Below are 57,671 nucleotides of genomic sequence, written 5' to 3'. Positions count from 1 at the left end.
CACAGCCGCCGCACCGTGGCGGCGTCGTGCAGGTCACCGCTGTACTCGACGTCCACGCCGAGCGAGCCGTCGGGCCGCTCCTCGTAGCCGAGGACCAGGTCGAAGCCGGTGCTGGCCTGGGGCAGCCGGTACTGCTCGACGGTCAGCCCGCTGAGCTCCAGCCGCGCCTCCGGGGCGTTCTGCAGGACGACCAGGACCTGGGCCAGCGGCATCCGGGCCGGGTCCCGCTCCGGCTGCACCGCGTCCACCACCTGCTCGAAGGGCACGTCCTCGTGCTGGAAGGCCTCCAGCACGGTTTCCCGGGTGCCCGCCAGCACGTCGGTGAAGGACAGCCCGGGTTCGAGCCGGGCGCGCAGCACCAGGGTGTTCAGGAAGAACCCGACGACGTCCTCCAGGCCCGGGTGCTTGCGTCCGGCCACCGGGGTGCCGACGGCGAGGTCGGACTGCCCGGTCCAGCGCGCCAGCAGCACCTGGGTGGCGGCGGTCAGCGTCATGAACAGCGTGGCTCCGCACCGCCGGGACAGCGCGCGCAGCCCGTCGGCGACCTCGGCCGGCACCTCGACGGACTCCACGTCCCCGGCCGAGGTGCGCACGGCCGGCCGGGGCCGGTCGGCCGGCAGCTCCAGCGGCGCCAGGCCGGCCAGTTCCTCCTTCCAGTGGTCGAGCGAGCGCGCCAGCGCCTCCGGCGAGAGCTGGGCGCGCTGCCAGACCGCGAAGTCGGCGTACTGCAGCGGTACGGGCGGCAGGTCGGCCGCCCGCCCCTCGCGGCCGGCCCGGTAGAGCTCGCCGAGCTCCCGGGTGACGACGCTCATGGACCAGCCGTCGTGGTTGATGTGGTGCAGCGTCAGGACGAGGACGTGCTCCCGCTCCGCCAGGCGGATCAGCAGCGCCCGCAGCAGGGGGCCGGTGCGCAGGTCGAAGGGCCGGGAGAGGTCCCGGGTGACGGCGCGGTCCAGCTCCGCCTGCCGGCCGGCACCGTCGAGGGCGCCCAGGTCGATCCGCTCGAAGGGCAGCTCGACCTCCTCGTGCGGGACCTGCACCGGCATGCCGTCCACCGCGTCGAAGGTGGTGCGCAGCGCCTCGTGGCGCCGCACCACCCCGGCGAGCGCCTCCCGCAGCGCCTCGGCGTCGAGCTCGCCGGTCAGCCGCAGCCCGAAGCAGGAGTTGTAGCCGACCGCTTCCGGGTCCAACTCGCTGAGGAACCAGAGGCGTTGCTGGGAGAAGGACATCGGCAGCGGCCCGCCGCGGGGGGCCGCCGGGATGGCCGGTTCCTCGGCCGGCCCGGCGTCGGCCCCCTCGTCCGGCCCGGATGCCCCGGACATCCGGCGCAGCAGTTGCTCGCGCAGGTGCGCTGGGAGTGCGGCGATCCGGTCTTCGCGTGATGTGGTCACGGCTCAGGCCTTCCGTTCCGTGTCGGCGGCGTCGCCCGCCCCGGCGTCCGCGGCCGCGGCCTTCTCCAGCTCCCGCAGCAGCGTCTCCTCGATCAGCTCGGCGAAGCCGGCCAGCGTCGGGGTGTCCAGCAGCTCCCGGAACGTCGGGCGGACGCCGAAGGCCCGCTTGATCTGGGAGAGCGTCTTCAGGCTGAGGATGGAGTGCCCGCCGAGGGTGAAGAAGTTGTCGTGGGCGCCGACCCGGTCCACCCCCAGGACGTCGGCCCAGATCTTCGCCAGCGCCTTCTCGGTGTCCGTCCGCGGTTCCACGTAGCCGGAGCCCCCGGCCTGCGGCGCGCCCGTCTCCAGCAGGGCCTTGCGGTCCACCTTGCCGTTGGGGCTGAGCGGGAACTGCGCCAGCGGCACCAGCACGGGCGGCACCATGTACTCCGGAAGCCGCTCGGCGAGGTGGCCCGTCACCGCCTCGGCGTCGAAGGCCGCCGGGTCGGCGACCCGGACGTAGCCCGCCAGGCGCCTGGACTCGCCCTCGCCGAGGACGGTGACGACCGCCTCCTCGACGCCGGGGTGGCCGGCCAGCGCGTACTCGATCTCGCCCGGCTCGATGCGGTAGCCGCGCAGCTTGATCTGGTGGTCCAGGCGGCCCAGGTACTCCAGCGTGCCGTCGGGCAGCCGGCGCACCCGGTCGCCGGTGCGGTACAGCCGCTCGCCGGAGCCGAACGGGGCGCGGACGAAGGCGCGTCCGGTCAGCTCGGGCCGGCCCAGGTACTCCCGAGCCAGTCCGGCGCCGGCCAGGCACAGCTCACCGGGGGCGCCCACCGGGAGCAGCTTGAGCTCCTCGTCCAGGACGTAGGCCCGGGTGTTCTGCACGGGGCGGCCCAGCACCGGGCGGGTGCTGTCGGCGAGCCGGGTGATGAGGGCGTCCACCGTGCACTCGGTCGGGCCGTAGAAGTTGAAGCTCACCAGCTCGGGGCGGGCCCGCAGCAGGTTCCACAGGGCCTGGCCGACCTGCTCGCCGCCCAGCGCCAGTCCGCGCAGATGCAGCCCGGACCGCTCCAGCAGGCCGGTGTCGAACAACTGCTGGGCGTAGGACGGGGTGGTCTGCAGGAACTCGACGCGGTGCTCGACGACGTAGTCGGCGAGGGCCTGGGCGTCCCGGCGGGTGGTGTCGTCCACGATGTGCAGCTCGTTGCCGTCGACCAGCCACAGCACGGGGTTCCAGGAGGCGTCGAAGGACGCCGGGGCCAGGTGCGCCACGCGTACCGGCCGGCCCTGCGCGGTCTCCCGGACCGGGCCGAAGACGGTGCGCCGGTGGCTGTCCAACAGGTTGGCCAGACTCCGGTGCTCGACCACCACGCCCTTGGGGCGCCCGGTCGAACCGGAGGTGTGGATGACGTACGCCGCGTCGTCCGGGGAGACGGCGCTCGGCGGCGCCGTGTCGGGCCGGGCCGCGATCGCCGCCCGCTCCTCGTCCAGGTCCACCACCGCGGCGCCGTCCTGCGGCAGCCGCTCGCGCAGGCTGCCGTGGGTGACGACGACGGGGGCCGCGGTGTCCTCCAGCAGCAGCGCCAGCCGCTCGGCGGGAGCGGCCGGGTCGACCGGGCAGTAGGTGCCGCCGGCCTTGAGCACCGCCAGCAGCGCGGTGACCAGGTCGGTGCCGCGGTCCAGCAGCACCGCCACCGGGCTCTGGGCGCCGACGCCCCGCTCGGCCAGGTGGTGCGCCAACCGGTTGGCGGCGGCATCGAGTTCGGCGAAGGTGAGCCGGCCCCCGCGGTCGGCGACGGCGACGGCCTGCGGGGTGCGCTGCGCCTGCTCGGCGAACTGCAGGTGCACCGGGCGGTCGTCGAAGGCGATCCGCGGACCCTGGTGCGCGGTGATGGCCTCCTGCCGGTGCTCGGCGCTGAGCTCGCCGAGCCGGCCGAGCGTGCGCTCCGGATCGTGGGCGATCTCCTCCAGCACGGCCCGCAGGTCGTTCAGGACGCGCTCGGCGGTCTCCGGCTCGAACAGCACCGGGTCGTAGGCGAGCCGGAAGGCCAGCCGCCCGGCCGGGAACACCGCCAGCACCATCGGGAAGTTGGTGAACTCCATGGCCTGCGGGTCCCGCAGGCTCACCCCGTACTCCGCGCCCATCTCGCCCTCGTACGGGTAGTTCTCGACGACGATGTAGCTGTCGTACAAGCTGGTGCCGGCCGGCACCTGGGCCCAGCCGCGGATCTGCGACAGCGACACGAACTCGTGGCTGCGCGCCTCGGTCTGCTCCCGCTGCAGCCCGGCCAGCCAGTCCAGCAGCCGGCTCTCGGGGGCGACCCGGGTGCGCACCGGGATGTTGTTGATGAAGATGCCGGCGATCGTCTCGACGCCGGGCAGGTCGGCGGGCCGTCCGGACACCGCCGAGCCGAAGCACACGTCGGTGCGCCCCGAGTAGCGGGACAGCAGCAGCGCCCAGGCGCCCTGCGCGAGCGTGTTGACGGTGAGCCGGTGGCGCTTGACCAGCTCGGCGAGCAGGTCGGAGGTCTCCTGCTCGAACTGGAAGGAGACCCGCGCCCGCGACCCGGTCCACTCGGTGCCCGGCAGGTCGTGGTCGACCGGCAGCGGGGTTGGGTCGGTGTGGCCCTCCAGGACGCCGCGCCAGTGCCGCTCGGCTGCCCTCGGGTCCTGCCGGTCCAGCCAGGCCACGTAGTCCCGGAAGGGCCGGCGGGCCGGCAGCGGGCCGTCCTTGAGGCCGCGCACCCGCAGGTAGTGCTCCAGCAGCTCGGCCAGCAGGTCCGCGCTGCTCCAGCCGTCCAGCAGCACGTGGTGCGAGGTCCAGAGGGTGCGCACGCTGCGCTCGGTCTCGGCGATCAGGACGACCCGGGACAGCGGCGCGACCGTGAGGTCCATGGGGCGCGCCCGCTCCTCGTCGAGGAGCAGCTCGAAGCTCTCGGCCCGCTCGGCCTCGGTGAGGCCGGTCCAGTCCAGGACCTGCACCGGCATCCGGACGTCGTGGTACACCACCTGCAGCGGGTCGTCCACGTTCTCCCAGACGGCGGCGGTGCGAAGGATCGCGTTGCGGTCGGTGAGCAGCTGCCAGGCCTCGGCCAGCGCGTTCAGGTCGTCGACGCCGTCCAGGACGAACGACAGGTGGCCCAGGTAGATGCCCTCGCCGGGCTCGCTGAGGCTGTGGAACAGCAGCCCGCCCTGCATGGGCGTCAGCGGGTAGAGGTCGTCGATGCGGCCGCCGTGCTCGGTGAGCTGGTCCAGCGTCGTCTGGTCCACCTTGGCCAGCGGGAAGTCCGAGGGCGTGGCGCCGCCCGTCCCGGCCTCGGCGCAGTGCGCGACGATGCCGCGCAGGGCGGCGACCAGCCGCTCGCCGAACCGCTCGACGGTCGCGGTGTCGTGCACGGCCGAGGAGTGGTACAGGCTGATCTCCAGCCGGCCGGCCCTGACCTGGGCGACGACGTCCAGGAGGTACTCCAGGGTCTCCTCGGGCGCCTGCTCCGTGCCGAAGCCCAGCCGGGCGCCGCGGACGAGTCCGCCGTCGGCGGTCGGCTCGTCCTCCTGGCCCAGGTAGTTGAAGCACACCTGCGCCGACGGGGCCTCGGCGAGGATCTCGGCCGGCGAGCCGGCCGGGCTCAGGTGGCGCAGCGCGCCGTAGCCGATGCCGCGCCCCGGTACGGCGCGCAGCTGCTCCTTGACCTGCTTCAGCCGCTCGCCCCAGTCCGCGCCGGACGGGGTGAGGGCCACCGGGAAGGCGCTGGTGAACCAGCCGGCCGTGCGGCTGGTGTCGACGTCGTCGAAGAGGTCCTCGCGGCCGTGGCCCTCCAGGTCGAACAGCACGCTCGCGCGGCCGGTCCAGTCGGCCAGCGCGGTGCCGAGCGCGGTGAGCAGGACGTCGTTGACCTGGGTGCGGTAGGTCGCCGGGACGTCGTGCAGCAGCGCCCGGGTGTCCTCCTCGCCGACGGTCACCCGTACCTCGGCCGCCGAGGCGATCGTCGCCTCGCCCGGGCGGTCGACCGGCAGGGCCGCCTCGGCCCGGCGGCCGGTGGCCACCCAGTGGTCGAGCTCGCCGTCGAAGCCGCCCGCCGCGGTGTGCTCGGACAGCCGCAGCGCCCAGTCGCGGAAGGACGTGGTGCGCTCGCCCAGGTCGACCGTCCGACCCGCCGCGGCCTGCGCGTAGGCGGTCTCCAGGTCGGTGAGCAGCACCTGCCAGGACACCGCGTCCACGACGAGGTGGTGGGCGGTCAGGAAGAGCTGGTGGTCGCGCCCCTCGCCGGGGTGGAAGAGCACCGCGGCGACCGGGCGGCCGGCGGCGAGGTCGAAACCGGCCTGGGCGCGGGTCGCGGCCCGGTGCATCTCCTCCTCGGGCGCGTCGTGCCCGGCCAGGTCGACCTCCTCCAGCGGCCAGCCGGCGCCCGGAGCGGTCACCTCCTGCTGCCACCGCCCGTACGCGCTGGTGTAGCGGGCGCGCAGCTGGTCGTGGTGGTCGAGCAGGGCGTCCAGGGCGCGGCGCAGCGCGGCGGTGTCCGGCGCCCCGGAGAGGGTGACGAGCACCGACATGGTGGAGTGGTGGGGCGCGGCCCGGTGGCGGTCGAAGAAGGTGCGCTGGATCGGGGTCAGCGGCACCCGGCCCACCACCGGCTCGGTGCGCCGGGTCTCGACGGTCTTCCCGGCCGGGTCGGCGGCGGTCGTCGCGAACGCCAGCTCGGCGACCGTCTGGTGGGCGAACAGGTCCTTGGAAGACAATGTGATCCCCTTCTGCCGTGCTCGGGTCACGACTTGGATGCTCAGGATGGAGTCGCCGCCGAGGTCGAAGAAGTTGTCCTCGACCCCGACCCGGTCGACCCGGAGGACTTGGGCCCAGACCTCGGCGAGGGCCTCCTCCACGGGGTTGCGCGGTGCCACGTGCCCGCTGCCGCGCGCCGCCTCCGGAGCCGGGGCGGGCAGGGCGCGGCGGTCGACCTTGCCGTTGCTGTTCAGCGGCAGTGCGGCCAATTCGACGAGCACCGCGGGCACCATGTAGCGCGGCAGCACGCCCTCCAGGTGGGCGCGCAGCTCCGCGGCGGGGAACGGGTGTCCCGCCGCGGTCACGACGTAGCCGACCAGCCGGGCCGGGGTGCCGTCGTCGGTGCGCGCGGCGACCACCGCGTCGGCCACCGCGGGGTGGCGCCGCAGGGCGGCCTCGACCTCGGCCAGTTCGATCCGGAAGCCCCTGATCTTGACCTGGTCGTCGGCCCGGCCGGCGAACTCGATGTCGCCGTCGGCCCGGCGCCGGACCATGTCCCCGGTGCGGTACAGCCGGGCTCCGGGCTCGGTCGAGAAGGGGTCGGGCAGGAACCGTTCCTCGGTCAGCTCGGGCCGGTTCAGGTAGCCCCGGGCCACGCCGGGGCCGCCCAGGTACAGCTCGCCCACCACTCCGGCCGGCACCGGCCGGCCCGCCTCGTCGAGGACGTAGGTGCGCACGCCGGGGATCGCCCGACCGACCGGTACGCCGGGGCCGTCCGGCAGCCGGTCCGCGTGCACGACGTACGCGCAGGACTCGACGGTGGCCTCGGTGACGCCGTAGGAGTTGAGGACGACGGTGCCCTCGGCCGTCTGCGCCAGCAGCCGGCGGCAGTCCTGGGTGCGCCAGTTGTCGGAGCCGACGGCCAGGAAGCGCAGCGGCGGCAGTCCGGTGCCGCGCCGCTCGGCCTCCTCGACCAGCGCGTTGGCCAGTGAGGGGACGGTCTCCAGGTGGGTGACGCGGGCGCTGTGCATCAGGTCCAGCAGCTGCCCGGGCTCGGTGGTGGCCTCGGCGGGCGCGATGACCAGCGCGCCGCCGTGGCAGAGCACGTGCGCCAGGTCGGAGACGAACACGTCGAAGGACATGCTGGCGACGTTGAGCTGGCGGGCAGGCGGCTCCTCCCCGGTCCGGTAGACCCGCTTCCAGGACTCGGCGGCGAACGCCACACTGCGGTGCTCGACCAGGACGCCCTTGGGCCGCCCGGTGGAGCCGGAGGTGTAGATGAGGTAGGCGGGGTGGCCGGGGGTGACGCCGGAGTCCGGGGTCAGGGCGGGGAGCCGGGCGATCCGCGACCACTCCTCGTCCAGTCGCAGCAGCGGCACCTCGCCGGGGATCCGGCCGGCCACCGCGGACTGGGTGATCACCAGCGCGGCGGCGCTGTCGGCCAGGACGTACTCCAGCCGGTCGGCGGGGTGGGCCGGGTCCAGCGGCAGGTAGGCGCCGCCGGCCTTGAGCACGCCCAGCAGGGCGACGACCATGTGCAGCCCGCGCTCCACGCAGATCGCGACCACCGAGCCGGCGCCCACGCCGCGCGCGGCCAGCTCCTGGGCCAGCCGGTCGGCCATCTCGTCCAGTTCGGCGTAGCTCAGCGAGGCCCCGCCGAAGACCACCGCGTCGTTGTCCGGGACGCGCCGGGCCTGCCGGGCGATCAGCTCGTGCAGGCAGCTGTCGCGGTCGAAGGGCAACGTCGATCCGCTCAACTCGCCGAGCAGCAGCTCCCGTTCCCGATCGGGGAGCATGGGCAGCTCCGCCACGGTCCGGTCAGCCCCGTGGGCCATGCCACGCAGCAGCTCGGCCAGGTGCTCGGCCATCCGCGCCACCCGATCGCCGTCGAACAGGGCTGCGTCGTAGGCGAGTTGGAGGGCGAGCCGGTCTCCGTCGAGGTAGGCGGTCAGGTCCAGCGGGTAGCTGGTGGTGTCCACCGCGGTGACGCCGGTGACGGCCAGTCCGTGCTCGGCCGCGGCGCGCCCGTTGCCCGGGTAGTTCTCGAAGACCACGATGCTGTCGAAGAGCCGGGTGCCGCGCGGGAGTTCCGAGGCTGACTGCACCCGGGTCAGCGGCAGGTACTCGTAGCCGCGGGCCTCGACCTGCTCGTCCTGGAGCTGCCGCAGCCAGGCCAGCACGTCCTGGCCCTTGGCCACCCGGGTGCGCACCGGGATGGTGTTCAGGAAGTTGCCGACCATGTCCGCCACGCCGGGCAGGTCGGCAGGGCGCCCCGCGACGGTCGAGCCGAAGCAGACGTCCTCCTCGCCGCTGTAGCGGGACAGCAGCAGCGCCCAGGCGCCCTGCACCATGGTGTTGAGGGTGAGCCGGTGGCCGCGGGCGCGCTGGGACAGCGCGGCGCAGTCCTCCGGCGCGAGCTCCACCCGGATCCGGTCGGCCGCCTCGGACTGGTGGCCCGGGGCGGGGCGGCGGTCGTAGGGGAGCGGGGTGGGCGAGGTCAGCCCGGCCAGCACCCGGCGCCAGTGCGCCTCGGCCGCGGCGGCGTCCTGGCCGGCGAGCCACTGGACGTAGTCGCGGAACGGAGGCCGGGCCCGGACGGCCCCCTCCGGCACCGCCGTGCCGTCGACGAGCGCCCGGTAGTGGGCGAAGAGGTCGCCGAGGATCCGGGAGATGCTCCAGCCGTCGAGGACGACGTGGTGGAAGGTCCACACCACCCGGGTGGCGTCGTCGGCCTCCCGGGCCAGCACCACACGGCTCAGCGGGCCGGCCGCCAGGTCCAGCCCGTCCCTCCGCTCCTGCGCCGTCAACTCCGCGAGCAGGCGGGCCCGTTCCGCCGCGTCGTGGCCGCGCCAGTCCAGCGTCCGGATGTCCGCACGGAGGTCGGAGCGGACGACCTGCAGGGGGCGGTCGACGCCCTCCCACACCAGCTGGGTGCGCAGGGCCGGTGTCGCCTCGACCACCCGCTGCCAGGCCGTGCCGAGCGCACCGGTGTCGCCGGCGCCCTCCAGCAGGAAGGAGACGTGGTCGAGGTAGGCGCCGTCGGGTTCGGTGAGGGCGTGGAAGAGCATGCCGCTCTGCATGGGCGTGAGCGGGTAGACGTCCTCGACCCCGTCGCCGGATCCGACCAGGCGGTCCACGGTGGCCTGGTCGAGGCCGGCCAGCGGGAAGTCGGACGGGGTGGCGCCGCCGACACCGGGCCGCAGGCAGTGGCCGATCAGTGCGCGCACCGCGTCGACCAGCCCGTCGGCCAGGGCCCGGACGGTCGCCTCGTCGTGCACGTCGCTCGCGTAGTGGAGGGTGAACTCCAGGCGGCCGCCGCGCACTTCACCGACGATGTCGAGCAGGTGCGGGCGCACCTCCAGCGGGCTGTGGTCCCGGCCGAAGTCGAACTCGACGGCCGTGTACAGGCCGTGGTCGGCGACGTCCTGCCACTGCCCCAGGTAGTTGAAGCTGACGGCGGGGGCGCACTCGGGCAGCGCGGACGGGCCGTCGGCGAGGTGGCGCAGCCCGCCGTAGCCGATGCCGCGCTGCGGGACGGCCCGCAGGCCCTCCTTGACCGACTTGATCAGGTCGCCCGCGCCCGCCCCGTGCGGGGCGGTCAGCAGGACGGGGAAGATCGAGGTGAACCAGCCCGTGGTCCGCGAGACGTCGACCCCGTCGAGGATCTCCTCGCGGCCGTGCCCCTCCAGGTCGACCACCACCTGCTCCTCGCCGGTCCACCGGCACAGGGTCCGGCCGAGCGCGGCGAGCAGGATGTCGTTGACCTGGGTTCGGTAGACCGCCGGGACCCGCCGCAGCAGGGCGTCGGTGGCCTCGGCGTCCAGTGCGGCGCGCACTTCGCGCACCGCCGCCATGGTGTTCTCGCCGTCGTGGTCGACCGGCAGTGCGGCGGCCGGCAGTGCGGCCACCTTCCGCCAGTGGTCCGCCTCGGCGTCGAACCCGCCGGCCGCGACGTGCTCGGCCAGTCGGCGGGCCCAGTCGAGGAAGGAGGTGGTCTTGGCACCCAGGTCCACCGGCCGGCCTGCCGCCGCCTGGGAGACCGCCCGCTCCAGGTCCTCCAGCAGGATCCGCCAGGACACCCCGTCGACGACCAGGTGGTGGACGGTCAGGAACAGCCGGGACGGCTCGTCCGGCGCGCCGGTGAACAGCACGGCACGCAGCAGCGGTCCGTCCTCGATGTCCAGGCCGGCCTGGGCCTGCTCGGCCAGCGCGACCTCGGCGTCGCGCCGCTCCCCGGCCGCCAGGTGGCCGAGGTCGACCCGCTCCAGGGCGATCCCCTCCCCCACCGGCAGGTTGACCTGGCGCAGTGCGGCACCCCGGTCCGGGAAGCGCATCCGCAGCGCGTCATGGTGCGCGACCACAGCGCGCAGCGCCTCCGCCAGCGCCTGCTCGTCGGTGCCCGGGGCGAGGGTGAGCAGCACCGACTGGTTGAAGTGGTGCAGGGCGCGGGTGTGATGGGCGAAAAACCAGCGCTGCACGGGGGTGAGCGGTGCCTCCCCGGTGACCGGCTCGGTGTCGACCGCGGCGGTGACCGGCACGGCCGCCCGCGCCAGCTCCGCCACCGTCTGCCGGGCGAAGACGTCCTTGGAGGTCAGTTCCCATCCGACCTGCCGGGCCTTGGCGACGACCTGGATGCTGAGGATGGAGTCGCCGCCGAGGTCGAAGAAGTTGTCGCGGGTGCCCACCCGCTCGATGCCGAGCACCTCGGCCCACACCCGGGCCAGGGCCTGCTCGGCCTCGCCGACCGGGGCGGTGAAGTCGGCGCCGGGGGTGTGCTGTTCGGTGGGCGCGGGCAGGGCGCGTCGGTCCAGCTTGCCGCTGGCGGTGAGCGGGAACTCGGCGAGGACGACGAGGGCGGAGGGCACCAGGTAGCCGGGAAGCCGGGACTCGGCGAAGGCGCGCAGCCCCGCCGGGTCGACCTGACCGTCGGCGGACTGCCGCACGTAGCCGACGAGTTGTTTGCGGCCGCCGTCCTGGCGGACCGTCACCACGGCGGCGGAGACCGCCGGATGCTGTTCGAGGACGGACTCGATCTCGCCCGGTTCGATGCGGTAGCCGCGCACCTTGACCTGGTGGTCGGTGCGGCCCAGGAACTCCAGGGTGCCGTCGGAGCGCCAGCGCACCAGGTCACCGGTGCGGTAGAGGCGGGCCTCCGGGCTCTCGGAGTACGGGTCGGCGCAGAACCGCTCCTCGGTCAGCTCGGGCAGGTTGAGGTAGCCCCGGGCCACGCCCGGCCCGCCGATGTACAGCTCTCCGGGGACGCCGACCGGGACCCGCGAGCGGCGCTCGTCCAGGACGTGCACCGAGGTGTTGGCGATGGGCCGGCCGATCGGGACGGGGGTGGTCCCGTCGCCCTCGACGACGTGGTGCCAGGTCGCGAAGGTGGTGGTCTCGGTGGGGCCGTAGCCGTTGACCAGGCGCTGCGGCGGCGCGGCCGCGAGGACCTGGGCCACCCGGCGCGGGTTGACGGCGTCCCCGCCGAACAGCAGGTTGCGCAGCCTGCCGAAGGCAGCCGGGTCGACGGCCGCCACCTGGTCGAACAGCCCGGCGGTCAGCCACATGGTGGTGATGCCCAGCCGCTCGATCGCCGCGGTCAGCGCCCGGGCGTCCAGCAGGGTCTCGCGGTCCACCGGGACGATCCGCGCGCCGGCGGTCAGGGCGCCCCAGATCTCGAAGGTCGCGGCGTCGAAGGCGACGTCCGCGGCCTGGGCCACCACGTCGTCCGGGTGCAGCGGAGCGTAGTCGTTGCCGCTGACCAGGCGGACGATCGAGCGGTGCTCGACGACGACGCCCTTCGGCGTGCCGGTGGAGCCGGAGGTGTACAGCACGTACGCCGCGTCGCCGGGGCCGACCGCCACCGCGGGGTCGTCCTGCGGGAGGGCGGCGATCGCCTCGGCCTCCTCGTCCAGCAGGACGGCGCGGGTACGGCCGGCGGGCAGCCGGCCGGCGAGGTCGCGGTCGGTGAGGCACAGCGGCGCCCGGGTGTCGTCCAGGATGTGCGCCAGCCGCTCGGCCGGGTGGTCCGGGTCCAGCGGCACGTAGGCGCAGCCCGCCTTGAGCACGGCCAGCAGCGCCACGTAGAAGTCGGCGCCGCGCGGCAGGCAGACCGCGACGTACCCGCCGGGCTCGGCGCCGCGGGCGACGAGGTGGCGGGCGAGCCGGTTGGCGCGCTCCTCCAACTCGCGGTAGGAGAGCCGGCCGGCCGGGCCGTCGACGGCGACGGCGTCGGGGCCGCGCCGGGCCCGGTCGGCGACCAGGCCGTGCACGGTGGCGTCGGCCGGGTACGGGCTCCGGTTGTCTCCCCACTCGCGGCCGAGGAGGTGCTCCTCCTCGGCGGTCAGCAGCGGGAGGTCCCCGACCGGGCGGGTCGGGTCGGCCGCGATGCCCGCGAGGAGTTCGCCGAGGTGCCCGGTGAAGCGGGCCATCGTCCCGGCGTCGAACAGGTCGGTGTTGTACTCGACGGTGCCGGTCAGCTCCCCGGAGGCGGTCTCGGCGAACTCCAGCGTCAGGTCGAAGATCGAGGACACCGACGGCGGCCGGAACTCCGTCACCTCCAGGCCGGGCAGCGCCACCTCCCCCGCGGGGGTGTTCTGCAGCACGACCGCGGCCTGCACCAGCGGGGTGCGGCTCGGGTCCCGCTCGATGCGCAGCGCGTCGACCAGCCGGTCGAAGGGCAGGTCCTGGTGGGCCAGGGCGTCCCACACGGTGTCGGTGACCCGGCCCAGGAACTCGGTGAAGGGCAGGTCGGCGTCCACCTCCGAACGCAGCACCAGGGTGTTGACGAAGAAGCCGACCAGCGGCTCCAGTTCGCTGCGCTCCCGGCCCATGGACACGGTTCCGACCGCGATGTCCCGCTGTCGGGAGTAGCGCGCCAGCAGCACCTGGGTGGCGGCCACCAGCACCGAGAACAGCGTGCCGTCGTGCCGCTGCCCGAGGTCGGACAGGGCCCGGCCGACCTCGGCCGGGACGCGGAACCGCGCCAGCGCCCCGTTGGTGGTGCGAACGGCGGGCCGGGGCCGGTCGGTGGGCAGCTCCAGCGGCTCGACGTCCGCCAGGACCCCCTTCCAGTAGGTCAGTTCGGACTCCAGCCGGTCGTCGGTCAGCTGCTCGCGCTGCCAGGCGGCGTAGTCGCGGTAGCGCGTCGGCAGCGGCGGCAGCCCCCCGTCCCGGCCTTCCGCCGCGTTCGCGTAGAACACGCCCAGCTCGCGGGCGAACACGCCCTTCGACCAGCCGTCGGCGGCGATGTGGTGCATGTTGACCAGCAGGGTGTGCTCGGCGGCGCCCAGGCGCAGCAGCACGGCCCGCAGCAGCGGCCCCTCGACGAGGTCGAACGGGCGGCCCAGTTCGGCCCGCAGCAGTTCGTCCGCCCGCGCCGACCGGTCCGGCTCGGGCAGGTCCGTCAGGTCCCGCACGTCGAGGTCGACCGGGGCGGCGGGGCGCACCACCTGCCGCGGCCGGCCGTCGACGACGGCGAAGGTGGTGCGCAGCGGCTCGTGGCGCTCGACGAGCCGGCCGAGCGCGGTGGTCAGGGCCGCCGTGTCCAGCTCGCCGCGCAGGTGCAGCCCGACGGCCGAGTTGTACTCGATGCCGCCGGACTCGTAGCGGTCGAGGAACCACAGCCGCTCCTGGCCGAAGGAGAGCGGGGCGGGCAGGTCGTCGTCGACGGGCCGGAGGGTGTCGGCCCGCTCCTGCGCCGCCCCTGCCCGGTCGTTCAGCCGCTGCTCCAGCAGCGCGTCGAGGGCGGCGTCGTCCATGAGGTCGAAGTCGTCCGGCTCGGGTGCACCGGCGGTCTGGTCGTACATGTCATTCCCCTCGTGCGCTGGTGCGGGTGGCGGCGTCCGGCTCCGGCCGGCGCAGCTGGGCGCGGGCCTTGGCGCGGACCACGCCGGCCAGGTCGGCGACGTTCCGTGCGGTGAAGACCTCGCGCACCGAGACGGTGACGCCGAAGACCTCGCGGATGCGGGAGACGGTCAGCAGGGTGAGGACGGAGCTGGCGCCCAGGGCGGCCAGGTCGTCCAGGACGCCGATCCGCTCGGCGCCGAGGACCTCCTCCCATACGGCGGTCAGCGCCCGTTCCACCGCGTTGCGGGGCGGGGTGTACGCGCGCCGGTACCCGGACCTGGCGGAGGGCCTGGGCAGGGCATTGCGGTCGATCTTGCCGCTGGTGGTCTCCGGGAAGGCCGCCAGGACGAGCAGGTGCGCCGGGACCATGTACTCGGGCAGGTCGGCGGCGAGCTTCTCCCTCAGCTGCTCCGGGTCGGGTTCGCCGGCGCCGTCCGGCACGACGTACCCGGTCAGCACCGCCGACCCGGAGCCGCCGGTCTCGGCCACCACCGCGGCCTTGGCCACGCCGGGCAGCCGCAGCAGGGCGGTCTCCACCTCGCCCAGTTCGATGCGGTAGCCGCGGACCTTGACCTGGTTGTCCAGGCGTCCCATGAAGTCCAGTTCGCCGTCGGGCAGCCAGCGCACGAGGTCGCCCGTGCGGTACAGCCGCTCCTGCGGCGCGAACGGGGCGTGGACGAAGCGCTCGGCGGTGAGCTCCGGCCGGTTGAGGTAGCCCCGGGCGACGCCCAGGCCGCCGACGTACAGTTCGCCGGGCACGCCGACCGGAACCGGGCGCTGGTGCTCGTCGAGCACGTAGGTGCGGGTCCCGGCGATGGCCGAGCCGATGGACGGCAGCCGCTCGTCACTGGCGTCCCCGCGCTCGCACAGGACGGCCGCCGTGGTCAGCACCGTGGTCTCGGTCGGGCCGTAGTGGTTGACCAGCGTGAACGGGGCGTCCGCGGGCAGCCGGCGGCGGACCACGTCCGCGCCGGTGAGCATGTAGCGCAGCGCGCCCCGGTAGACGCCGGGCTGGTCCAGCACGGACTCCAGCCGCGGCGCCGGGACGACGGCGAGCGTGATCCGGTTGGCCACGATCCACTCGGTGAGCAGGTACGGGTCGTCGAGCGCCTCGTCGGGGACGAACCACAGGCCGGCCCCGGCGGAGAGGTTGGCCCACTGCTCCAGCAGGGTCGGGTCGAAGCCCGGCGCGACCAGTTGCGAGGCCCGGTCCTCCGGCTGCACCCGGTAGTACTCGTGGTACCACCGCATCAGGTTCAGCACGTTGCCGTGCTCGATCTGCACGCCCTTGGGCCGGCCCGTGGAGCCCGAGGTGTAGAACACGTACGCCAGGTCGCCGCGGCCGGTGCGGACCTCGGGCGGTCCGCCCGCGTCCTGGCCGTCGTCGTCCTCGACGTACAGCACCAGGCCGTCCTCGGGAACCGGGCCGTCGGCGAGCTCCCGCTGGGTGACGACGACGCGCACGGCGGCGTCGCGCAGGATGTAGTCGGCCCGGTCCGCCGGGACCGCCGGGTCCAGCGGCAGGGCGGCGGCGCCCGCCTTGAGGACGGCCAGCTGGCCGACGGTCATCTCCGGCCCGCGGCGGGTGCGCACGGCGACGACGCTGCCCGGGCGGACCCCCCACCGCACCAGGCGGTGGGCGAGCGAGTCGGCCCACGCGTGCAGTTCCTCGAAGGTGAGGGTGCGGTCGGCGGACACCACGGCGGTCGCTCCCGGGCGCAGCCGGACCTGCTCGGCCAGCATCGCGGGCACGCTCGGGTGGTCGCGCCCGGCGGGCGGGGCGGCGGGGCCGCTCCACCGCTCGGTGACCAGCTTCCGCTCCTCCTCCGTCATCAGCGGCAGCTCGCCCAGCGTGCGGTGCGCACCGGAGGAGAGCCCCTCCAGCAGCACCAGCGTGTGCTCGGCCATCCGCTCGGCGGTGGTGCGGTCGAACAGGTCGGTGTTGTACTCCAGCCTGCAGGACAGCTCGCCGTCCCGTTCCTCGAACTCGAAGCCCAGGTCGAACATCGCGGTGATCCTGGGCAGGCGGACCTCCTCGGCCCGCAGCCCGCGCGATTCGACGGCCTGCACCCGCTTGAGCGTCACCCCCGCCTGGAACAGCGGGGTGCGGCCCGGGTCCCGCTCCGGCTGCAGTTCCTCGACCAGCCGGTCGAAGGGCAGCTCCTGGTGGGTCAGGGCTTCCAGCACGGTGCGCCGGGTCCGGGCCAGGAACTCCCCGACCGTCGCCTCCGGACGGACCTCGCCGCGCAGGACGAGGGTGTTGACGAAGTAGCCCAGCACGTTCTCCAGTTCGACCCGGTCGCGGCCGGAGACGATCGTGCCGACCGTCACGTCCCGCTGGCGGGCGTAGCGGGACAGCAGCAGCTGGACGGCCGCCACCAGGGTGCCGAACAGCGTGGTGGGCTGCTCCCGGCACAACTCGGCGAGCCGATCGGAGAGTTCGGCGGGAACGGTGAACACGTGCTGGTCGCCCGCCGTGGTGCGGACCGGCGGGCGGGGCCGGTCGGTCGGCAGCTCCAGCGGGCCGACGCCGGCCAACTGGCGCCGCCAGTACGCCAGGTCCTCGCGCGGCCCGGCGCCGCTGCGCCGCTCCTCCTCGGCCCGCTGCCACACCGCGTAGTCCGCGTACCGCACGGGCAGCGGTGCCAGGCCCGCCGGTTCGCCGGTCGCGGCCTGCTCGTACAGGGCGCAGAACTCCCGCGCCAACACGTCCTTGGACCAGCCGTCGGTGACGATGTGGTGCATGTCCAGCAGCAGCAGGTGCTCCCGCTCGGACAGCCGTACCAGCACCACCCTCAGCAGCGGCCCGCGGCGCAGGTCGAAGGGGCGGGCGGCGTGCTCGCGCAGCAGGGCGTCCAGCTCCCGGTCGCGCTCGGCGGCCGGGAGCGCGGACAGGTCCAGGTGCCGCACCGGCACCGGCACGGCGTCGTGCACCCGCTGGCTCGCCCGGCCGTCGACGACGTCGAAGGTGGTGCGCAGCGCCTCGTGGCGGGCCACCAGCCCCCGCAGGGCCTCCTCGGCGCTCGCGGCGTCCAGCTCGCCGGTCAGCCGCAGGGCCAGGGGCGAGTTGTACTCGATGCCGCCCGGCTCGTACTCGTGCAGGAACCAGAGCCGCTGCTGTCCGTACGACAGCGGCAGCGGCCCACCGAGGTCGGCCGTGCGCACCGGGCCGGTGCCGGAGCCGGATCCGCCGAGCCGCTGGGCGAGGGCGGCCACGGTCGGGGCCTCGAAGAGGGTGCGGACGGACACCTCGTCGTCCAGCGCGGCCCGGATCCGGCTGACCAGCCGGGTGGCGAGCAGGGAGTGCCCGCCGAGGTCGAAGAAGCTGTCGTCGATGCCGATCCCGTCGACTCCCAGCACCTCGCAGAACAGCGCGTGCAGCTGCTCCTCCCGGGCGACCCGGGGTGCGCGCCGGGCCGTGCTCGGGCCGAGCGCGGGCACCGGCAGCGCGGCCCGGTCGGCCTTGCCGTTGGGGGTCAGTGGCAGCTCCGTCAGCGGGACGACCGCGGCCGGGACCATGTAGTCGGGCAGCGCGGACGCCAGGTGCTCGCGCAGCCGGGCCGGGTCGGGCTGCCGGCCGGCGGCCGCGACGGTGTAGGCCACCAGCCGTACGTCGCCGGGGCGGAGCTCCTTGGCCACCACGACGGCCTGGGCCACGTCGGCGTGCCGCTCCAGGACCGCCTCGATCTCGCCGAGTTCGATCCGGAAGCCACGCACCTTGACCTGGTGGTCACCGCGGCCGAGGAACTCCAGGTTGCCGTCGGCGCCCCAGCGTGCCACGTCACCGGTGCGGTACAGGCGCGCGCCCGGCTCGGCGGCGAAGGGGTCCGCGACGAAGCGCTCCGCGGTGAGGCCGGGACGGCCCAGGTAGCCGTGGGCGACGCCGGCCCCGCCGATGTACAGGTCGCCGGCCACGCCGACCGGCACCGGCCGCAGCGCCGCGTCCAGGACGTGGACCCGGGTGTTGGCGACGGGCCGGCCGATGGTCGGCGCGCCGGGGCGGTCGTCGAGCCGGGCGGCGGTGGACCAGATGGTGGTCTCCGTCGGGCCGTAGAGGTTGACGACCTCGGTGCCCAGCTCCCGCATCCTCCGCGCGAGGGCGGCGGGCAGCGCCTCGCCCCCGACGGCCATCCGCAGTCCGCGCACGGCCTCGGGCTGCTGCTCGCACAGCGCCTGCCACAGGCTGGGGGTGGCCTGCACGACGGTGGTGCCGGTGCCGGTGATCAGCTCGGCCAGGGCCCGCGGGTCGCGGGCGGTCTCCCGGTCGGCGAGCACCACGGTGGCGCCGCGGACCAGCGGCAGGTACAGCTCCAGGGCGGCGATGTCGAAGGCGATGGTGGTGACGGCCGTCCACACGTCGGCGGGGCCGAGCGGTAGCAGTTCGGCCATGGTGGACAGGAAGTTGGCCAGGGCCCGCCGGCCGACGACCACGCCCTTGGGCCGGCCGGTGGAGCCGGAGGTGTGGATGACGTACGCGGCCTGGTCGACGCCCGGCAGGGTGCGGCGCGCCGCCTCGACCGGCGGGGTGTCCGGCAGCGCGGCGAGTTCGGCCGCCGTGTCCGGCTCGTCCAGGAGGAGCAGGCGGGCCGGGTCGCCGCTGAGCCGTCCTGCGGCGGCGCGGTCGGTGACGACGGCGACGGGCGCGGTGTCGGACAGCACGTGGGCGATGCGCTCGGCCGGGTACTGCGGGTCGATGGGCACGTACGCCGCGCCGGTCTTGGCGACCGCGATCAGGGTGGCCACCAGGTCGGTGCCGCGGGGCAGTGCGAGGGCGACGAAGGCGCCCGGGGCGGCGCCCCGGTCGGCCAGTGCCCGGGCGATCCGGTTGGCGCGGGCGTCCAGCTCCGCGTAGCTGGTGGTCCGGCCCCCGTGCACCACGGCCGGCGCCTGCGGGCAGGCGCGCGCCCGTTCCTCGAAGAGGTCGGCGACCGTGCGGTCCGGCACCGGCCGGGCGGTGGCGTTCCACTCGGTCAGCACCCGCTCCCGCTCGGCGTCGTCCACGACCTCGAAGCTGTCGAGCGCCCGCTCGGGGGCGGCGACGGCCGCGGCCAGCAGCCGGGGGAAGGCCTCGGCGAGGCGGCGCGCGGTCGGCTCCTCGAACAGCTCGCGGCTGTACTCGACCAGGATGTCCAGGCCCTGCGGGGCGCCGTCCCGGTGCTCCGGCACCACCCGCACGTGGAGGTCGTACGGCGAGCTGGTGGCGGGCACGTCCTGGGGCCGCGCGGCGAGGTCGCCGAAGGCGTCCGGGGCCGGCGCCGGGCGGGCGAGGTCGAGGACGACCTGGCACAGCGGGTGCCGGTTCAGCGCCCGGTCCGGGCGCACCGCGTCGACCAGCCACGGGAAGGGCAGCGCGCCGTGGGCGCGGGCGGCGGCGGCCGTGGCCGCGCAGGCGCGCACCAGGTCGGTGAAGCTCCCGCCGTCCGGCACGGCGGTGCGCAGCACCACGGTGTTCTCCAACGGGCCGACCACGGCCGCCTCGTCCGGCCCGCGGGCACTGAGCGTGGTGCCCAGCGGCAGGTCGTCGCCCGCGCCGAAGCGGCGGAGCACGGCGGCGAACGCGGCGTGCAGGACGGCGAAGGAGTCGGTGCCGGTGCGGGCGGCCAGGTCCTCGACGGCCCGGTGGCCGTCGGCGTCCAGGCGCAGGCGCAGTCGGGCGCTGCGGTAGTCGGCGACGGCCGGGCGCGGGCGGTCCGCCGGCAGCTGGAGCTGTTCGGGCGCGCCGGCCAGGGCCCCGCGCCAGAACTCCAGTTCGGTCGTGGTGGTCGGGGACGGCCGTTCGGCGGTGCCGAGCGCCTCGGCCTGCCGGGCCGCCGGCCGGGCGTACTGCACCGGCCGGTCCTCGGCGGGGCGCCCGCCGCGGGTGCGGGCGGCGTAGGCGTCCGCCAGGTCGTCCAGCAGGGGCCGCCAGGACGCCTCGTCCCCGGCGATGCGGTGCAGGACCAGCAACAGGACGTGCTCGTCGGGGGCGAGCCGGAACACCTCGGCGCGCAGCGGAACGTCCCGGGTCAGGTCGAAGGGGCGGGCCACCGCCTCCGCCAGCTCCCGGTCCAGCCCGTCCGGGTCGGCGGGGCGCACCGCCAGGGCGGCGAACGGCTCCCGCGCGGGGCGCAGCTCCGGCCGGCAGCGGCCGTCCTGCTCGCCGTGGACGGTGCGCAGGAGGTCGTGACGGGCCAGCAGGTCTGCCAGCGCGTCTCTGAGCGCGGTCTGGTCGAGGGCGCCGACGAGCCGCGTGGCGCGGGCGAGCGTCTCTCCGGCACCGGATTCCTGGAGCCGGTTCAAGAACCACAGCCGCAGCTGGACGGGGGACAATCCGCCGGGCACGGCGTCGGATTCCGGATTATGGCGCCGGGTGCTGTTCGTTCCTGTCACTTCCATACTCCACCGAATAAGTCGCGCGAGAAGGGAGGCAGCATTGACCAAAGAATTTCAGGAGCTGTTCACGGAGGAGTTCCCGGTTCATTCCGCGTACGGCAGGTCACGGCGCAGCACGCGTCCGGCGAACTGCAGGAGCGGGCCGTTCCCGGGGATCGGGTGCGGCAGGAACCGGCCGGCGTACGGGGCTTCCGGGAGATCGACCCGGTGGGCCGAGAAGCGGCCCCGGTCGTCGAGGTCGAGCCGGTAGCGCGCCCCGGTGTCGTCGTCGAGGTGGAGCGGCCCGCCGGCGCCGCCGGTGACGCGGTACACCATGGTGCCGTTGGCCCAGGAGCCGGTCAGGGCCGGTCCGCCGGGCGCGGCGGCCGGGCCGGGCCGCAACCGCCCGGACGGGGGCGAGCCGACGTCCCGGCCCCGGGCGCGCAATGCGTCGGTGAGCTCGCGCCACAGGGCGAGGCCCGCCGTGGAGTCGGTGACCAGGGCCAGCACGGTGCCGTCCGCCGGCTGGATCCGCAGGTTGCAGGTGGTGCCGCCGCCCATCGCGTCCAGGCCGAGCCACGGCCGGTCCGGGTCGCCGTACCGGGCCCAGCCCAGGCCGAAGCCGTCGGCGAGTCCGTACGGCTCGGCGCCCGGTGCGGGGCTCCGCATCGCCGCGACGCCCTCCTCGTCGAGCAGCGCGTCGTGCGCGCCGTCGCGCACCGCGAGGTGCAGCCGGGCGAAGGCCACCAGGTCCTCGGCGGTGCCGGCCAGCGCCGCCGCCGGTGCCAGGGCCGCGGGGACCAGGACCTCCACCGGCACGGCGCCCGTCGCGGTGACGGCGTGGCCGACGGCCACGGACGGGCCGGAGGCGCTCTGCCCCGGCCCGGGCAGGTGGGCGGGGGTGATGCCGAGCGGGTGGAGCAGGAAGGTGTCCACGGCCTCGCGCCAGGTCGAGCCGGTCACGGACTCGATCAGCCGGCCGACGAGCGCGAAGCCCGCGTTGGAGTAGGAGAAGGCGCTGCCCGGGGGGAAGAGCAGGTCCGGCTTGCCGGCGGCGGCCGTGAAGCCGCGCGGCGTCCACTCGTCGCCGTCCAGGTCGCCGATCAGGCCGCTGGTGTGGCTCAGCAGGTGGCGCAGGGTCACCGACGCCCCCAGGCCGTTCGGCGCGGCCGCGAACTCCTCGCCGTACCGGCCCAGTTCGGAGTCCAGGTCGAGGTCGCCGTCGGCCACCAGCTGCATCGCCAGGGTGGCGGTGAACAGCTTGGTGACGGAGGCGAAGGGAAAGCGCAGTGCGGCCGCCTCCGGCCCGCCGACGTGGGCCGTCCGCAATCCCGTGTCGTCGAGCAGCGCGAGCTGGGCGTGCGGCACGCCGAATTCGGCAGCCATTCGATGGAATTCGGCGACAAGTCCCGACGACACCAGGAACCCCCTCCACTCTGCTTCTCGTGACGGCAGCAGACAGCCTGAAAAGCCCGCGAATTCCACGGGATGCCATGGTCCGAGACTCGGAAAGATCGACTTGTTTCCCTGAAGGCTAGCACGGGGGTTTTCCGCCGGTCAGCGTCCTTAAGTCAACTGTGAAAAACGCTGGTTGGCATTCTGCGGTCACCGAGGCCGCACACCGGAAGGGAGCCGGGAAGAGGAGATTCGTGTGGGGCCGATCACACGGGAAAAGCCCGTGGCGCGTCCGGACGGACGCGCCACGGGCCGTGACCGGGCCGGCGGGCGGCTATTCGCGCAAACCGATGCCCTCCACCGGACGGGTCCGCAGCGCGAGCTTGGTGGGCACCAGGATCGCGCCGAGCCCGATGAGCGCGGTCACCGCGACGATCCCCAGGTACAGCAGCACGGGGAAGTGCGGCACCGGCGAGCCGGTCAGCCCCAGGCTCACCGTGACCAACGGCAGCAGCGGTACCACGGTGCCGACCACCACCGCGATGGCCACCACCATCCCGGCCTCCACCCGCATCATCCGCACCACCTGGTCCCGCGGTGCGCCCACCAGCCGCAACAGCGAGAACTCCCGCACCCGGCCCAGGGTCGCCAGGACGAGCGTGTTGGCTACCGAGATCGCGAGGTAGCCGAAGACCAGTGCCAGCGGCAGCGCGCTGGTCAGCACCGACGACGTGGCCTGCTCCTGCTGCGCCGCCGAGAGCCCGCCCTGGTCCAGGACCTTGAGGCCCGGGTACCGGCCGGCCAGCCCGCGCAGCGCCTTGGTGACCTGCCCCTTGTCGGCACCCGGAGCGGTCTTGACGAACACCGCGTCCTCCAGCTGCCGGGTGCTGTGCGCCAGCACCGTCTCCTGGGGGAGCGTCACGTCGCCGAAGCCGAGGCCCCGGTCGTAGACCGCGACCACCGTGGGCTTGATCTCGGCCCCGTCCGGGAGGTTCAGCCGCACCCGGTCGCCCACGTGCGCGCCGAGCGTGGCGGCCGCGCTGCCGCTGATGGCCGCCACGTCGCCGCGCAGGTTCTCCAGGCTGCCCTCCGTGACGCCCAGGTCCATCGTCTTCGCCACCCCGTCGGGGGTGACCCCCTGCGCCTGGTACTTGAAGATCTCCGGGGAGTCGATGACCTTCCGGGAGCCGTGCACCTGGACCCGGATCACTCCCGTGGCCGCGGCGACCCCGGGGACCGCCGCGGCCTCCTTGACCACCCCGATCGGCGGGCCGCCGGGCCCGCCCTGCAGGGTGTACTCGGCCACGATGCCCTCCTCGGCCTGGTCCGCGGCCGCCGCCGAGGTCGTCGTCGGGATGCACAGCTGCACCAGGGCGAAGCCGATCGCCAGGGTGAGCGGCCCGATGCCGGCCGCCAGCCGGCGGGCGTTGGCCCGGGTGTTGGCCACCGCCAGGTAGCCGTGCGGGCCGGTGCGCCGACGGACCGGCCCGGCCATCAGCCGGCTGGCCGCGCTCACCACCGGCGGCGCCAGCATCAGCACCGCGATGATCATGACGAGCCCGCCGGTGCCCGCACCGGCCACCGCGAAGACGCTGCCGAAGAACAGCGGCAGCAGCGACGCCCCGACGCCCAGCAGGAACAGCAGCACACCGAAGAAGGCGCGGCCCCGGCCCAGCTTCGCCGGTTCGATCTGGGCCTCGCCCATGGCCTCCACCGGCTTGATCGCCACCGCCTTGCGGGCCACCCCGACCGCGGCCACCTCGGCGGCGATCACCGACGCGACGACGGCGACGAAACAGGGGATCGGGCCGGCGGAGAACGCGAAGTCGTCGGGGACCATGCCGATCACGCTCAGCGCGCCCATCAGCACCTTGGCCACCAGGATGCCCGGCAGGCACCCGATCACCGACGCCACCAGGGAGATGATCAGGACCTCGGCCGCCATCATCTTGTAGATCTGGCGCGGAGTGGCCGCGACGGCCCGCAGCAGGGCCAGCTCCCGGCGGCGCTGGTGCACGTTGAGGGCGAGGGTGCTGGCCACGACGATCATCGCGATCAGCACGACCGTCGCACCCAGCGAGCCCGCCAGCTCGACCAGGTTGGACTGGGCGGAGGCCACGTCGTGGAACTCCACCTGGCTGCGGTCCTCGCCCAGGTAGGTGTCGGCGCCCGACCCGGCCAGCTTCTTGTCGATCCGGTCCGCCACCTTGTCCGGGTCGGCGCCCGGAGCGACCAGCACCCCGACCGCGTCGATCCTGCCGGGGTGGCCGTAGAGCGTGGTCGCCTCGCCGTCGCTGAAGAACAGCGCCGCCGAGCGCAGCGGCGCGCCCTGGCCCTTCAGCGAGGCCAGGCCGGTGACGGTGTACTCCCGGGCCTCCTGGGTGGTCGCCAGCCGCACCTTCTGCCCGGGCGAGGCCTTCACCCGCGCGGCGAGCCGCGCGTCCAGCACCACCTCGCCGGCGCGCTCCGGCGCCCGCCCCTTGTCCAGCGCGAAGGGGCCCAGCACGGAGCTGGACCAGTTGTGGCCGGCCGACGGCTGCTCACCGCCGCCGTCGTCCAACCCGCCGTGCCCGTCCACCACCTCGGCGGGGAAGCTGACGTCCGGCACCGCCCGCTGGACGCCCTCGACGGAGGCCACCTTGTCGACCGCGTCGCTGTTCAGCGGCGCGGGCTGGAGCAGCGGCTTCGACTTGGTCTTGCCGTCGGTGACCTTGAAGGACTGCTTGCCGCCGACCACCACCGGGGCCCCGGCGTAGCGCTGGGCGGCCACCCCCGAACCGAGGCCCGACTGCAGCAGGACGCCGAACGCGGTGATCAGCATCGACGCCCCGACCAGGGCGATGAACGCCCCGACGAGTCCTGCCTTGCGCTCCCGCAAGGTCATCAGGACGAGCTTGAACTCCACCTGCTACCACTCCTCGAGGCGGGTCATGCGCGCGGCCACCCGGTCGGGGGTCGGAGCTTCCATCACCTCCGCGAAGGCGCCGTCCCGCAGGAACACCACGCGCTGCGCGTAGGAGGCGGCGACCGGGTCGTGGGTCACCATGACGACGGTGTTGCCGTCCCGGTCCACGATCTCCCGCAACAGGGCGAGCACCTGGCGGCCGGTACGGCTGTCGAGCGCGCCGGTGGGCTCGTCGGCGAAGATCACCTCGGGCCTGGTGATCAGCGCCCGGGCGACCGCCACCCGCTGCTGCTGCCCGCCGGACAGCTGCGCCGGCCGGTGCTGCAGGCGGTCGGACAGCCCGACGCGCCGGGCCACCTCCTCCAGCCAGTCCCGCTCGGCCACCCGCCCGGCGAGCATCAGCGGCAGCGTGATGTTCTCCGCCACCGTCAACGACCCCAGCAGGTTGTATGCCTGGAAGATGAACCCGACCCGCTCCCGGCGCAGCATCGTCAGCTGCGCCTCGTCCAGCGTCGCCAGGTCCGTCCCGCCCAGCCACACCGAGCCCTCGGTCGGCCGGTCCAGACCGGCCGCACAGTGCAGGAAGGTGCTCTTGCCGGCGCCCGACGGGCCCATCACCGCGGTGAACGACCCGCGCTCGAAGTTGATGGTGAGATCGCGCAGCGCGTAGACCTCCCCCGCGTCCCGGCCGTACCTCTTGCTGACCGAACGCAGCTCCACCGCCCAGCGGCTCTGGGGCTCGCCGGCCCCGGGCTCAGCACCAGGATGCGTGCCGCCGAACTGCTGCCTAGTGACCTCGCCGTGCGCCACCGCACGTCTCCCTTCCCGCACCGATCACGCCGTACCGCACTCACGCTAGGGCGTCGGACCCGTCGGAACCATGACGTTTACTGGAGTCCGAAAGGTGCAGCTTTCTGCCCCCCTGTTCGGGTGATGACGCATGGTCATCATCGCTCAGTGATAGCGTGGGCGAAAACGGGTGGTTGGGGGCTTTGGCGACGATGGACGACGATCCTCAGCGGCCGGTCCGCCGTACTGCGGCCCCGGCGGCCGTACGGCAGGAGTTCGTCGAGCGCTTCGTCCCCGCCCTGAGGTACCTCATGACCGCCGGCGGCACCGCGCTGGTGGCCTTCCTCGGCTTCTACGCCCTCCTCGCCGTGTTCGTGCTGAGCCTGGTGGGCCCCGGGCTGGTGCTGTTACCGCTCTGCCTCGCCCGGCTACGGCGGGTGGCCGACGCCCACCGCCGGCGCGCCGGGGAGCTGCTGGGCTGCGAGATCCCGTCCTCCTACCGCGAGTCCGGCGGGAAGGTCCTGGTCCGCGCCCAGGTGATGCTCACCGACAAGGCCACTTACACGGACCTGTTGTGGCTGTTCGCCCACGCCGTGCTGGGCACGATCGGTGTCGCGCTGGCCGTAGGGCTGTGCGCGGGGACGGCCAGCTGGCTGACCATCCCGCTGTGGTGGCAGGTGGTGCCCAGGCCCGCGGAGCTGATCGTCTGGAACATCGACTCGTGGGGCGCGGCCCTGGGGGCCTCCTTCGCGGGCCTGGCCTACGGCGTGATCGCCGCCCATCTGCTGCCCTGGTACGCCCAGTTGCACGCCCGGATGACCCGGGCCCTGCTCAAGCCCCGCAAGCGCCGGACCTCACTGGCCAAGCGCATCGAGGAGTTGACCATCACCCGGGCCGAGGCGCTGGAGGCCCACGCCGCCGAACTGCGCCGCATCGAACGGGACCTGCACGACGGAGCGCAGGCCGGACTGGTGTCGGTCTCGCTGCGGCTGGCCGTGATGAAGCAGGTGCTCAAGGACAATCCCGAGAAGCTGCCCGAAATGATCGACCAGGCGCGTGACTTGACCGACCAGGCGGTGCAGTCGCTGCGGGTCGCGGTCCGGTCCATCTATCCGCCGGTGCTGGTCGACCACGGCCTGGCCGAAGCCGCCCGCTCCCTGGTGGCGGCCTGCCAGATCCCCACCAAGCTGGACCTCGAGTACGGCACCAAGGGGCCCAGGGCGCCCGCCGCCGTGGAGGCCGCGGCCTACTTCGTCATCTCCGAGGCGCTGACGAACGTCGCCAAGCACAGCGGGGCCGACGCCAGCGAGGTGCAGCTGCGCACCACCGAGAGCAGGATTCACATCGCCGTGTGGGACAACGGCAAGGGCGGGGCGAGGACCGGCCCCGGCAGCGGGATCAGCGGCATCAAGCGCCGCGTCGCCGCGTTCGACGGCGTCACCGAGCTGCACAGCCCGCCCGGTGGACCGACAGTACTTCGAGTGGAGCTTCCGTGCGGATCGTGATCGCCGAGGACAACGCCCTGCTGCGGGAGGGCCTGTCACTGCTGCTGACCAGCGTGGGCCACGAGGTCTGCGCGACGGTGGAGGACGGGGACAGCCTGCTGCCCACGCTCCTCGAACACCGCCCGGACATCGCCGTGCTGGACGTCCGGCTGCCGCCGACCTACCGGGACGAGGGGCTGCGCGGCGCGGTGACCGCCCGGGAGGAGCTGCCCGACCTGCCGGTGCTGGTGCTGTCCCAGTACGTCGAACACGCCTACGCCGCCCAGTTGCTGGTCCACGGCGCCTCCGGCGTGGGGTACCTGCTCAAGGACCGGGTCGGGCGGGTGGAGGAGTTCCTCCAGGCACTGGACCGGGTCGCGGGCGGCGGGGTCGCCATGGATCCGGAGGTGATCTCCCAGCTGATGGTGCGCCGGGTGCGCAACGATCCGCTGGACGCGCTCAGTTCGCGCGAACGCGAGGTGCTCTCGCTGATGGCCGAGGGGCACGGCAACGGCGACATCGCCAAGCTGCTGTTCATCGCCGAGACGTCCGTGAACAAGCACATCGGGAACATCTTCGTGAAGCTCGGGCTGCCGGCCGCGGACGGCGGCCACCGCAGGGTCCGCGCCGTGCTCACGTACCTCAACTCCATAGCGGCCCAGGGCGAGTGAGCCGGACGCCGACGGGAACGGGAACGGCCGGGCCCGTGGCACGGGCCCGGCCGTTCACTGCGCCGCTTGCGCCGTCTGCGCCGCTTCCGGCGCCTCCGCCGGGGCACCGGGCCCGGGCAGCGCGCGGATCGCGCCGCTGAAACTGGCCACCAGGGCCAGCAGCACCAGGACCGCCGTGGCGGAGAGCACCGTGGTCATCGCCCCGGAGAACTCCAGCAGCGCCCCGCCCGCGAGCGCGCCCACGGCGGAGGCCGCCCCGAGGCTCACTCCGATCGCCCCGGCCAGCCGACCGCGCATCTCGTCCGGCGTGGTCGTCATCTGGTGCGTGGCGATGATCGCCGTCGCGGTCGGCGCGAGGAAGGCCACGCAGCCGAGCACCGCCCCGTACGCGTACCCGGCCGGAAGCACCGCCAGCAGCGGCACCAGGACGCTCGCCCCCCAGCTCAACAGCGTCAGCGCGGAGTACGGCGTCAGCCGCAGCCGCAGCCGGGGCGCGGCGAGCGCGCCCAGGACGCCGCCCGCGCCCATCAGCATCCCGATCGCCCCGACCTGTCCCCCGGCCCCGGCCTGCTGCGCCATGCCGATGGCCACCAGCAGGAGTCCGCTGAAGACCGCGTTGAAGCCCATGGTGAGCCCCACGGTGACCCGCACCAGACGGTGGCCGCACAACCAGCGCAGGCCGGTCAGGGTGTCGTGCAGCAGGCCCCCGGAACCGGCGGCACCGATCTGCCGCCGCGGTTCGGGGGCCCGTAGGAACAGCAGGGTGAGGAACGCGCCCAGCGAGGCCACCGCCTGGGCCGCGAACGGGAGCACCCGCACCGCGTTGTACAGCACCCCGCCGAGGCCCGGTCCGGTGATCGTGGCGACGTAGTAGCGCGCGGTGTTGCGGGCCACCGCCGAGGGCAGCTGCTCCCTCGGCACGACCATCGGCAGCAGGGCCTGGTCGGCGGCGCTGAACAACGCGGTGGCCACGCCCTCGACCACGGCCACGGCCAGGATCAGGGAGAGCGGCGCCCGCCCGGCGGCGATGGCGACGGCCAGCACCCCCAGGGCCAGGGCCCGCGCGGCCTCGGAGGCCAGCAGCACCCGCTTGCGCGGCAACCGGTCCGCCACCGCGCCGGCCGGCAGCCCCGCCAGCATCCGGGAGGCGGCGACCGCGAACTCCACCAGCGAGGCCTGGAAGACCGAGCCGGTCATCGCGATCACCAGCAGCGGGTAGGCGAACAACGTCGCCTGGGAGCCCAGCTGGGAGAGCACGTTGCTGCTCCACAGCAGGTTGTACTCGCGGTTGCGGCCCAGCGGACGGGCGGGCGTCGTCTCCTCCGCCCGCCCGTCGGACCGCGCCGCCGCCGGCTCGGTCCGCTCCCTCACCCCGAGTGTCCCGCGGGGCGACCGGGCAGCGCGGTCCGCTCCACCGGGCGCAGCTCGGACCAGGACAGCGCGTCGGCCATGCTCACGAACAGCTCGCGGGGCGGCACGAACGGGGCCCGGCCGTGGGCCACGCTCAGGTTGTCCACGATCAGCACGTCACCGGTCCGGCAGGTCACGTCGAGCTGGTGGTCCCGGTAGCCGGCGTGCAGCGCCTCGATGACCTCCGGGGTGATCTCCGTGCCGTCGGCGTGGAAGGTGTTGGTCGGGATGCTGCGGGGCCCGTACTCCTCCAGCAGCAGCTCGGCCAGGTCCCGGTCCAGCGAGCTGGAGTGGAAGAACGTCATGTGGTTGAACCACGTCTTCGCGCCGGTCTCCGGGTGGGTGGCCACCGCCCAGCGCACCTGCCGGGTCTGGACGTGGTCCTCGGCCAGCCACTCCACCTCGATGCCGTTGTCCGCGCAGTAGCGCCGCACCTGGTCCGGGTCCTCGGTGCCGAACGCCTGCTGCCAGGTCAGGCCCAGCCCCGGCAGGAAGTTGCGCACCAGCAGGTAGCCCTCCCGGTCGAACCGCTCGACGACCTCGCGCGGCAGCGCGTCGTGGATGGCCCGGCAGTCGGCGAGCCGGTTCGCCCCGCCGACGGGGGCGCCCTGCCGGCAGAAGAAGAACAGGTAGCGCGGCACGGTGAGGTTGTAGGACTGCTCGGTGTGGAGGAAGATCTCCTCGGTCGGCGGATGGTCCGTCGCCGTGAACACGCCGGGGTGGAGCTCGGTGCGCGGCGAGGAGCGCTCGGTGTAGTCCAGCGGCGAGCCGACGACGTGCTTGACGAACGCGTCCAGGTCGTTCCAGTCGGCCCAGTCGTATCCGCTCAGCAGCGCGGCGCCGTGCTCGACGACCCGTTCGCGGATGAACGGACCGTGCTGGACGCCGAGTTCGGTCAGCGCGTGGCGGCCCGGGCTGGACACCCCGCAGACCAGCCCGCCGAGCCGGCGCTCCGTTTCCAGGGTGATCGCTGAGGTCATGGGAACGTGCTCCTCCTGTTGTCCGGCTCCTGCCGGATCCTTCGGTCCGTTGGGGAGGGGCGACGGGCTGCCCGTTCGGCACGCCGCCCGGCAGCGTGCCGCCGGGGTCAGACCAGCGCCGCCCGGATGGCCTCGCCGGCCTGACGTGTCGTCAAGGTGCCGCCGAGGTCGGGTGTGCAGCGGTACTCGGCGATGGTCCGGCGCACCGCCTGCTCCAGCGCCTGGGCCTCGCTCTTCAGCCCCCGGTCGCGCAGCATCAGCGCGGCGCTCAGCACGGCGCCCGCGGGGTTGGCGAGCCCCTTGCCGACGATGTCGGGCGCGCTGCCGTGCACCGGCTCGTACAGGCCGACGCCGGTCAGCGGGTTGATGTTCGCCGAGGCGGCGGTGCCGAGCCCCCCGGCGAGCTCGGCGGTCAGGTCGCTGAGGATGTCGCCGTAGGAGTTGTTGGCGACGATCACGTCGAAGGACGTCGGGTCGTTGACGAGCTTCATCGCCGCGGCGTCCACGTACAGGTGGGACGACTCCAGCTCGGGGTGGCGCGCCGCGGCCTCCCGCCGCACCCGCTGCCACAGCCGGCCGCCGAACGGCACCGCGTTGGACTTGTCCACCACGCACACCGACCGGCGGGCGATGCCGTAGGCGTACTCGACGACCCGCGAGACCCCCAGGTAGGTGCTCATCTCCTGGTCGACGGCGACCTCGTCGGGCGTGCCGCCCCGCAGGATGCCGCCGACGCCGCTGTAGAGGCCCTCGGTGTTCTCGCGCACCACCACGCAGTCGATGCCGCGGCGGGACTCGTCGCGCAAGGGGCTGAGCCGGTCGTCCAGCAGGACCGCCGGGCGGTAGTTGACGAACAGGTCCAGCTCCGTGCGGAGCCTGAGCAGCACCCCGCGGGCGTAGTCGGTGCTGGTCACCCGCGGGTCGCCGACGGCGCCGAACAGCACCGTGCCGGTGTCGCGGACCAGCTCCAGCTCGTCGTCGGTCAGGGCCACGCCCTCCCGGAGCCAGCGGTCGGCGTTGATCCGGTCGAGGACGGTGAACTCCAGGTCCGCGCCGAGGGCCTGGAGCGTGGTGAGGGCCTCCTCGGTCACTTCGGGGCCTATGCCGTCACCGGGTATCACGATGATTTTCTGCACGGGATCCTCCTAGGGTCGGCCAGGCGGCGGTGGGCTTCGAGGAGGGTCGCCTCGGATCGGTTGAAGGCCACCCGCACGTAAGGGTCGCCGTGTCGCGGATCGGCGAAGAACGGGGTGGCCGGGGCCACCAGCACCCCGGCCCGCTCGGCCAGCTCGCGGGCGAACCGCGGGCTGGGTTCGTCGGTGAGGCCGGCGATCCCGGCCATCACGTAGATGCCGCCCCGGGGCGCGGAGCAGCTGAAGCCCGCTTCGGTGAGTGCCCGGACGGCGTGGTCGCGCATCGTCCGCATCGACTCGGCCGGGTCCCAGCCGTCGTGCAGGGCCGGCCCACCGTGCGCCATGGCGTGCTGCAGCGGCGACGCGGCCCCGCCGGTGGTGGCGATGTGCACCTGGCGCAGCAGCCGCGTCCACGGCTCGGCGGCCCGCAGGTACCCCAGGCGCCAGCCGCTGACGGCGTGGCTCTTGGAGAAGCTGCCGAGCACGATGCTCCGCTCGGCCAGCCCGGGCACCTCGGCGGCCGAGCGGTGCCGGGCGCCGTCGTAGACGTACGGTGCGTAGACCTCGTCGGAGACGGCGACGACGTCCCACCTGGCGCACTGGTCGGCGATCAGGTCCCATTCCTCGTCGGTCAGCAGCCGGCCGGTCGGGTTGGCCGGGCTGTTGAGGACGATCGCCCGGGTGCGCGGGCCGAAGGCGACGGTGAGCGCGGCCGGGTCGGGGGCCCAGTCCGGGCCCTCGGCCGGCACGAACCGCGGCACCCCGCCGGCCAGCGCGATGGCGCTGAGGAAGTTCTCGTAGAAGGGCTCCAGGACGATGACCTCGTCGCCGGGGTCGACGCAGGCCAGCAGGGCCACCGCGAGCGCCTCGCTGGCGCCGGCGGTGACCGTCAGCTCGGTGGCCGGGTCGGGCCGGCCCGGCAGGGAGCACGCGATCCACTCGCGCAGCAGCGCGTTCCCGTCCGGGTTCTCGTACTGGTTCACGCCCTCGTGGAGCGCGTTCACGACGTGTTTGATCAGCTCGGGCGGGGTGGCGGGCCACCCGGGGGTGCCGGCGGCGAGGTTTACCACGTCGCCGCCGGCCGCCTTGAGCAGCCCGACCAGGCCGCCGCCGGGGAGCCGGCGCACGCGCTCGGCCCCCAGCGGACGGCTGGTCGGGGTGGTGCGGGGGTGGGACGAGGTCACCGTGCTCCCTCCACGGCGAACTCCGCGAACTCGGCTCCCGACCCCCGGGGGACGGTCGGGAGCCAGGACGGACGGTTCCGCTCGTACGCCTCGATCAGCTCGCCGCGCCGTAGGGTCAGCTCGATCGTGTCCAGGCCCTGCAGCAGCAGTTCCCGGGCCCGCTGCTCGGCCTCGAAGTCCCAGCCGCGGTCACCCGTCCGGAGCTTCAGCTCCTGGAGGTCGACGGTGACGGTGAAGGCCGGGTCGCGCTCGGCCTCGGCCATCAGCTCCTCGACCACCTCCACCGGTTGGTCGACCGGGATCAGGCCGTTGTTCATGGCGTTGCGCCGGAAGATGTCGCCGAAGCCGGAGGCGACGACCGCGACGAAGCCGCCGTCCTTCAGAGCCCACACCGCGTGCTCCCGCGAGCTGCCGATGCCGAAGTTGCGGCCGGCCAGCAGGACGGTCGCTCCGGTGTGCTCCGGGCGGTTCAGGACGAAGTCGGGCTCCTGGCGCCAGCGGGCGAACAGGGCGTCCTCGTAGCCGCTCTTGACGACGCGCTTGCAGTACTCGGCGGGGACGATCTGGTCGGTGTCGACGTCGTCGCGACGCAGCGCCACCGCCCGCCCGGTATGCGTGATCAGGGGTTGCATGGCCTCTCTCATTCCAGGTCGGCGGGGGCCGACAGCCGCCCGACCACCGCGGTCGCGGCGGCGACCACCGGCGACACCAGATGGGTACGGGCGGTGGCGCCCTGTCGGCCCTCGTAGTTGCGGTTGGAGGTGGAAGCGGATCGCTGGGGCCCGGTGAGCCGGTCGGTGTTCATGCCGAGGCACATCGAGCAGCCGGGCAGCCGCCACTCGGCGCCGGCGTCGAGGAACACCTTGTCCAGGCCCTCCTGTTCGGCCTGTTCGCGCACCTGGACGGAACCGGGCACGACGAGCAGCCGGGTGGAGTCCGCGACCGTACGGCCGCGCAACACCCCGGCGGCGGCCCGCAGGTCCTCGATCCGGCCGTTGGTGCAGGAGCCGAGGAAGACCACGTCGATCGGGACGTCGCGCAGCGCGGTGCCCGGCTCCAGGGCCATGTACTCCAGCGCCCGTTCGGCCGCGGCCCGTTCGGCCTGGTCGGTGAAGGACTCCGGGGCCGGCACCCGCGCGCTCAGCGGCACCGCCTGGCTGGGGTTGGTGCCCCAGGTCACCAGCGGCGACAGCCCGGACACGTCCAGTTCGACGGTCTTGTCGAACGTGGCGCCCTCGTCGGTGCGCAGGGTCCGCCAGTGGGCCACGGCGGCGTCCCAGTCGGCGCCGCTCGGCGCGTGCGGGCGGCCCTGGAGGTAGTCGAAGGTGGTCTCGTCGGGGGCGACGAGACCGGCCCGGGCGCCCGCCTCGATACTCATGTTGCACAGCGTCATGCGGGCTTCCATGGACAGCCCCCGGACGGCCGCGCCGCGGTACTCGATGATGTGGCCCTGCGCGCCGTTGGCCCCGATGCGGGCGATCAGGGCGAGGACCAGGTCCTTGGCGCCCACGCCCTCCGGCAGGTCACCGGTGAACTCCACCGCCATCGTCCTGGGCCGGCCGATGGCCAGGCACTGGGTGGCCAGCACGTGCTCGACGTCGCTGGTGCCGATGCCGAAGGCCAGCGCCCCGAAGGCGCCGTGGGTGGAGGTGTGGCTGTCGCCGCAGACGATCGCCATGCCGGGCTGCACGAGCCCCAGCTGCGGACCCACCACGTGCACGATGCCCTGGCGGCGGTGGCCGAGCTGGTAGAGCTCGACCCCGTAGGTCTCGCAGTTGCGCCGCAGGGTGTCGATCTGGAGGCGGCTGACCGGGTCCTCGACGACCGTCGAGTCGGTCGGGACGTTGTGGTCCTCCAGCGCGACCGTCAGCTCCGGGCGCCGCACGGTGCGGCCGGTCAGCCGCAGGCCGTCGAACGCCTGCGGGGAGGTCGCCTCGTGGGTCAGGTGCAGGTCGATGTAGAGCAGGTCGGGCTCGCCGTCGGACCGGTGCACGACGTGCGCGTCCCACAGCTTCTCGGCGAGGGTGACGGGGGCCTCGGTCATCACGCGGGGGTCCCGATCGACTGGACGGAGAACCGCTCGGCCAGGCTAGCGCGCACGACGTGCAGCTCGTCGCATTCACCGCCGGTGCGGCTGGCGATGTACTCCTGGTAGAGCTCGTCCAGGAGCTCCGGGGTGGCGGGCACGGCGAGCTGCTCCAGCAGGTGCGCCAGGATGACGCGGCCGGAGTGGCGGCCGACGAGCATCGAGCGCTCCCGGCCGACCCGGGCGGGCTCCAGGTACTCGTAGGTCTCCGGGCGCGCGAGCATGCCGGCCTGGTGGATCCCGGCCTGGGTGGCGAAGGAGTACTGGCCGAAGATGGACTTGTTGCGCGGGGTCTCCATCGAGATCGCCCGGGCCAGCACCTGGTAGGCCGCGTACAGCCGCTCGGTTCTGATCGTGGTGGTGAAGCCGTAGTGCCCGGCCTTGTACAGCAGGACGGCGGCGAGCTCCTCCAGGGCGGCGTTGCCCGCGCGCTCGCCGATGCCGCCGAGCGTCACCTGCATCTCGTCGGCACCGGCTTCGAGGCCGGCGAGGGTGTTGGCGACGGCGAGGCCGAAGTCGTCGTGGCAGTGGACGGAGAGCACGGTCTCGTCCGGGATCCACTGGCGCACCGTGTGGGTGAGGTCGGCGAACTCGGCCGGCACCATGCAGCCGGAGGTCTCGCCCAGGGCGATCGTCGTGGCTCCCGACTCCATGACGATCTCGCAGTAGCCGCGCAGCAGGTCGTGCTCACCGCGGCTGGCGTCCTCGACGCCGACCGAGATGTCGGTGACGCCGAGCTCCTTCGCCGTCTTGATGGCCTCGCGGACCTCGGAGTACGCCTGCTCGCGGGTGATGCCGCGCTTGTGCTCCAGGTGCAGGTCGCTGCCGGTGACCAGGAGCTGGATCTGATGCCGCTCGGTGCCGCCCGCCTCGACCGCGATCTCGACGTCCTTGGGTACCGACCGGCAGAACGAGGCGAGCCTGGTCTCCTTCCGCAGCTGGTCGGACATCATCCGGGTCGCCTTGAAGTCCGTCGGCGAGGCCGCCGGGAAGCCGGTCTCGATGACGTCGACGCCCAGGCTCTCGATCGCCAGCGCCACGTCGAGCTTCTGCTCCGCCGTCATGGCGTTTCCGGGCGCCTGCTCGCCGTCGCGGAGCGTCGTGTCGAACACGGAAATGCGGCGGGTCTCTCCAGTTTTTGTGACCACCTGTAAGGCCTTCCCCATTACCGCCGGCGCGGTCGTCCAGTATTCGCCTCGGCGACAACGGTGATCTGTGGAAATGAGTGTCGGAACCGCTGCGCGGAAACCGGCACGCCGACTTGTCGGAATGCCCGGGGGAACTCCCCGTCACCCTGAGCACCCTCCATGATTTAAGATCACCCCGCCGGGCCTCGCTACGTCTTTTCACAGTGACCGAATAGCCCTGGTCGAATCGTGTTCGAGGAGTTCGGACGAGCCGTCGTACGGGCGTCCGGGACCGCCGGCGCCGGGACGGCGGCCGGGCCGCGGGGTGCAGAGAACTGCACCCCGGGACGGCAGGGAACCCGACTGTCAGGGCCGCTCCGGCGGGCTAGCCTCGAAGAGCGGCGGGCGACCGGCCGCCGCTGACCTTCCCCTCCACCCCTCAGGCGAACAGGAAATGCTATGTCTGGATGGCGACCCCAAAAAGAACGTCCGCTGTGGCCCTGGGTGTTGCTCGCCATCGTGGTGGTGGGCGTCTGCATCAACGTGACGCTCAGCCTGGCGTAGCACCCGGCGCGGTCCGCACGGCGGCCGGGGCCGGCCGACTCCCCAGCCGCCCCGGCGCGCCGTCCCGTCCGCATGCCGCGAACGAGGCGACGGCTCTCCCCCGGCCGTCGGCCTCAGCGGTGTGCGGCGGTTCCCGTGAGTGCGCACGGCGGCGGGGGGGGCCCCCGGGGGGGCCCCCCCCCGGCGCTGCGCGGTTGGTTCCGCGGCGGACTACCAGCGGTACCAGCGGCCTCGCCCACCGGCCGTCGTCGTGCCCCGTGCGACGAAGCCGAGCAGCCACACGACGAACACGATGACCGCTGCCCACCAGAGCACCTTCAGGGCGAACCCGGCACCGAACAGGATGAGAGCGAGCAGAAGGACCAGCAGGAGCGGACCCATGGTTTCGACCTCCTCGGTAGTGGTGTGCCCCTCTTCTGCCCCCGGATCGCCGGTGCATGCCCGGCCGCTTCCGAGCCGTCAGAACGCGGCCCGCAGAGCCGGCAGCAGGGTCTCCTCCGCCCACCGCAGGAAGGCGGGCTGGCTGTCCCCGCCCACCTGGACGAGGGCGACCTCGTCGAACCCGGCGTCGGCGAACGGGCGGACGGCCTCGACGAAGTCCTCGACCCGGTCGCCGCACGGGATGGCCTCGGCGACGTCCTCGGGCCGGACGAACCGGCTCGCGGCGGCGAAGCCCGCCGTCCCCGGGAGCTCGGCGTTGACCTTCCAGCCGCCGCCGAACCAGCGGAACTGCTCGTGGGCCCGGCGGACGGCCTCGTCGCGGTCGCGGTCCCAGCACACCGGCAGCTGGCCCACCGCGGGCTTCCCGGCGCCGCCGTGGCCGGCGAAGTCCGAGAGCAGCCCGGCGTCCGGCTCGACGGCGATGGCCAGGTCGGCGAGCCGCCCCGCGAGGGCGCAGGAGGCCGGCCCGGACACCGCCATGCCGATCGGCGGCGGCTGCTCCGGGAGGTCCCACAGCCGGGCGCCGACCACGTCGAAGTGCTTGCCGTGCCGGGTCACGTACCCGCCCGCGAACAGCGCCCGGATGATCTCCACCGCCTCGGCGAACATCTCCAGGCGCACCGACGCGGCCGGCCAGCCCCGGCCGACCACGTGCTCGTTGAGGTTCTCCCCGCTGCCCAGCCCCAGCCGGAACCGGCCCTCGGAGAGCAGTTGGAGGGTCGCGGCCTTCTGCGCCACGACCACGGGGTGGTAGCGGAAGGTCGGGCAGGTCACGTAGGTCATCAGCGGGATCCGGGAGGTGGCCTGCGCCGCCGCTCCCAGGACCGCCCAGGCGTACGGGGCGTGGCCCTGCTCGTCCAGCCAGGGGAAGAAGTGGTCCGACACCACCGAGAAGTCGAAGCCCGCGCGTTCGGCGAGCACCAGGTCGGAGACGAGGCCGCGCGGGCCCCGCTGCTCGGTCATCATCGTGTATCCGATCTGCACCATGCTCCCGCGGGTGCCCGGTACGGGCCGTTCTCCACCCGTACCGGCCGCAGTTCGTCCGATGGCACCAACGAGCGGCCCCGGAGGGCCCAGCGAGGCATGAACGGGCGGGACGGGGTTAGACGGGGGAGGCGACCGACCACCCCGACCGGAAGGACCCCGCCGTGGCCGACCTCTCCCGCCTGAGCGAAGCACCGGAGCGCCGCTGGAAGCGCGCGCCCGGCGGAGCCTGCGCCACCGCCGACAGCCCCGTCTTCGCCCGTCCCGCCGCGGACGAGCCCGCGGCTGCCGCCCGGGCGCGCGAGGAGGCGGCGAAGGCGGTCTGCGCCGGCTGCGAGCTGCGGGTGGAGTGCCGCCGGCACGCGCTCGCCGCGCGGGAGCCGTACGGTGTCTGGGGCGGGCTGACGGAGGACGAGCGGCGCGCCCTGTTCACCAGCGACCCGGTTCCCTCGGCCGCCTGAGCGGTGCGCCCGCCCGGGCGCGGGGGAGCGCAGGGGCCCGGCCGGGTCGTCATCCCGGCCGGGCCCCTCGGCGTGCCCGACGGGTCAGGCCCGGCCGGCGGCGCCGACCAGCGGCCGGTGGCAGGCCACCGTACGGCCGGGGGCGATCAGCCGTGCCGCCGGTTCCTCGGTCGCGCAGCGGGCGTCCGCGAGCGGGCAGCGGGTGCGGAAGCGGCAGCCGCTGGGCGGGGCGAGCGGGGAGGGCGGGTCGGCGGGGAGCAGGCCGGTGTCGCGCAGCGGGCGGCCGGGTTCGGGGACGGCGGCCAGCAGGGCGGCGGTGTACGGGTGGGCGGGGGCGGCGAGCACCGCCTCGGTGGGGCCGCGCTCGCAGATCCGGCCGAGCTGGAGGACCGCGACCTCGTCGCTCACCGCCCGGACCACGCCGAGGTCGTGGGAGATGAACAGACCGGCCAGGCCGCGCTCCTCGGTGAGCCCGCGCAGCAGGTTGAGCACGGTCGCCTGGGCCGAGACGTCGAGCGCGGAGACCGCCTCGTCGGCGATCAGCACGCGCGGCCCGGCGGCCAGCGCCCGGGCGATGGCGACGCGCTGGGCCTGCCCGCCGGAGAGCTGGTGGGGCCGGCGGTCGCCGAACAGGGCGGGCGGCAGGCCGACGGCCTCCAGCTGCCGGGCGACGGTCTGCTCGCGGTCGCGGGCCGGGTCGGGGTGGGCGTCGAGCGGCTCGGCGACGAGGTCGCGGACCCGGCGGCGCGGGTTGAGGGAGGAGAGCGGGTCCTGGAAGACCATCTGGAGGCGGGGCCGGACGGCCCGCAGCGCGCGCGGGGAGAGCGCGGCGAGGTCGGTGCCGTCGAGGGTGACGGTGCCGGTGGTGGGCGGGGGCAGCCGCAGCAGGGCCTTGGCGATGCTGCTCTTGCCGGAGCCGGACTCGCCGACCAGGGCCAGGGTGCGGCGCGGGTACAGCGCCAGGTCGACGCCGCTGACGGCGTGCAGCGGGCCGGAGCGGGTGCGGTGGACGACGCCGAGCCCGGTGGCCTCCAGGACGGCCGTCGGGGCGGGGGCGGCTTCGGGGGCGGTGGTCATGCCGCGGGCTCCGGTTCCTCGGGGGCGGTGGTGTCGGCCGCGCTGAGCGGGAAGTGGCAGTCGGCGGTGTGGCCGTCCGCGTCGGTGTGCCTCGGCGGCCGGGCCGTGGTGCACAGCTGCGTGGCCCGCTCGCAGCGCGGGGCGAAGGGGCAGCCGGCGGCGGGCCGGCCGAGGTCGGGCGGCGAGCCGGGGATGGCGGGCAGGGTGCGCCGCAGCGGGCCGGTGACCCGCGGGACGGAGCGCAGCAGGGCCGCGGTGTACGGGTGCCGGGGGCGGGCGGTGACGGCCTCGGTGGGCCCGGTCTCGACGATCCGGCCGCCGTACATCACGGCGATGCGCCGGGCCCGTCCGTACAGCAGGCCGATGTCGTGGGTGATCAGCAGGGTGGCGAGGCCGCGGTCGAGCCGGTGCTGGTCGAGCAGGTCGAGGACGGTGCGCTGGACGGTGACGTCGAGGGCGGTGGTCGGTTCGTCGGCGAGCAGCAGGGCGGGCTCGCCGGCCAGGGCGGCGGCGATGCCGACCCGCTGGCGCAGGCCGCCGGAGAGCTCGTGCGGGTGGGCGCGGGCGCGCCGGGCCGGGTCGGGAACGTCGACGGCGGCGAGCAGGTCGGCGGCGGTGCGCAGCCGTTCGCGCCGGGACAGGCGGCGGCGGTTGGTGATCGCCTCGGTGACCTGGTCGGCGATCCGGACCACCGGGTTGAGCGAGGTCATCGGGTCCTGGTGGACCATGGCGATGCCGGTGCCGAGCAGCTCGGCGCGGCGGGCGGGGGTGGCGGTGAGCAGGTCCTCGCCGTTCAGCCGGACCTCGCCGGTGGCGACGCTCCTGGTGGTACGGGCCCCGACGCCGAGGACGGTACGGGCGAGCACGGACTTGCCGGAGCCGGACTCGCCGACCACGCCGAGGCACTCGCCGGCCGCGACGGTGAGGCTGACGCCGTGCAGGACGTGCAGCGTCCGCCCGTCGGGGGTGTGCAGGACGGTGTCCAGCGAGCGGACGTCGAGGACGGGGGCGGAGGTCATCCGCGCGCTCCCTTCGTGGTGCCGGGCTTCGCGGCGGCGGGAGCGCCCGAACGCAGGTGCTCCCCGAGGTAGTTGAGGGCGAGGACGGTCAGGCAGAGCACCGCCGCGGGCGCCAGCGAGATCCACGGGGCGCTGCCGAGGACGGTGCGGCCCTCGGCGATGATGCCGCCCCAGGAGGGCTCCGGCGGGCGCAGCCCGAAGCCGAGGAAGCTGAGCGAGCCCTCGGCGACGATGGCGGCCGTGGTGGCGGTGAAGGCGAAGGTGACGGCGGCCGGGGCGACGTGCGGGACGATCTCGCGGCGCAGCACGCGCAGCGGGGCGGTGCCGATCATCCGGGCGGCCTGGACGAAGCCGCGCTCGGCGAGCGAGAGCACGACGGCGCGCACCACCCGGGTGAAGTGCGGGACGGTGAACAGGCCGATCAGCGTGCCGATCACGGTGAGGCCGGGCCCGCGCAGCGAGACCGTGATCATCACCAGGATCAGGCTGGGCACGGACATCAGCAGGTCGATCACGAAACCGATCGCCCTGTCGACCGGGCCGCGGAACCAGCCGGCGGCGAGGCCGAGGGTGCCGCCGCCGAGCAGCCCGACCAGGATGGTCAGGGCGGCGACGGTGAAGGAGGCGCGGGCGCCGGCGACGGTGCGTTGCAGGACGTCGCGCCCGGAGCCGTCGGTGCCCAGCCAGTGGCCGGGGCCGGGGGCGGCGGAGGGGTGGGCGAAGTCGCCGTGCAGCGGGTCGAAGCCGGGCAGCAGCGGCAGCAGCAGGGCGGCGAGGGCGAGGACGGCCAGCCAGGCCGCGGCGGCGAGCACGCCGACGGGCGGGCGGCGGCGGGCGGTGCGTGCCGCCTCGGCGGCCGGGGCGGCCGGGGCGGCCACGGCGGCCGTCTCGGCAGTGGTCTCGGCGGTGGTCTCAGCGGTGCTCATGGGCGATCCTCGGGTCGATCGTGCGGTACAGCAGGTCGACCGCGAAGGTGGCCGCGACCACGCCGACGGCGCTGACCACCACCACGGCCTGGACGACCGGGAAGTCCCGGCCGGCGATGGCGGCGGAGGCCAGGCTGCCGACGCCGGGCACCGCGAACAGCGACTCGACCAGCACCGAGCCGCCGAGCGAGGTGCCGATGCCGATCCCGAGCAGCGTCACCAGCGGCAGGCTGGAGGGCCGCAGGGCGCGGCGCAGCAACAGCCGGGTGGTGCCCATGCCGCGGCTGCGGGCGGCGGCGATGTACGGCTGGTCGAGGGTGTCGAGCAGCTGCCCGCGCAGGGTGCGGGTGAAGACGGCGGCCTCGGTGAGGCCGAGGGTGAGCGCGGGCAGCACCAGGTGGCGCAGGTTCTCGGCCGGGTCCTCGGTGAACGGGGTCCAGCCGGTGGCGGGCAGCAGGCGCAGCTGGACGGCGGCGACCCAGACCAGCAGCAGGCCGAGGGCGAAGCCCGGGACGGCGAGCCAGCCGAAGGTGCCGGCGGTGGCGATCCTGTCGAAGGTGCCGCCGGGCCGCCAGGCGGACAGCAGGGCGACGGGCACGGCGATGCAGAGCGCCACCAGCTGGGCGGCGAGGAACAGTTCGAGGGTCACGGGGATGCGGTCGGCCAGCTCGGTGGTGACGGCGGCGCCGCTGGACAGCGAGTGGCCGAGGTCGCCGTGCAGGGCGTCGGCGATCCACTGCCAGGTGGCGGCGAAGACGTTGCGGTCCAGGCCGAGCCCGGCCTCGTACGCGGAGATCTGCTCGGGGGTGGCGGTGGGGCCGAGGGCGGCGACCGCGGGCGAGCCGGGCATCAGGTGGGGCAGGGCGAGGGCGGCGAGGGCGACCAGCAGCAGCACGGCCGCGGCCCGGCCGACCTGCCCGCCGTAGCGCAGGAAGGTCCGGACGCCGGGGGTCACCGCTTCACCCACAGGGTGGCGGGGGAGACGTTGACGACGGTGCGCCTGGACAGGTCGGGCAGGCCGCCGACCTTGGCGGCGGCGAGGAAGCCGGTGCTGTTCTCGGTGAGGAAGGCCATCGGCACCTCGTCGACGACCCGCCGGGCGGCCCGGTCGTAGGCGGCCGACCGCTGGGCGGCGTCGGTGGAGGCGCGGCCCTCGGCGATCGCCTTTCCGGCCTCGGGATCGGACCAACTCGTGAAGTTCAAGGGCGAGTCGGGGAGGTAGAGGCTGCCGAGCGCGGTGTCGGTGTCGCCGAACAGGCTGGTGACGAAGTCCATCACCTGGAACTTGCGCTGGAACATCGCCGTGCCCAGGCTCGCGCTGTCGAGCGGCTTGACGGTCATCCTGATCCCGGCCTCGCCGAGCATCTGCTGGAGCACGGTGGCGCGCTGCTGGCCCTCGGGGCGGCTGTCGACGAGGTAGTCGAACGCGAGGTCGGGGTGGCCGGCCTCGGCGAGCAGGGCGCGGGCCCTGGCCACGTCGCGGGGCGGGTGGCCGGCGGCGGTGTGGTACGGGGAGCGGGAGCCGATCGGGCCGTTGGCGACGGAGCCCTGGCCGAGGTAGACGACCTTCTCCAGGGCCTCGCGGTCGATCGCGTAGCGCACCGCCTGGCGGACCCGCACGTCGTCGAAGGGCGCCGCCTTGGTGTTGAACAGGACGGTGCTGGTGGCGCCGGGCCCGGTGGCGGTGCGCAGCCCGTCGGCGGCGGCCTGCTTGAGCTGGCCGGGCGTCTCGGCCCAGATCAGGTCGGTGTCGCCGGAGCGCAGAGACTGGTAGCGGCTGTCGGTGTCGGGCAGCACCCGGTAGACGAGCTTGTCGGCGTGGCCCCTGGCGCCCCAGTACGCCGGGTTGCGGGTCAGCGTGACGGAGACTCCGGGCTGCACGCTCTCCACGGTGTACGGGCCGGAGCCGACGGCGGGGGAGTCGCCGGCCGGGGCCTCGGAGACGTAGCCGAGGGCGCGGGTGAACAGGTTCGGGAAGGCCGCGTCGGGCGCCCTGAGGGTGAAGGAGACGGTGGTCGGTCCGGTGACGGCGGTGGTGGCGATGGTGGCCGCGTCGGTGGCGCAGGCGCACTTGCTCTCCGGCTTGGCGAGCCGGGCCACGTGGTCGGCGACGGCCCGGGCGTCCAGCGGCTTGCCGTCGCTGAAGGTGACGCCCTCGCGCAGGTCGAGGGTCCAGACGGTGGCGTCCGGGTTGGAGGCGAAGGACCGCGCGAGGTAGGGCTGCACGCTGCCGTTGTCGCCGTTGACCATCAGCGGGTCGTACAGGGCGTTGGCGAGGACCATCAGCGGCATCGAGGTCAGGGTGCCGTCGGCGGGGTCGAGCTTGGCGAACGGCCGGTCCAGGCCGATCCTGAGGGTGCCGCCGTCCACCGCCGGTCCGTCGCCCGCCGCGCCGGCGGTGTTCCCGGCGGCGGCGCCACCGCCGGTCAGCGCGTCGTCGGAGGCGGAGCAGGCGGTGAGGGAGAGCGCGGCGCTCAGGGCCGCCGATGCCAGGAGGTAGTGGCGCTTCATGGTTCCTCGGTTCGGGGGAATGGGGGGCGGCCCGGGGGAGGTCGGCCGCCGACGCCCCACACCATTCCGGAAGTGGCAGTACTGCCAAAAGGCAGTTATGCAAATTCCGGATGACGACGATCGGAAGAGTCGGCGCCCGCCTTGAGCGAGCCCGGCCGGTCGTGATTCGGTACTGCCAGCGGCCCCCTCGGCGGTGGCCCACGCCCACTCAACCCACCGAGAGGAAACGGAAGAACGATGCAGGGGACGGACACCGTGGCGGAGCCGGGCATGCGCGACCGCAAGAAGGCGCGCACCCGCGACAGCATCCGCACCGCGGCGCTCGACCTCTTCGAGGAGCAGGGCTACGAGCGCACCACCGTGGACCAGATCTGCCGCCGCGCCGACGTCGCCCACCGCACCTTCTTCCGCTACTACCCGGCCAAGGAGGCCCTGCTGTTCGGCTGGGACTTCGGCCACGTCGTGCTCGACGCCTTCGCCGCCGCCCCCGCCGAGCTCCCGCTCTGGGCCGCACTCGAACACGCCGTGACCGCCACCGGCGGCCGGCTGGAGGAGCCCGTCGAGCACACCGAGCGCCGCCGCCGGCTGCGCCGCGGCCTGCTCGACGTCCACTCGGTGCACAACTACGCCCTGGTCGTCATCGACGCCTTCACCGAAGGCACCGTCACGGTCGCGGCCGAACGGCTCGGCACCGATCCGGCCACCGACCTGCGCCCGGCGGCGTTCGGCGCGCTGTTCGGCGGCATGGTGCGGCGCCACGTCCTGATCGGCCAGGACACCGGCACGCTGGCCGACTGGGTCAGGGCCTACCGGGACGTGCTCGGCACCGCCGACTGACCGACGACCGACCCCCCCTCCCGGACGCGCCGCAGGCCGTCCGGACGGCACCGCACGCCCACCTGCCCCCGTGCGCGGTCCGCCGCGCGCACCCGCACACCCTTCGCACTTCCCGAAAGGCCCCCGCATGTCCCTGGTCAACTTCCGCGACCCCGCCACGCTCACCGACCCCGAGGGCCGGTGGATCCGCCCCGGTGCGCTGTTCCGCTCCGCCCAGCCCTTCCCCCGCGCCGACGGGGCCACCGTCGCCCAGCTGCGCGCGCACGGCATCACCACCGTCGTCGACCTGCGCGGCGAGGCCGAGAGCAGCCCCGAGGACTGGGCCGCCGTCGAGGCGGCCGGCCTCACCGTCGTCGCCGCCCGGATCGATCCGAGCAACGACGAACTCGCGCGGGCCATGCGGACCATGACCACCGCCGAGGACCTCGGCGCCTTCTACCTGCTGATGGCCGAGTCCGCGCCGCAGGCCGTCGCGGCCGCCGTCGAGGCCGCCGCCCGCCCCGGCGGGGTGCTGGTGCACTGCGCCGCCGGCAAGGACCGCACCGGGCTGCTCACCGCGCTGCTGCTGGAACTGCTCGGGGTGCCCGCCGAGGAGATCGTCACCGACTACGCCCGCACCAACGAGGCGATCCAGCAGATCTGGGCCGGACTCGCCGACCGCAACCGCGCCGCCCTGAACGAGGTCGAGGCCGGCCGCATGGTCGTCCCCGCCCCGCTGCTGGAGGCCCCCGCCGGGGCGATGACCGGCTTCCTCGCCCTGGTCCACGGCACGTACGGCGACGCCGCCGGCCTCCTGGCCGCCTGCGGGGTCACCCCCGGGACCGTGGAGGCCTTCCGGGCCAAGGCCGCCGCACCGGCCGCCGCGCCGGGCGCCGCCCGCACCGGGGCCGCCGGGGTGACGGCATGACGACGGCCCTGCTGCACCACACCGACGGCACCCCGTTCCGCGACCTCAACCACAACGGCACCATGGAGCCCTACGAGGACCCGCGGCTGCCCGTCGAGGAGCGGGTCGAGGACCTGCTCGGCCGGATGACGGTGGAGGAGAAGGCCGCGCTGATGCTGCACGGCCGGATGCTCCCCGGCGAGCACCCGCCGTTCCCCTCCGGCGCGCACCTGATCACCGAACGCGGCCTCACCCACTTCGCCATGATGGCCGTCCCGGACCCGCGCGCGATGGCCGCCTGGAACAACCACGTCCAGGACCTCGCCGCGGCCGGCCGGCTGGGCATCCCCGTCACCCTCTCCTCCGACCCGCGGCACGGCTTCACCGCCAACCCCGCCACCGCGTTCACCGGCGGCGGCTTCAGCACCGGCCCCGAGCCGATCGGCCTCGCCGCCACCGACGACGCCGACCTGGTGCGCCGCTACGCCGACCTGATCCGCCGCGAGCTGCGCGCCGTGGGCATCCGGGTCGCCCTCCACCCGATGGCGGACCTCGCCACCGAGCCGCGCTGGGCCCGGATCAGCGGCACCTTCGGGGAGGACCCGGAGCGCGCCTCGCGCATGATCACCGCCTACGTCGAGGGCCTCCAGGGCGAGCGGATCGGCCCGGACAGCGTCGCCTGCATGACCAAGCACTTCCCCGGCGGCGGCCCGCAGGCCGGCGGCGAGGACTCGCACTTCGCCGCCGGGCGCCGACTGGCCTACCCCGGCGGCGAGTTCGAGACCCACCTGCGCCCCTTCGAGGCCGCCTTCGCCGCGGGCACCGCGCAGATCATGCCCGCCTACGCGATCCCCTCCGGCAGCGGCCTCGCCGAGGTCGGAGCCACCTTCAACCGGGACGTCGTCACCGGCCTGCTGCGCGGGCGCTACGGTTTCGACGGCGTGGTCTGCACCGACTTCAACGCCCTCACCGGCATGAGCGTGCCCGGTGTGGGCACCCTGCCGCCCCGGCACTGGGGCGTCGAGGAGCTGACGGTCGCCGAGCAGGTCGTGCTCACCCTGGACGCGGGCGCCGACCAGCTCGGCGGCGAGACCGACCCGGAGCTGATCCTCGGCGCCGTGCGGTCCGGTGCGGTCACCGAGGCCCGGCTCGACGCCTCGGCCCGCCGCATCCTGCGGGACAAGTTCCGCCTCGGCCTGTTCGACGACCCGTACGTCGACCCGCGGGCCGCCGCCGACCTGGTCGGCTCCCCGGAGGGCCGGGCGCTCGGCCGCGAGGCCCAGCGCCGCTCGGTGGTCCACCTGTCCGGCGCGCCGCGCCCGGCCGCCCGGCTGTACGTCGAGGGCGTCGACCCGGCCGTCGCGGCCGGGTACGGCACCGTCGTGGACCACCCGGGCGAGGCCGACCTGGCCGTCGTCCGGCTCGCCACCCCGTACGAGCGGCGCGAGGGCCTGCTGGAACAGCACTTCCACGGCGGCTCCCTGGAGTTCGACCCGGCCGAGGCCGACCGGCTCACCGCGCTGGCGGCCGCCGTCCCCACGGTCTTCGCCGCCCAGCTGGAACGGCCCGCCGTGCTCACCCCGCTCGCCCCGCACGCGGCCCTGCTGATCGGCGAGTTCGGCGCCGCGGACGAGGTGGTGCTGGACGCCGCGCTCGGCCGCGCCCCGATGACGGCGACCCTCCCGTTCGACCTGCCCGCCTCCGACGCCGCCGTGGCTGCCTCCCGCGAGGACGTGCCGTTCGACACCGAGGCGCCGCTCTTCCGCTGCGGCCACCGGGTGGGCTGAGCTCCGCCGCGCTCGTGCGTCGCCGCAGCGGCGGCGGGCTCGCGGGCGTGGTCCGGTACCGGGCGGTGGCCGACGGGCAGTGAGCCCGTACCGGGGGCGCGGACTGCGGCGGCCCGCCGGGGCCGCGTCGCCGTGCCGGGCCCGGGCCGGGCTCGCTACGCTGGCCGCGCGGGGCTGCGGGTCCGGTGGCCCGGGGACGGACCGGAGGGCCGGGTTGGTGACTGACCACACGACGGGGCGGCGGTGGCTGCCGGTGCTCGCCGCCTGCTGGCTCTGCTTCGCCGTGCTCGCGGCGGTGGTCGCCGTCCACGGCTGGCGGCCGTTCGGCTTCGAGCGGGCCGCGATCGACTGGGCCGTCGCCCACCGGCCGTCGGCCGCCCGTACGGTGGCGATGGCCGTGACCTCCCTCGGCACCGGCGCCTTCCCCTACCTCCTCGCGCTGGCCGCGGGCGTCATCGCCGCCCGCGCCGCGCGCCCGCCGACCCGCGGCGGGGCTGCGGTCGTGCTGCTCCTGCCCGTGCTGTGGCTGGCCCTGGGGCAGCTGGTGCGGCAGGGGCTGATGCACGCCTTCGGCCGTCCCCGGCCCCCCGTGGCGGACTGGGCGTTCGCCCCCGACGGCTTCGCCTTCCCCTCCGGCCACGCCTTCACCGGGGCCCTGTGCGCGGGCCTGTTCGCGCTGGCTGTCGCCCGTGCGCGCCCCTCGGCGGCCCGCCCGGCCGCCGTCGGCGCGGTGCTGTTCGCCGTCGTGATCGGCCTCAGCCGGATCTACCTGGGCGTGCACTGGCCGCTGGACGTCGTGGGCGGCTGGCTGCTCGCCGTCGGGTGGCTCGCCCTGGGCGCTGTCCTCCGGGGTCGGAACCGCTGAGGCGGGGGCGGGGCTGGTGATGCCTGGTTGCTCGCCGGGTGCGGCCTGCGCCGGCCCCGGCGACTCGCCGACGACGAGCCGTCAGGAGCCCGCGCCGCCGGAGTGTTTCAGGTCCGCACGGGCCCGCAGGAACACGAGGGAGTCGGGGTCGTCCTCGGAAGTGCGGGTCTCCGATCGCGACGTGGATCCAGGTCGCGGCCGCCCGGCCAGGGGGATCGCCCGGGAGCAGCCGGAGGGCTTCGATGTGCGGTCGGCCTCTCGCGTTCGGCGGCTGTCCGTGCCGCCTCCGTGGTCTCAGAGCGGCGGGTTGGGCCGGGCCAGCCCGTGGTCGTAGGCGAAGATCACCGCCTGGACGCGGTCGCGGGCGCCGATCTTGGCCATCACCCGGCTGACGTGGGTCTTGACCGTCGACTCCGCGAGGACCAGCCGGCGGGCGATCTCGCTGTTGCTCCAGCCGCGGGCGACGGCCACCAGGATCTCGTGCTCGCGCTCGGTGAGGGCGCTCAGCCGGGCGTCCTCGGCCGGGGCGGCGCCCGCCGGGCGGGCCGGCAGGTGGTGGGCGTACGCGTCGAGCAGGCGCCGGGTGATCGCCGGGGCCACGACGGCGTCGCCGCCCGCCACCGCGCGGATCCCGGAGAGCAGCTCCTCGGGGCGGGCGTCCTTGAGGAGGAAGCCGCTGGCGCCGGCCCGCAGGGCGGAGTGGGCGTACTCGTCGAGGTCGAAGGTGGTCAGCACGAGGATGCGGGAGCGGCCGCCGGAGGCGACGATCCGGCGGGTGGCCTCGATGCCGTCCATGCCGGGCATCCGGATGTCCATCAGCACGACGTCGGGGCGCAGGTCGGCGGTGAGCCGGACGGCCTCGGCGCCGTGCGCGGCCTCGCCGACGACCTCGGTGTCGGGCTGGCTCTCCAGCAGCATGCGGAAGCCGTAGCGCTGCAACGGCTGGTCGTCCACGATCAGCAGGGTGGTCACGTCGGGTCGCCTGTCGGGTCGGGGGTGAGGTCGAGCACGGCCTCCACGGTCCATCCTGCCCCGGGGCCCGGCCCCGCGGTGACGGTGCCGCCGTACAGGGCCGCGCGCTCCCGTATCCCGGCGAGGCCGTGGCCCTCGCGGGCCGGCCGCCCGGGCGCGGCGGTGCCCCCGGGCGGGCCGCTGTCCTGCACGCGCACCCGCAGCCGGGCGTCCCCGCAGGTCAGGGTGACCCGGGCCCGGGTGGCGGGGCCGGCGTGCCGCAGGCTGTTGGTGAGCGACTCCTGGACGATCCGGTAGGCCATCAGCTGGACGCCGCGGTCCAGGCCCGCCAGGTCCCCGGCGGCGGTGTACACCACCTGGGGCCCGGCCGCCCGGATGCGGTCGCACAGCCCGTCGAGGTCGGCGATGCCCGGCTGCGGGGTGAACTCGGCGGCCTCCTCGCCCTGGTCGCGCAGGACGCCGAGCATCCGACGCAGTTCGCCGAGCGCCTGGCGGCTGGTGTCGCCGATCAGCAGCAGTGCCTCGCGCCCGCGCTCGGGGGAGGCCTGAGCCGCGTACGCGCCGCCGTCGGCGAGGGTGACGATGACGGACAGGTTGTGGCCGATGATGTCGTGCATCTCCCGGGCCACCCGGGTGCGCTCGGTGACGGCGGCCAGCCGGCTGCGCTGGTCGCGCTCGATCTCCAGGCGGGCCGCACGCTCGCGCAGCCCGGCGAGCTGGGCACGCCGCACCCGTACCGCGATGCCCAGGGCGACGGCCGCCGTCGCGGCGCTGAACAGGAAGAACAGCGCGTCGCCGACGGGCAGGTCGGCGGACACCTCCGCGGCGACCAGGGACGTCGCCGCGGCCATCGCCGCGCACGCCCACGCCAGGTGCCGCAGGCGCCCGTGCAGGGCCAGGCTGTAGAGCGCGACGAGCAGCGCGGCGTCGGCGCGCAGCGCGGCGCCCAGCGACCACTGGACGACGAAGACGGTCATGATCGCCGCGAACGCCGCCGTCGGGCGCCGGCGGCGCCACAGCAGGGGCAGCACGAGCCCGGCCTGCACGGCGAGCATGGCGGCCGGCGGCAGCCGGGTGAAGTGGATCCGGTGCTCGCGGTCGTGGTCGACCTCGGGGTGGAGCAGGTCCGGCAGGCAGAACAGCAGGAGGACCGCGAGGACCACCGCGGCGTCCAGGACCCACGGGTGGGCCCGGTCGGCCTGCCGGACCCGCTGGCCCAGGCCGGCCAGCCGCGCGAACGCCGGGTGCGCGGAGAACGGGTCGGCCCCCGAAGGGCCGGTACCGGAGGACGGGTCGGCGCCGGACGGCGTTCCGGGCCGCCCCGGCGCCCGGGTGTCGAGGCGGCTCACGGGCGTCACCTGTCGATCGGGGAGACGGGGAGGGTGTGCGGCACCCGGCGGGCCGGGCACCGCACCGGAGTCTGTCAGACGTCGCTGCGCACCAGCCGCACCGCTGCGCCCGCCAGGGCGAGCACCGTCCACAGCAGGAAGACCGCGAGCCCCACGCCGGGCGACAGCGTGCCCGCGTCGTGGTGCAGGGCGAACATCGCCTCGCCCGCATGGCTGGGCAGGTAGGGGCTGATGTGGTCCTGCCAGGCCGTGGGCAGCAGCGAGACCAGGCCGGGGACCAGCATCAGCGTGGCCACCAGCACCGAGATGCCGCCGGCCACGGAGCGCAGCAGCGCCCCCAGGGCGACGCCGATCACGCCGACGAGCGCCAGGTAGAGGCCCGCGCCCAGCAGGCCGCGCACGGCCCCGGCGCTGGAGAGGTCCATCGCCACGCGGGTGCCGGCCAGGATGCCGCTGTCGACGAGGAAGGCGACGAACGCGCCGGCGGTGCCGAGCAGCAGGGCGATCACGCCGAACACCGCCGCCTTGGACCACAGGACGGGCAGCCGCCGGGGCACGGCGGCCAGGGTCGAGCGGATCATGCCGGTCGGGTACTCGCCCGCGGCGGTCAGCACGCCGAGCACACCGAGCGCGAGCTGGGCGAAGTTGGTGCCGAACAGGGACAGGCTCAGCGCGCTGGCGTCGGCGAAGTCGCGGTCCAGGTGCCGGCCGGAGTCGAGCCTGGACTTGAACTGGACGGCGGCGATCAGGCCGAACGCGACCAGGAACAGCAGGGCCAGGCCGAGGGTGATCCAGGTGGAGCGCAGGGACCACAGCTTGGCCCACTCCGAGCGCAGCACGCGTGCACCGGTGACCTTGTGGACGGGGCGCGCGGGGCCGCCGCGGCCGGCGGGCGTGGCGGTGGGGTTCGGGGCGAGGGTGCTCATGCCGCGCTCCTCGGGGCATCGGTGGCGGTGCCGGCGGTGGCGGCGCCCGCGGTGGCGGGCGTGCCGGCGGCGGCGTTGGTCGTGCCGTGGTACTCCACGGCGTCCCGGGTCAGGTCCATGAAGGCCTCCTCCAGGGAGACCGTGCGGGTGGCGAGCTCGAACAGGGCGATGCCGTGGGCGGCGGCGGTCAGCCCGATCTCCCGGGCGGTGCGGCCGGTGACCAGCAGCTCCTCGGAACCGGAGCGCCCGGTGATCTCCACACCGGGGCCGGCCAGCAGGGAGCGCAGCCGGGCCGGGTCGGCGCTGGCCACCGTGACGGCGTTGCCGCCGGCCTGGCGGACGAGGTCCTGCACGGTGGTGTCGGCCAGCAGCCGGCCCCGCCCGACGATGATCAGGTGGTCGGCGACGAGGGCGACCTCGCTCATCAGGTGGGAGGAGACGAAGACGGTGCGCCCCTCGGCGGCGAGCGAGGTGAGGAGGTTGCGGATCCACAGCACGCCCTCGGGGTCGAGGCCGTTGACCGGTTCGTCCAGCATCACCGTCGCCGGGTCGCCCAGCAGGGCGGCCGCGATGCCCAGCCGCTGGCCCATGCCGAGCGAGAACGCCCCGGCCCGCTTGCGCGCCACCGACCGCAGGCCGGTCAGCTCGATGACCTCCTCGACGCGGCGGCGGGGGATGCCGTGGGTGTGGGCCTGGGCCATCAGGTGGTTGAACGCCGAGCGGCCGGGGTGGACCGACCGCGCCTCCAGCAGTGCGCCGACCTCCCGGAGGGGCGCGGCGTGCTCGGCGTAGCGGCGGCCGTTGACGCGCACCGAGCCGGCGGTCGGCGCGTCCAGTCCGACGATCATCCGCATGGTGGTGGACTTGCCCGCGCCGTTGGGCCCGAGGAAGCCGGTGACCGTCCCCGGCCGGACCGTGAAGTCCAGCCGGTCGACGGCGGTCTTCTCCCCGTACCGCTTCGTCAGCTGGTGCGCCTCGATCATCGCTCGTCCTCGTCCTCGGGCTCGTGGGCCGGGCCGTCCCGGCTGCCGGTGGGTTCCACGCTAGGTGCGGCGGCGCGGCGTTCCGCGGTACCCGGGGCCCGTCCTCGCCGCACGCGTGGTACCCGGGTACCACGGCCGGGCTCAGTCCAGGCCGCGCCCCCGCCGGAACCGCTCGGTGAGGGCGTCCGGGGCGAGGATCGGCGCCGGGTAGTCGGGAGCGGGGTCGAGCAGCCAGGGACGGTGCACGGACGGGCCGGGCAGGTGCGCGAGTTCGGGCACCCAGCGGCGCACGTACGCCCCGTCCGGGTCGTAGCGGTCGGCCTGGCGCAGCGGGTTGAGCACCCGGTTGGGGCGGGTGTCGGTGCCGGTGCCGGCGACCCACTGCCAGTTGAGCTGGTTGTTGGCGACGTCGCCGTCCACCAGCAGGGCGAGGAAGTGGGCGGCGCCGATCCGCCAGTCCAGGTACAGGGACTTGGCGAGGAAGCCGGCCGTCACCAGCCTGGCCCGGTTGTGCATCCAGCCCTCCTCGGCGAGCTGGCGCATCCCGGCGTCGACGATCGGATAGCCGGTGCGGCCGCGCCGCCAGGCCTCGGCCTCGCGCTCGTCCCGGTGCCAGCGGTCCTCCCGGGCCCGGTAGTCGCGGTGGGCGGCGTCCGGGCGGGCGGCCAGCACCTGGTAGTGGAAGTCGCGCCAGGCGAGCTGCCGGACGAAGGCCTGCGCGCCCTCGCCGCCGTGCCGCAGGGCGCGCTCGACGAGTTCGGTGGGGGACAGGCAGCCGAAGTGCAGGTACGGGGAGAGCCGGGAGGTGGCGTCCGCGGCGAGGTCGTCGTGCACCCCGGCGTACGCGTCGAGGTCCCAGCGCCGCCACCGCCGCCTGGCCGCGCTCTCGCCCCCCGGCGGCAGCGCGGGCGACAGCGGCCGGGTGCGCGGCAGCTCCTCGCCGCCGATGCCGTCCGGGGTGTCGACCGCCCGCGGTGCGCCCAGCACGGTGCGGCGGGGCGCCTGCTGCCAGGCGCGGTGGTACGGGGTGAAGACCGCGTAGTGGTCCCGCCCGGCCGGGGTGATCCGGCCCGCCGGGAGGACCGTCAGCGAGGCGTCGTGGACGTGCAGCCGCTCGCCGAACAGGGCGCGCAGCCGGGCCTCCCGCCGCTGCGCGAAGGCGCTGACACCGGCGGCGACGTGCACGGTGGCGGTACCGGTCCCGGCGCCGACGGCGGCCTCGGCCTCGGCGGCGGCCCGGGCGGCCTGCTCGGCGGGCTCGCCGCGGCGCACGACCAGCCGGGAGCCGGCCCGGCGCAGTGCGGCGTCCAGGTCGGCCAGGCAGTCGGCCAGGAAGGCCTGCCGGTTGGGCGCGGCGAACCCGGCTTCCTCGACGGCCGGGTCCAGGACGAACAGCGGGACGACCCGCTCGGCCGCGGACCGGGCGGCGTGCAGCACGGGGTTGTCGTGCAGCCGCAGGTCCTGGGTGAACAGCGCGATCGATACGGTCACGGGGGCGCCTCGCAGGTGGTGCCGTCGGGGTCCGGACAGTCCTACCGGATCGGCCGAGCCGGCCGCGACGCGCGTTCGCCCGAACGGCCCAGCGGCTACGGGCGCCGACGGCAGGCGCCCCGTCTCGATCGTCGGACTCGGCACCTGGCAGCTCGGCGCGGACTGGGGGGACGTCCGGGAGGAGGAGGCGCTGGCCGTGCTGGACGCCTCGGTGGACGCCGGCGTCGCCCTCTTCGACACCGCCGACGTCTACGGCGACGGCCGCAGCGAGCGGCTGATCGGCCGCTTCCTGAAGGACCGCCCGGACGCCGGGGTGTTCGTCGCCACCAAGTTCGGCCGCCGGGCCGAGCAGCGGCCCGAGCACGACAACCTGGCCGACTTCCGCGCGTGGGCCGACCGTTCACGGGACAACCTGGGCGTGGAGCGGCGCGACCTGGCCCAGCTGCACTGCCCGCCGACGCCCGTCTACGCCACGGACGAGGTGTTCGACGCCCTGGACACCCTGGTGGACGAGGGCCGGATCGCCGCCTACGGGGTGAGCGTGGAGACCTGCGCCGAGGCGCTGACCGCGATCGCCCGCCCCGACGTCGCGAGCGTCCAGATCATCCTGAACGCGTTCCGCCTCAAGCCGCTGGAGCGGGTGCTGCCCGCCGCCGAGGCGGCCGGGGTGGGGATCCTCGCCCGGGTGCCGCTGGCCTCCGGGCTGCTGTCGGGCCGCTACGACGCGAACACCGTCTTCGGGCCGGACGACCACCGCACCTTCAACCGCCACGGCGAGTCCTTCGACCAGAAGGAGACCTTCTCCGGGGTGGACTACGCGACGGGCGTCGAGGCGGCGGCGGAGTTCGCCGCGCTCGCACCCGGGGGCGCGAGCGCGGCGCAGACGGCGTTGCGCTGGGTGGCCCGGCAGCCGGGCGTCACGATGGTGATCCCCGGTGCCCGCAACGTGGCACAGGTCCGGGCCAACGCGGCCGCCGGCGGGCTGCCGCCGCTGCCGCCGGCCACCCTGGCCGCCGTGCGGGAGCTGTACGACCGGCGGATCCGGGCCCGGGTGCACGCCCGCTGGTGACGGCGGACGCGGCCCGTCACGGGGACCGGCGGTGCGCCCCGGCGCGGGGGGCCCGGCGGTCCGGATCCCGGCCCTCCTCGCGGTCGGTGGGCTCGCGCCCCGGAGGGCGCGGACCGTCGCCGTCGGGAGTGTGCCAGGAGTCGGCGCGGGCCGCCGGGGCACCCCTGGCCGGCCCCGGCCGTCGGCGGTTCAGGTAGCGGCTGCCCCAGGCGAACGCGCCGATCAGCAGCACGGCGATGGCCAGGGCGGGCACGGCGACGGCGATCAGGGAAGGCCCGTCGGCCGTGGCTGCAGGCGGTGGGTTGGTCATGGTCCGTTCCTCTCCTCGTGGTCCGTCCGCTGTTCCGACGGCGGGCCCGGCCCCGGGGGGAGGTCCGGGGCCGGGGCGCCGCGTGAGACCCGCCTACCCCACCGGCCCGGGGGCATGCCCCTCGCCCGCTCAGGCGAGCAGCCGCGCGAGGGCGGCGTCGAGGTCCAGGTGCTCGGACTCGGAGCCGGCCGGTACCAGCCGGTAGGAGTCCAGCAGGAAGGCCGCCACCACCTCCCCGGGGATGCTGATCACGGCCCGCGCGCTCGGGGAGCGCAGGGTGACCAGCACCCGGCCCTCCGGCCCGGGGGCGACGGTCACGTCCCCGCAGCCGGCCGGGCCGTGGAGCCCGCGGTCCAGCAGCTCGCGCGCGAAGACCCAGTGCGCCCGGTCGTCCTCGCCGAGCAGGGGGAAGGCCAGGCAGACGGCGTAGGGCGACGCGCTGTCGAACCGCAGCTGCGCCTCCACGGCGACGTCGGGGAACGGGCCTTCGGGCAGGGTGACGGCGGTGGACCAGGAGGTGGCGACGGTCATGCTGTGGACTCCCGTTCTGGCGTGGCACCGGTGGGCCCCGGCCCGGTCGGCCGGTGGCGGCAGCGCTCGGTTACCCGCCCGCCCGGGGCGCATTCCTCACTGCCCGCGCTGGCCGGTCACCGGACCGGATCCGCCGGCCGGGTGGTTTCCGTCCCGTGGGACCGGGCAGTCGCGGGACGACCCCGTTGCCCGGTCGGTCGTCCGTCCGTGCCCCGGTGGCCGGGCCCCGTGCCCGGCCACCGGCGCCGGGCACGCACCGAGGGCCGGGCCGGGGCCTTTACCGCCCGTGCGGGGCCACGTCGACGCGCCCCCGAACCGGAAGGATGTCAACGATGGGAATCGTCATCAGCAGCCCGCTGCCGGAAGGCGACCGCAAGACGGTCGGGACCGCCCTCCAGGGCACCCTGGTCGATCTACTGGACCTCTCCCTGGTCGCGAAGCAGGCGCACTGGAACCTCTACGGCCCGCGGTTCCGCTCCGTCCACCTCCAGCTCGACGAGGTGGTGGCCACGGCACGGGACTTCGCGGACCAGGTGGCCGAGCGCGCGGCGGCCGTCGGGGTCGCCCCGGACGGGAGGGCCGGCACGGTGGCCGCCAGCAGCAGCCTGCCCCCCTTCCCCGAGGGCTGGACGGCGGACAGGACGGTCGTCGAGTACCTGGTGACGGCGTTCGCCGCGGTGATCGAGCGCCTGCGGGCGCGCATCGAGGAGACCGGGCCGGCCGATCCGGTCAGCCAGGACCTGCTGATCGGTCTCACGGCCGCACTCGAGAAGCACAGCTGGATGTTCCAGGCGGAGAACCGGAGCTGAGGAGCCCGGCGGCGGCGCCCGGACCGGCCGCGCCCCGGCCCCTGACCCCGGAGCCCCGCCCCGGCGACCGTACGCCGGGGCGGGGCTCCGGGGTCAGCGCGTGAGCGCCGGGAGCCTCACGGCGCCACGGAGTCGGCCGCGGGCGGCTCGGGCTCCTCGCCCTCGTCCGGCTCCGCCTTGCGCCGGACGTCGGCCGGGGTGGGCGCGGTGATGGAGCGCTCCTCGGCCGAGCGCTCACGGGCGCCGACCGCGCCCCCGGCCTTCGCCCGGACGTCGCGCGGAGTCGGCGCCGTGATGGAGCGCTCCTCGGCCGACCGCTCCCGCGTCGGCTCGTCCGGCTGCGATCCCTGCTCGTCGGATGTGCTCATGGGCTCGTACCCCTTTCCGGTCCTGCGCTTCGACGGTTGGGACACCGGACGGTTGCCCCGGATGCCGGTTTCGAACCGGGCGGGCGGCATCCGGCGTTCCGGGCCCGCCCGGCGCCGGTCGGGCCGGCGCTCGGCCCCCCGACCGTAACCCGGGGCCGGGAGCCGCGCCGCCGGACGCGTCCGAGGCCGGGGCACGGCTCAGGGCCGCCCGCCCCGGTCCTCCCCGGGCTCCCGGTCGTCCGCCGGCTCCCGGCCGCCCCCGGCCGCGGTACCGGCCGTGGAGGACCGGTGGCGGCGGCGCAGGTACCAGACGGCCAGGGCGATGACCACGCCCCCGCCGATCACGAGGGCGAGGACCCGCCCGACGGTGCCCTCGACCCGCGTGTAGGCGGCCCCGGCGAAGTAGCCGAGCAGGGTGAACCCGACGCCCCAGAGGAGGCCGCCGAGGGCGTTGAACACGAGGAACCGGCGGTAGCGCATCCGGGACATCCCGGCCAGGGTGGGCACCATGGCGCGGAAGAAGGCGACGAAGCGCCCGAAGAAGACGGCGGCCGGCCCGCGCCGGCGGATCAGCTCCTGGGCCTGCCCGACCCGGTGCGCGTGGCGTCGCATCGGGCGGGTGTCGAGGATCTTCGGGCCGATGTGGCGGCCGATCTCGTAGCCGGCGGTGTCGCCGAGGACGGCCGCGCAGACCACGAACAGGACGAGCCAGCCGAGCGAGATCCTGCCCTGCTGGGCGAGGAAGCCGCCGAGCACGGCCGCGGTCTCGCCGGGGACGACGAAGCTGAAGAACAGGGCGTCCTCGACGAACACCAGGCCCGCGACCACCGCGTACCCGACCGGGCCGGACAGGCCGCTCAGCCAGTCGGTGATCGAGTGCATCGGCCACCCCGCTCCGGGATCGGCGCCCCTCTCCGCCTCAATGTAGTGCGCGGGGCCGCGGGGGGGGCGGGGCGGCCCCCCCCCCCCCCCCCCCCCCCCCGGGGGGGGGGCCCCCCCCCCCCCCCCGCCGCGCGGGGGGCCACCCCAGAAAACAACCGCCCGCGGCCGGGGGGGCC

Annotated in this window: 38 protein-coding genes (1 of these 38 only partly in view); 9 read left to right on the top strand and 29 right to left on the bottom strand. The window is 74.9% G+C overall.

Features of this window, described 5'->3' with window-relative positions:
• The 6 genes from ACH5AR_RS10325 to ACH5AR_RS10300 form a co-directional block, all read right to left on the bottom strand.
• Positions 1-1,391, bottom strand: the start of a protein-coding gene (locus tag ACH5AR_RS10325; RefSeq protein ID WP_396300940.1) for an amino acid adenylation domain-containing protein. It extends 3,202 nt beyond the left edge of the window; the window shows 1,391 of its 4,593 coding nt (coding positions 1-1,391); its start codon is at positions 1,389-1,391; its stop codon lies beyond the left edge, outside the window.
• A gap of 3 nt (positions 1,392-1,394) precedes the next feature.
• Complete coding sequence (locus tag ACH5AR_RS10320; protein WP_396300939.1) at positions 1,395-13,892, bottom strand: amino acid adenylation domain-containing protein; 12,498 nt, start codon at positions 13,890-13,892, stop codon at positions 1,395-1,397.
• Position 13,893: 1 nt separating this feature from the next.
• Complete coding sequence (locus ACH5AR_RS10315; protein WP_396300938.1) at positions 13,894-20,253, bottom strand: amino acid adenylation domain-containing protein; 6,360 nt, start codon at positions 20,251-20,253, stop codon at positions 13,894-13,896.
• A gap of 135 nt (positions 20,254-20,388) precedes the next feature.
• The gene (locus ACH5AR_RS10310) at positions 20,389-21,669 is read right to left on the bottom strand and encodes a serine hydrolase domain-containing protein (RefSeq protein WP_396300937.1); all 1,281 of its coding nucleotides are present in this window, start codon (positions 21,667-21,669) and stop codon (positions 20,389-20,391) included.
• 343 nt (positions 21,670-22,012) lie between these two features.
• A complete protein-coding gene (locus tag ACH5AR_RS10305; protein WP_396300936.1) occupies positions 22,013-24,583 on the bottom strand; it encodes an FtsX-like permease family protein in 2,571 nt (856 codons plus the stop codon).
• Between the two features lie 3 nt (positions 24,584-24,586).
• Positions 24,587-25,393 (bottom strand): ABC transporter ATP-binding protein, encoded by an 807-nt coding sequence (locus ACH5AR_RS10300; protein ID WP_396300935.1) that lies wholly within the window; start codon positions 25,391-25,393, stop codon positions 24,587-24,589.
• A gap of 191 nt (positions 25,394-25,584) precedes the next feature.
• Between ACH5AR_RS10300 and ACH5AR_RS10295 the strand changes: the two genes are divergently transcribed.
• Complete coding sequence (locus ACH5AR_RS10295; RefSeq protein ID WP_396300934.1) at positions 25,585-26,877, top strand: sensor histidine kinase; 1,293 nt, start codon at positions 25,585-25,587, stop codon at positions 26,875-26,877.
• Positions 26,865-27,527 (top strand): LuxR C-terminal-related transcriptional regulator, encoded by a 663-nt coding sequence (locus tag ACH5AR_RS10290; protein WP_396300933.1) that lies wholly within the window; start codon positions 26,865-26,867, stop codon positions 27,525-27,527. Before ACH5AR_RS10295 ends, ACH5AR_RS10290 begins: the two co-directional genes overlap by 13 nt.
• Positions 27,528-27,581: 54 nt before the next feature.
• Here the strand turns inward: ACH5AR_RS10290 and ACH5AR_RS10285 are convergent, their stop codons facing one another.
• From ACH5AR_RS10285 to ACH5AR_RS10245, 9 genes are all read right to left on the bottom strand, one after another.
• Complete coding sequence (locus tag ACH5AR_RS10285; RefSeq protein WP_396300932.1) at positions 27,582-28,898, bottom strand: MFS transporter; 1,317 nt, start codon at positions 28,896-28,898, stop codon at positions 27,582-27,584.
• Entirely contained in the window at positions 28,895-29,917 is a 1,023-nt protein-coding gene (locus ACH5AR_RS10280) for a TauD/TfdA family dioxygenase (protein WP_396300931.1), read from the bottom strand. The genes ACH5AR_RS10285 and ACH5AR_RS10280 overlap by 4 nt, the downstream gene beginning before the upstream one ends.
• 107 nt (positions 29,918-30,024) lie before the next feature.
• Complete coding sequence (locus ACH5AR_RS10275) at positions 30,025-31,053, bottom strand: isocitrate/isopropylmalate dehydrogenase family protein (protein ID WP_396300930.1); 1,029 nt, start codon at positions 31,051-31,053, stop codon at positions 30,025-30,027.
• Positions 31,035-32,234 carry a pyridoxal phosphate-dependent aminotransferase gene (locus tag ACH5AR_RS10270; RefSeq protein WP_396300929.1) on the bottom strand — a complete coding sequence of 400 codons (1,200 nt, stop codon included), beginning with the start codon at positions 32,232-32,234 and terminating at the stop codon, positions 31,035-31,037. Before ACH5AR_RS10270 ends, ACH5AR_RS10275 begins: the two co-directional genes overlap by 19 nt.
• Entirely contained in the window at positions 32,231-32,866 is a 636-nt protein-coding gene (gene leuD / locus ACH5AR_RS10265) for a 3-isopropylmalate dehydratase small subunit (protein ID WP_396300928.1), read from the bottom strand. The genes ACH5AR_RS10270 and leuD overlap by 4 nt, the downstream gene beginning before the upstream one ends.
• 8 nt (positions 32,867-32,874) lie before the next feature.
• Positions 32,875-34,278 carry a 3-isopropylmalate dehydratase large subunit gene (gene leuC, locus ACH5AR_RS10260; RefSeq protein ID WP_396300927.1) on the bottom strand — a complete coding sequence of 468 codons (1,404 nt, stop codon included), beginning with the start codon at positions 34,276-34,278 and terminating at the stop codon, positions 32,875-32,877.
• Positions 34,278-35,432 carry a LeuA family protein gene (locus ACH5AR_RS10255; protein ID WP_396300926.1) on the bottom strand — a complete coding sequence of 385 codons (1,155 nt, stop codon included), beginning with the start codon at positions 35,430-35,432 and terminating at the stop codon, positions 34,278-34,280. Before ACH5AR_RS10255 ends, leuC begins: the two co-directional genes overlap by 1 nt.
• A 789-nt stretch (positions 35,433-36,221) precedes the next feature.
• Complete coding sequence (locus ACH5AR_RS10250) at positions 36,222-36,392, bottom strand: hydrophobic protein (protein WP_396300925.1); 171 nt, start codon at positions 36,390-36,392, stop codon at positions 36,222-36,224.
• A gap of 78 nt (positions 36,393-36,470) precedes the next feature.
• Positions 36,471-37,439, bottom strand: a complete 969-nt coding sequence (locus tag ACH5AR_RS10245; protein ID WP_396300924.1) for an LLM class F420-dependent oxidoreductase — start codon at positions 37,437-37,439, stop codon at positions 36,471-36,473.
• A 161-nt stretch (positions 37,440-37,600) separates the two neighbouring features.
• On the opposite strand from ACH5AR_RS10245, the gene ACH5AR_RS10240 reads away from it, so the two are divergent.
• Positions 37,601-37,897, top strand: a complete 297-nt coding sequence (locus ACH5AR_RS10240) for a WhiB family transcriptional regulator (RefSeq protein WP_396300923.1) — start codon at positions 37,601-37,603, stop codon at positions 37,895-37,897.
• Positions 37,898-37,981: 84 nt separating this feature from the next.
• Here the strand turns inward: ACH5AR_RS10240 and ACH5AR_RS10235 are convergent, their stop codons facing one another.
• From ACH5AR_RS10235 to ACH5AR_RS10215, 5 genes are read right to left on the bottom strand one after another with little or no spacing between them, the layout of a single operon-like run.
• Positions 37,982-38,974, bottom strand: coding sequence for an ABC transporter ATP-binding protein (locus ACH5AR_RS10235; RefSeq protein ID WP_396300922.1), 993 nt, complete (start codon positions 38,972-38,974; stop codon positions 37,982-37,984).
• A complete protein-coding gene (locus tag ACH5AR_RS10230) occupies positions 38,971-39,993 on the bottom strand; it encodes an ABC transporter ATP-binding protein (protein ID WP_396300921.1) in 1,023 nt (340 codons plus the stop codon). Before ACH5AR_RS10230 ends, ACH5AR_RS10235 begins: the two co-directional genes overlap by 4 nt.
• Complete coding sequence (locus tag ACH5AR_RS10225) at positions 39,990-40,919, bottom strand: ABC transporter permease (protein WP_396300920.1); 930 nt, start codon at positions 40,917-40,919, stop codon at positions 39,990-39,992. Before ACH5AR_RS10225 ends, ACH5AR_RS10230 begins: the two co-directional genes overlap by 4 nt.
• Positions 40,906-41,874 carry an ABC transporter permease gene (locus ACH5AR_RS10220; RefSeq protein ID WP_396300919.1) on the bottom strand — a complete coding sequence of 323 codons (969 nt, stop codon included), beginning with the start codon at positions 41,872-41,874 and terminating at the stop codon, positions 40,906-40,908. The genes ACH5AR_RS10225 and ACH5AR_RS10220 overlap by 14 nt, the downstream gene beginning before the upstream one ends.
• The gene (locus tag ACH5AR_RS10215; RefSeq protein ID WP_396300918.1) at positions 41,871-43,430 is read right to left on the bottom strand and encodes an ABC transporter substrate-binding protein; all 1,560 of its coding nucleotides are present in this window, start codon (positions 43,428-43,430) and stop codon (positions 41,871-41,873) included. Before ACH5AR_RS10215 ends, ACH5AR_RS10220 begins: the two co-directional genes overlap by 4 nt.
• A 237-nt stretch (positions 43,431-43,667) precedes the next feature.
• Here ACH5AR_RS10215 and ACH5AR_RS10210 point away from each other — a divergent pair, with 237 nt between their 5' ends.
• The 4 genes from ACH5AR_RS10210 to ACH5AR_RS10195 all read left to right on the top strand — a co-directional run bounded on the left by ACH5AR_RS10210 (position 43,668) and on the right by ACH5AR_RS10195 (position 47,805).
• Entirely contained in the window at positions 43,668-44,267 is a 600-nt protein-coding gene (locus tag ACH5AR_RS10210; protein ID WP_396300917.1) for a TetR family transcriptional regulator, read from the top strand.
• Positions 44,268-44,394: 127 nt separating this feature from the next.
• Positions 44,395-45,174 (top strand): tyrosine-protein phosphatase, encoded by a 780-nt coding sequence (locus tag ACH5AR_RS10205; RefSeq protein ID WP_396300916.1) that lies wholly within the window; start codon positions 44,395-44,397, stop codon positions 45,172-45,174.
• Positions 45,171-46,940, top strand: coding sequence for a glycoside hydrolase family 3 protein (locus tag ACH5AR_RS10200; RefSeq protein WP_396300915.1), 1,770 nt, complete (start codon positions 45,171-45,173; stop codon positions 46,938-46,940). The genes ACH5AR_RS10205 and ACH5AR_RS10200 overlap by 4 nt, the downstream gene beginning before the upstream one ends.
• A 217-nt stretch (positions 46,941-47,157) precedes the next feature.
• On the top strand, positions 47,158-47,805 hold the full coding sequence (locus tag ACH5AR_RS10195) for a phosphatase PAP2 family protein (RefSeq protein ID WP_396300914.1): 648 nt from the start codon (positions 47,158-47,160) through the stop codon (positions 47,803-47,805).
• A gap of 294 nt (positions 47,806-48,099) precedes the next feature.
• Here the strand turns inward: ACH5AR_RS10195 and ACH5AR_RS10190 are convergent, their stop codons facing one another.
• The 5 genes from ACH5AR_RS10190 to ACH5AR_RS10170 form a co-directional block, all read right to left on the bottom strand.
• Positions 48,100-48,777 carry a response regulator gene (locus ACH5AR_RS10190; protein ID WP_396300913.1) on the bottom strand — a complete coding sequence of 226 codons (678 nt, stop codon included), beginning with the start codon at positions 48,775-48,777 and terminating at the stop codon, positions 48,100-48,102.
• Positions 48,774-50,006 (bottom strand): sensor histidine kinase, encoded by a 1,233-nt coding sequence (locus ACH5AR_RS10185; protein WP_396301043.1) that lies wholly within the window; start codon positions 50,004-50,006, stop codon positions 48,774-48,776. The genes ACH5AR_RS10190 and ACH5AR_RS10185 overlap by 4 nt, the downstream gene beginning before the upstream one ends.
• 194 nt (positions 50,007-50,200) lie before the next feature.
• Entirely contained in the window at positions 50,201-51,052 is an 852-nt protein-coding gene (locus tag ACH5AR_RS10180) for an ABC transporter permease (RefSeq protein ID WP_396300912.1), read from the bottom strand.
• Complete coding sequence (locus ACH5AR_RS10175) at positions 51,049-52,035, bottom strand: ABC transporter ATP-binding protein (protein ID WP_396300911.1); 987 nt, start codon at positions 52,033-52,035, stop codon at positions 51,049-51,051. The genes ACH5AR_RS10180 and ACH5AR_RS10175 overlap by 4 nt, the downstream gene beginning before the upstream one ends.
• A gap of 141 nt (positions 52,036-52,176) precedes the next feature.
• Positions 52,177-53,526: a cryptochrome/photolyase family protein gene (locus ACH5AR_RS10170; protein ID WP_396300910.1), complete on the bottom strand. Its 1,350-nt coding sequence runs from the start codon at positions 53,524-53,526 to the stop codon at positions 52,177-52,179.
• Between the two features lie 127 nt (positions 53,527-53,653).
• Here ACH5AR_RS10170 and ACH5AR_RS10165 point away from each other — a divergent pair, with 127 nt between their 5' ends.
• Positions 53,654-54,595: an aldo/keto reductase gene (locus ACH5AR_RS10165; RefSeq protein ID WP_396301042.1), complete on the top strand. Its 942-nt coding sequence runs from the start codon at positions 53,654-53,656 to the stop codon at positions 54,593-54,595.
• 16 nt (positions 54,596-54,611) lie between these two features.
• On the opposite strand, the gene ACH5AR_RS10160 is transcribed toward ACH5AR_RS10165, so the two are convergent.
• A complete protein-coding gene (locus tag ACH5AR_RS10160) occupies positions 54,612-54,905 on the bottom strand; it encodes a DUF6479 family protein (protein ID WP_396300909.1) in 294 nt (97 codons plus the stop codon).
• A 129-nt stretch (positions 54,906-55,034) separates the two neighbouring features.
• The gene (locus ACH5AR_RS10155; RefSeq protein WP_396300908.1) at positions 55,035-55,436 is read right to left on the bottom strand and encodes an SsgA family sporulation/cell division regulator; all 402 of its coding nucleotides are present in this window, start codon (positions 55,434-55,436) and stop codon (positions 55,035-55,037) included.
• Between the two features lie 332 nt (positions 55,437-55,768).
• Between ACH5AR_RS10155 and ACH5AR_RS10150 the strand changes: the two genes are divergently transcribed.
• Complete coding sequence (locus tag ACH5AR_RS10150) at positions 55,769-56,245, top strand: DNA starvation/stationary phase protection protein (RefSeq protein ID WP_396300907.1); 477 nt, start codon at positions 55,769-55,771, stop codon at positions 56,243-56,245.
• A gap of 116 nt (positions 56,246-56,361) precedes the next feature.
• Here ACH5AR_RS10150 and ACH5AR_RS10145 read toward each other — a convergent pair whose 3' ends face one another.
• Positions 56,362-56,613: a hypothetical protein gene (locus tag ACH5AR_RS10145; protein ID WP_396300906.1), complete on the bottom strand. Its 252-nt coding sequence runs from the start codon at positions 56,611-56,613 to the stop codon at positions 56,362-56,364.
• 198 nt (positions 56,614-56,811) lie between these two features.
• Positions 56,812-57,495: a DedA family protein gene (locus tag ACH5AR_RS10140; protein ID WP_396300905.1), complete on the bottom strand. Its 684-nt coding sequence runs from the start codon at positions 57,493-57,495 to the stop codon at positions 56,812-56,814.
• Between the last annotated feature and the right edge of the window lie 176 nt (positions 57,496-57,671).

It is taken from the genome of Kitasatospora sp. NPDC018619 (assembly GCF_044391605.1).
In the GTDB taxonomy this organism is placed as follows: Bacteria; Actinomycetota; Actinomycetes; order Streptomycetales; family Streptomycetaceae; genus Kitasatospora.
This window is presented reverse-complemented; position numbering and strand designations above follow the sequence as displayed.

What these genes read in the sequence shown, in the direction of transcription:
- ACH5AR_RS10180 (WP_396300912.1), bottom strand. Translation starts at nt 51,052, where the DNA reads ATGAGCACCCTCGCCCCGAACCCCACCGCCACGCCCGCCGGCCGCGGC.
- ACH5AR_RS10145 (WP_396300906.1), bottom strand. Translation starts at nt 56,613, where the DNA reads ATGAGCACATCCGACGAGCAGGGATCGCAGCCGGACGAGCCGACGCGG.
- ACH5AR_RS10320 (WP_396300939.1), bottom strand. Translation starts at nt 13,892, where the DNA reads ATGTACGACCAGACCGCCGGTGCACCCGAGCCGGACGACTTCGACCTC.
- ACH5AR_RS10245 (WP_396300924.1), bottom strand. Translation starts at nt 37,439, where the DNA reads ATGGTGCAGATCGGATACACGATGATGACCGAGCAGCGGGGCCCGCGC.
- ACH5AR_RS10295 (WP_396300934.1), top strand. Translation starts at nt 25,585, where the DNA reads ATGGACGACGATCCTCAGCGGCCGGTCCGCCGTACTGCGGCCCCGGCG.
- ACH5AR_RS10205 (WP_396300916.1), top strand. Translation starts at nt 44,395, where the DNA reads ATGTCCCTGGTCAACTTCCGCGACCCCGCCACGCTCACCGACCCCGAG.
- ACH5AR_RS10150 (WP_396300907.1), top strand. Translation starts at nt 55,769, where the DNA reads ATGGGAATCGTCATCAGCAGCCCGCTGCCGGAAGGCGACCGCAAGACG.
- ACH5AR_RS10160 (WP_396300909.1), bottom strand. Translation starts at nt 54,905, where the DNA reads ATGACCAACCCACCGCCTGCAGCCACGGCCGACGGGCCTTCCCTGATC.
- ACH5AR_RS10250 (WP_396300925.1), bottom strand. Translation starts at nt 36,392, where the DNA reads ATGGGTCCGCTCCTGCTGGTCCTTCTGCTCGCTCTCATCCTGTTCGGT.
- ACH5AR_RS10235 (WP_396300922.1), bottom strand. Translation starts at nt 38,974, where the DNA reads ATGACCACCGCCCCCGAAGCCGCCCCCGCCCCGACGGCCGTCCTGGAG.
- leuC (WP_396300927.1), bottom strand. Translation starts at nt 34,278, where the DNA reads ATGACCGAGGCCCCCGTCACCCTCGCCGAGAAGCTGTGGGACGCGCAC.
- ACH5AR_RS10140 (WP_396300905.1), bottom strand. Translation starts at nt 57,495, where the DNA reads ATGCACTCGATCACCGACTGGCTGAGCGGCCTGTCCGGCCCGGTCGGG.
- ACH5AR_RS10200 (WP_396300915.1), top strand. Translation starts at nt 45,171, where the DNA reads ATGACGACGGCCCTGCTGCACCACACCGACGGCACCCCGTTCCGCGAC.
- ACH5AR_RS10215 (WP_396300918.1), bottom strand. Translation starts at nt 43,430, where the DNA reads ATGAAGCGCCACTACCTCCTGGCATCGGCGGCCCTGAGCGCCGCGCTC.
- ACH5AR_RS10225 (WP_396300920.1), bottom strand. Translation starts at nt 40,919, where the DNA reads ATGAGCACCGCTGAGACCACCGCCGAGACCACTGCCGAGACGGCCGCC.
- ACH5AR_RS10155 (WP_396300908.1), bottom strand. Translation starts at nt 55,436, where the DNA reads ATGACCGTCGCCACCTCCTGGTCCACCGCCGTCACCCTGCCCGAAGGC.
- ACH5AR_RS10310 (WP_396300937.1), bottom strand. Translation starts at nt 21,669, where the DNA reads ATGGCTGCCGAATTCGGCGTGCCGCACGCCCAGCTCGCGCTGCTCGAC.
- ACH5AR_RS10280 (WP_396300931.1), bottom strand. Translation starts at nt 29,917, where the DNA reads ATGACCTCAGCGATCACCCTGGAAACGGAGCGCCGGCTCGGCGGGCTG.
- leuD (WP_396300928.1), bottom strand. Translation starts at nt 32,866, where the DNA reads ATGCAACCCCTGATCACGCATACCGGGCGGGCGGTGGCGCTGCGTCGC.
- ACH5AR_RS10210 (WP_396300917.1), top strand. Translation starts at nt 43,668, where the DNA reads ATGCAGGGGACGGACACCGTGGCGGAGCCGGGCATGCGCGACCGCAAG.
- ACH5AR_RS10175 (WP_396300911.1), bottom strand. Translation starts at nt 52,035, where the DNA reads ATGATCGAGGCGCACCAGCTGACGAAGCGGTACGGGGAGAAGACCGCC.
- ACH5AR_RS10230 (WP_396300921.1), bottom strand. Translation starts at nt 39,993, where the DNA reads ATGACCTCCGCCCCCGTCCTCGACGTCCGCTCGCTGGACACCGTCCTG.